This window comes from Methylobacterium sp. J-090 (genome assembly GCF_022829345.1).
Classification (GTDB): domain Bacteria; phylum Pseudomonadota; class Alphaproteobacteria; order Rhizobiales; family Beijerinckiaceae; genus Methylobacterium.
Window position 1 is genome coordinate 1 of record NZ_JAKSXV010000024.1, and the last position, 57,671, is coordinate 57,671.

Here is a 57,671-nt window from a genome sequence, read left to right on the forward strand (position 1 = left end):
TCGGATCGCGTCGTTGCACCAGGGCTCCCTCTCCTTCCAGGCAGGGCGATCGCAGAGGAACCACGACGGGCCCCCTCTCCTGTTTGGGAGAGGGTTGGGGTGAGGGTCGTGGACTCTCCGGAGAGTTCGCACACCTCACCCCGCCCTCTCCTTCCAGGAGAGGGGGCCTGTCGCGCCCGTTCGAAGCGCTTTGCTTCGCGTTCGAGCGCCGGGAAAACCTATCTGCGATCGCCCTCCCTGGAAGGAGAGGGAGCCCGCGCTGCACTTCGTCTTTCAGCGATCGACCAATTCCACGAAACTGATCAGCCAAAACTCGTATAAGAACACAGCCTCAGAACGCGCCGGCGAGGAGGCCGAGGCCGGCGGCGGCGAGGCCCGCCCCGGCGACCCGCAGGGCCGGGCGCGTCGTGCGGTGCGCGGCCACGAGCCCGAGGCCGAGGCCGGCTGCGTGCAGGAGGGCGGTGGCCGTAAGGAAGCCGAGGCCGTAGGCGAGGCCCGAGGCGGCGCCGGGCATCTCGGCGCCGTGGGCGAAGCCGTGGAACACCGCGAAGGCGCCGACGAGGCCCATGGCCCCGGCCACGGGCGGCACCGCGCCGCGCGCCAGGACGGCGCCGAGGACGACGACGGACAGGGCGATGGCGGTCTCGACGTAGGGGAGGCTCAACCCGGCGGCGCCGGCCGCACCGCCGAGCGCCATCATGCCGAGGAAGGCCGCCGGGACGAGGAGGCGCGCGCGCCCGCCGATCCGAGCCGCGATGAGCCCCACGGCCACCATGGCGAGCACGTGGTCGAGCCCGCCGAGGGGGTGGAGGAAACCCTGGGCCAAGCCCCCGGCCTCATGGCCCGGATGCGCCAGGGCGGGCGTGGCGATCACGAGTGCGAGGGGCAGGATCGCCGCGCGGGCGAGGAGCGTCGGCAGGGCAGAAGGCATCCGGATGTCCCGAGAACGGTGGCAGGCGGCAAGCAGTGTAGCAACCGCCGTGCCCCGGGGCATCCCAGAACGAGGCCATATCAAAAGCGGTCGATCGCTTCGGATCGATCGATCGCGACGACCTCCCTCTCCTGAAAGGAGAGGGGACCCGCGATTCACCGCGTCCTTCAGCGACCCGCAAACGGGTCCGAACCAATCCGGTGGAGGCGAACTCAGAAGTCCGTGGGCCGGCCGGCGGCCACGACGAGCATCTTGCCGTCGGCGAAGGTCCGTGCGCCCGCGCGACGGATATCGGCCTGGGTCACGTTGGCGACGAGGTCGTTGCGCCGGGCGATGTAGTCCATGCCCAGGCCCTCGAAGGCGATCTGGGCGAGCTGGTGGGCGATCTTCGTCGAGGTGTCGAAGCCGAGCGCGTAGGAGCCGGTGAGGTAGTCCTTCGCCTTCTGCAGTTCCTCGTCGGACGGCCCCTCGGTGATGAGCCGGCCGATCTCGTCGCCGATGACCGAGAGGGCTTCGCCGACGCGCTCGTTCTTGGTGGCGGTGTAGCCCCAGGTCATGGCGGAGGCGCGGTGGCTGACCAGCGACGTGCCCACCGAATAGGCGAGCCCGCGCTTCTCGCGCACCTCCTGGAACAGGCGCGAGGTGAAGGAGCCGCCGCCCAGGATGTGGTTCAGCACGTAGGCCGGGATGAAGTCGGGATCGCACCACGGCACGCCGCCCATGCCGAAGCGCAGGACCGATTGCGGCACGTCGATATCGACGACGTGGCGCTGGCCGAGGTTCTGCACCCGGGTCTGCGGCACGGCCGTCAGCGGGGCGGCGAGGTCGAGGCGGCCGAAGGCGCGCTCGAGGGCGTCGGCGAGGCGCGCGGCGTCGATGGCGCCGACCGCCGCGACCTTCACCGCACCCCGCCCGACGAGCTTGCGGTGCATGGCGACGAGGTCGTCGCGGGTGATGGCCGCGATGCTCTCGGCCGTGCCGGACGAGGGCCGGGCATAGGGGTGGCCGGGATAGGCCTCGACGAAGAAGCGGCGCGAGGCCATCACGCCGGGATCGTTCTGCTGGTAGCGCAGGCCGGCCAGCGTCTGAGCGCGCACCCGCTCGATGGCGTCGGGGTCGAGGCGGGGTTTGGCGAGCGCCAGCGCCAGGAGGTCGATGGCCTCGTCGGCGTGCTTGACCAGCATCTTGAGGGAGCCGCCCAGCGCATCGGCCCCGGCGTGGAACGAGAGCTCGATGGCCCGTGCCGCGAGGCGCTCCTGGAACGCGTCGGAGACGAGGTCCCCGGCGCCCTCGTCGAGGAGGCGGGCGAGCATCTGGGCGACGCCGGCCTTGCCCTCGGGGTCCTGCGCCGCGCCGCCCTCGAAGCTGAAGGCGAGGGCGATGAGGGGCACCACCTGCGATTCGACGTGCCAGGCCTCGATGCCGGCGGCGGTGGCGACGGGCACGGCCTGCGTCGGCGACTGGGCCGAGCGGGCGGCGGTGTCGACCAGTTGGGGAGCCAGGGGCATGGAAACCTCGTTGTTCTGGGCCGGGCCCGGCGCGCGCGTCGCGCCACGGCCCCGAAATCCGGGCGGAGCGCTGATCAGGCGTCGGCGTCGCGGGTCTTGGTCAGGTAGCCGGTGACGGAACGCTGCGGGACGAGGTAGCGCTCGGCCACCGCCGCGAGGCGCGCCTGGGTGACCCCCTCGATGTCGGACGGCCAGCGCCGCACTTCCTCGATGGTCTCGCCGATGGCCAGCGCCGACCCGTAGATGCGGGCGAGCGACGACTGGCTGTCCGACGAATAGACGGTCTCGGCCACGAGCCGGGTCTTGGCCCGCTCGATGGCCTCGGCGTTCAAGGCCTCGGACGGCGCGCGACGCAGGACCCGGTCGACCTCCTCCTCGAGTTTCTCCAGGCTGATCCCCTCGGCGGGGATCGCGTAGACGGAGAAGCGGGTGTCGTCGATGGCCGAGCCCATGTACCAGGCGCCGGCATTCACGGCGACGCCGAGCTCCATGACGAGCTTGCGGTAGAGGTAGGAGGTCGAGCCCCCGCCCATCACCTCGGCCAGGAGTTCGAGGGCGTGGCACTCGCCGTCCTTCGCGGTGATGCAGGACGGCGTGAGGTAGAGCCGCTGCAGGGTCGGCTGCTCGACCTTGGGGTCGGCCACCGCGAGGCGGCGCAGGGCCTTCGGCTCCGGCTCCCGGGCGCGCACCCGCACGGGCCGGGCGCCCTGGGGCGTGACGCGGCCGTAGGTGTCGTCGGCCATGCGGCGCACGTCGTCGGGGGTCACGTCGCCGGCCACCACCAGGATGGCGTTCTCGGGGGTGTAGAAGCGCTTGTAGTAGTCGAGGGCGTGGGTGCGGTTCAGGTCCTCGATCTCGTGCATCCAGCCGATGATCGGCGTGCCGTAGGGGTGATGCACGAACAGGGAGGCGGCCATGGCTTCGGAGAGCTGGGCGGAGGGGTCGGTCTCGACCCGCATGCGGCGCTCTTCGAGCACGACGTCGCGCTCGGGCGCCACCACGGCGTCGTCGAGGACGAGGCCGGTCATGCGGTCGGCCTCGAATTCCATCATGGTCTGGAGATGGTCGCGGGCCACCCGCTGGAAGTAGGCGGTGTAATCGTAGCTCGTGAACGCGTTCTCCTGGCCGCCGAGGCCCGAGACCGCCTTCGAGAAGGCGCCGACCGGGTGCCGCTCGGTGCCCTTGAACATAAGGTGCTCGAGGAAGTGGGCGATGCCGGACTGGCCCTGCGGATCGTCGGCCGAGCCGTTGCGGTACCACACCATGTGGGTGACGACGGGCGCGCGGTGATCCGGCACCACGACCACGTCGAGGCCGTTGTCGAGGGTGAAGGCACCGACATCGGGACCCCCCGCCTCGGAGCGCCCGAACGGGGCGGCCTCGGCCCGGCCCGCGCTGGCATGGCTTTGGCGAGGGCCGAGGAGCGGAACGTCCTTCCGGAACAGGTGCATCGAAGAGCTTTCCTTCAGCGTTCGGCCCGCGCGGGACCGTCCGTCTCGTTGAGCGTCGCACGGGAGTCCGGCACCCGCCGCAACGGCCGGGCCAGACGCGTGAACCGGCTGGACGCCGGCGAAGATGTCAGTTCCGGCCGCGGATATAGGCGCCCGGATCGGCCTCCTCGCGCTCGCGCGAGGGATTGTTGATGGGATCGCCGCTCGTCTTGGCGACCTTGCGGGGCGGCTTGCGGTAGCCGGTCGGCGGATCGGTCAGCACGTCGCGGTCGGGCTCCACCAGGGACGGTTCGGCCACCTCGGCGGACCGCAGGCCGAAGGGGTTCGACCAGAACGAGTTGCGGTCGGCGGTCTCGCCCTCGGGCCGGCCCGGCTCCGTGCGCACCTGCGCATCGGCGCGGCGCCCGCCCCGCATCTCGTCGATGGAGAGGGTCACGTTGTTGTCGTCCATGCGCCCCTGCGCGCCGCGCACGATGGGCTTGCGGGCCTCGACCCGCTCGCGCTCGCGCTGGGCGATCTCGGGGTCTTTCGGCCATTGCGGCGAGGCCTCCGCCTTGCGCGGCGGCGGCAGGGCCTTGCCGTCGAGCTTCGGCGGCATCACCAGGGGCGCGCGCTCGCGGTAGGTGATGGCCGGCTTCTCCGGCTCGATCAGGCCGATATTGCTCAGCGCATCGCGCATGAACACGCCCTGCTGGGCCTGCGCGCCGCCGAGGCCGGCGAGGACGCCCGCCCCTGCAAGGAGGCCCGTCACCAAGGTGCCCGTCACGGAGTAGAGGAACCCGCGCTGTCCGATCATGCCGCCCCCGATGCCTGTCCGGTCGTCGCGCCCGGTCCCGGGCGCGAATGGTCGCGTTCACGTCACGATCCTGATCCGGCTTCGAACGCCTGATCCCGGTTTCGGGCGATCGTATGGCGCCTTGGCCGCAGGGTGCCAGTGCCGGGCCGCCAACGATCCCCGATGTGGTTTACGCACCACAGGTCCCGGACACTGTCGCCGCACCTTGCAATGGCGGCGTCAGGCCTGCGGCGTGGTGGTGGTCTTGGTGGGCGCCTCGGTGGAAGCCTTGCCGCGCAGATCCGGCAGCAGGCTGTCGAGGACGAGGCCGACGACGCCCGCGACGATGGCGGCATCCGCGACGTTGAACACGTACCAGGACCAGGTGCGCCAGTGCAGGTGCACGAAATCGAACACCGCCCCGTACGCGGCCCGGTCGATGGCGTTGCCGATGGCGCCGCCGGCGACGAGGCCGAGGGAGACGGCCAGCAGCCGCGTCGGCGCGCGCCGCATCCACACCACGAGGCCGGTGGCCGCGAGCACCGAGACGGCGACGAGGATCCAGCGCCCGATCCCACCCTCCTGCTGGAACAGGCCGTAGGACACGCCGCGGTTCCACACCACGAGGAACTCGGCGAACGGCGCCACGGGCCAGGGCTGGGTCAGGACGAGGTCGGTGCCGAGATAGAGCCAGAGCTTCGAGGCCTGATCGACGACCAGGGTGGCGAGGAGGCCCATGAGGCCGAGGCGGAAGGGAGTCATCGGATCGTTCGCATGGCGCGAGGGAGGCTCGCGCGTTCCCGTCCCCCTCGCGGGGATACCGGATTCGTACATCCGCAACGCCGCCGATTTCGACAGGCGACCGCCCGCCGAAGGACCGCGTGCGTCGGCGGAGAACACGCCGGGCTCCCTCTCCTGGAAGGAGAGGGTTGGGGTGAGGTGTGGGACCTGTTCGGAGAGTTCGCACACCTCACCCTGTCCCTCTCCTTCCAGGAGAGGGGACCCATGTTTCCCGCGCGATGGAGGAAGCCCTTGGCGCGGGAGGTGGGACCGAGGGTGGCTCCGCTGGCCTTCGCAGGTCCAGGGTCGCCCAGCCACCCCCACCCTCGATCCCTCCCCGCAAGGGGTAGGGAAGAGCGCTCCCGCCCCCTCACGCGATGGCACCGTGGGCGGCGTCCCACTCGCGCAGGGCCCGGGCGTCGCGGGGGGTCACGTCGGGATAGGCTGGGTCCGCGCCGACATCGGTCGTGACCCGCCAGGACCGGGCGCATTTGCGGCCCTCCGCGAGCCCCGGGACGACGGCGACGCCGCGCACGTCGTCGAGGCGGAAGGCGTCCGCCGGCCCCTCGCCCGACGCGATGCGGATGGCGGAGGTGATGCACACCTCCGCAAAATCGATCCCGTCGAGGGCGGCGAGCAGTTCCGGGTCGGACACGAACACCGTCGGCGCCGCCTCCAGGCTCGCTCCGATGCGCTTGCCCGCCCGCTCGATCTCCAGGGCGCCGGTGACGACGCGGCGGACCTTTCGGACCTTCTGCCAGCGGGCGGCGAGCGCCGCGTCGCGCCAGGCGGACGGAGTCTCCGGCAGGGTCTGGAGATGCACCGACCCGGTCTCCGAGGGATACCGGTCGAGCCAGGCCTCCTCCGCCGTGAAGGCGAGGACGGGGCTGAGCCAGATCGTCACCCGGCGGAAGGTCTCGTCGATGACCTGCAGAGCGGCCCGGCGGGTCGGCGACGAGATCGGATCGCAGTAGAGCGCGTCTTTCCGCACGTCGAAGTAGAAGGCCGAGAGGTCGCCGGTCATGAAGCCGTTGAGGAGCGCCACGACGCGCTTCAGGTCGAAGGCCGCGTAGGCCTCGCGGATCTCGCCGTCGAGCTCCGACAGACGATGCCGGATCAGGCGCTCCAACTCGGGCAGCTCGGCGTGCGGGATCTCCGCGCCCGGCTCGAAATGCGCGAGCGAGCCGAGCATCCAGCGGAGCGAGTTGCGCAGCTTGCGGTAGGTCTCGGCGAAGGTCTTGATGATCTCCGGGCCGATGCGGAGATCGTCGGTGTAGTCGGAGGCCGCCACCCACAGGCGCAGGATGTCGGCGCCGGAATCCTTGATGATGTTCTGTGGCGCGACGACGTTGCCCTTCGACTTCGACATCTTCAGCCCCTTGGGGTCGAGGACGAAGCCGTGGGTGAGGACGATGTCGTAGGGGGCCCGCCCGCGCGTGCCGGCGGATTCCAGCAGGGACGACTGGAACCAGCCGCGATGCTGGTCGGAGCCTTCGAGATACATCACCGTGTCGGTGCCGCCGTCGCGCTTGCGCACCACGCCGGACAGGCCCGGAAACTGCTCCGGGTCGTCGAGGACGAAGGCGTGGGTCGAGCCGGAATCGAACCAGACGTCGAGGACGTCCGTCACCTTCTCGTAGTCGGCCGGATCGTGCTCGGGCTTCAAGAAGCGGGCGCCGTCCGTATCCGTGAACCAGGCATCCGCCCCTTCCGCCGCGAAAGCGTCCGCGATGCGGGCATTCACGCGCTCGTCGCGGAGAACCTCGTGAGTACCCTTCTTCACGAACACCGTGATGGGCACGCCCCAGGCGCGCTGGCGCGAAACCACCCAGTCGGGGCGGTTGCCGACCATGCCGTTGATGCGGTTTTTTCCTTGTGGCGGCACCCACTGCGTCTCTTCGATGGAGCGCAGGGCGACCTCCCGCAGGGTACGGCCATCCAGGGAGTCGACGGGCTTGTCCATCGCAATGAACCATTGCGGCGTATTGCGAAAAATCACCGGCTTCTTCGAGCGCCAGGAATGCGGATAGCTGTGCTTGAGGGTGCCGCGCGCCACCAGGGTGCCGGCCTCCGTCAACGCCGCGATGATCGCCTTGTTGGCGTCGCCCTTCTCGCCCTTGTGGTTAAGGACGCGTTTTCCCGTGAAACCGGGCGCGTCCTCCGTCAGGGCACCATCGGCATCCACGGTGTAGGGGATGCGAGTGTCGATGCCGCGGTCCGTGAGCGCGCGGCCGTTGGCCATCCAGACCTCGAAATCCTCGCGGCCATGGCCCGGCGCCGTGTGGACGAAGCCGGTGCCGGCCTCGGCGGTGACGTGGTCGCCGTCGAGGAGCGGGACGTCGAAATCGTACCCGAGCGATGCGAGCGGATGCGAACAGGCGCCGATGGCGGCGGGATCGAACCAGCTCGTGAGCCGCGTGTACCGGACCACCTTGGCGGCGGCGAAGAACCCGTCCGCGAGATCGTTGGCAAGAAGGTAGTAGGCCCCCGGCGCGGCCCAATTGCCTTCCGGCGCCTCCTCGACACGGTAGATGCCGTACTTGATCTTGCTGGAATAGGCGATTGCCCGGTTGCCTGGCAGTGTCCAGGGCGTCGTGGTCCAGATGACGATCGCCAGGCGTTCGCGCATTTCACGCGTCAGTTCGAACGTCCAGTCGATGCCGGGTTCGCTCATCAGAGCCGCGCCTGACGTGCGCTTGATTTCCTCGACGGCGCCGACCCTGTCGGCCCTGTCCTGATCGTAGGCGCCTTGCCAGCTCTTGACCGGGAACGCGACGAACACCGTGTCGCTGACGACGTCCTCGTACTCGACCTCAGCCTCGGCGAGCGCGGTCTTCTCGACCACGGACCACATCACCGGCTTCGAGCCGCGATAGAGCTGGCCGGTGGTGGCGAACGTCATCAACTCGCGGGCGATGGTGGCTTCGGCCGGGAACGTCATGGTGGCGTAGGGGTGGTCCCAGTCGCCGGTGACGCCGAGGCGCTTGAACTCGGCCCGCTGGGTGTCGAGCCACTGGCCGGCGAAGGCCCGGCATTCCTGGCGAAATTCGAGGACGGGCACGTCGTCCTTGTTGCGGCCCTTGGCGCGGTAGGCCTCCTCGATCTTCCACTCGATGGGCAGGCCGTGGCAGTCCCAGCCCGGCACGTAGTTGGCGTCGAAGCCCAGCGCCCCCTGCGCCCGGACGATGCAGTCCTTGAGGATCTTGTTGAGCGCCGTGCCGATGTGGATGTTGCCGTTGGCGTAGGGGGGGCCGTCGTGCAGCACGAACTTCGCCCGGCCGGCGGCCTTCGCCCGGATCTGTCCGTAGAGGTCGGTGGCGGCCCAGCGCTCCAGCAGCAGGGGCTCGCGCACGGGGAGGCCCGCCCGCATGGGGAAGTCCGTCTGCGGCAGGAACAGGGTCTTCGAATAGTCGCGGGCGGGGGCGCCGGCGGACTCTGTGGGATCGCTCATGGGTCTCTGTCGGTCTTGGCGCTGAAGCGGGGCGGTCCAGGGGACCGGTGGCGGAAGGGGCAATCGAGTGCCCTCCCGGCCTCCGCCGAGGCGCGCGCTGCCGCGGCCCTCAGGCGGAGGCCGGGCTCATAATTCGCGGGCGGCCGGGGAGCAGGTCCGGGCCGCGCGGATCGGCATCAGCGCACATGCGCCGGCTTCTAGCAGCGCCGGATGCGCGAGACCAGCGAGCTTTCGCGGGACCGCAGGCCGGGGACCTTTTCCAAGCTCGGCCGTTGATAACACCCGCCGCGAGGCGATCCCAACACCGGAGAGACCCGCCATGAGAAAAGCTTTGCTCGCCGCCACCCTCGTCCTGTCGGCCTTCGCCGTGTCCGGCGCTGCCGAGGCCCAGGGGCTTCCGGGCGGCATCCGCCGGGGTGCGGCCGAGGGCGACCGTGTCGCCGGTCCCGTGGGCGGCATCGTCGGCGGTGCGGTCGGCGGCGCCGTCGGCACCGTGAACGGGGCGCTCGGCATCGATCCCGGCCGGCGCGCCTACCGCACGCGGATGAAATCGCGCCGGCACCACCGCCATCACCGCTGAGGGCGCTTGCCCCGGCGGTCCTGCGCCAGGAGGTAGAGCCCCGAGCCCACGACGATGGACGCGCCGATGAGCGTCCATCGGTTCGGCACGTCGCCGAAGACGAGGTAGCCGAGGATCACCGACCACAGGAGCTGGGTGTAGATGAAGGGCGCCAGCACGTTGGCCGGGGCGCGGGCATGGGCCAGCACCAGGAGCCAGTGCCCGAGGGTGCCGAACAGGCCGACCCCGACGAGGAGCGCCCAGACGAGCCAACCCGCCGGCGCGGTCCAGATCCACGGCAGCAGGGGCGTCATCAGGGCGAGGCCGGCGAGCCCCGAATAGACCATGGTGGTGGCCGTGGAATCGAGGGCGGCGAGCTTGCGCGTGGTGAGGATGTAGAGGGCGTAGCACAGCATGTTGCCGAGGCTGAGCAGCACCGCCGGCTGCACCGGCCCGACGCCGGGCCGGACGATGACGAGGACGCCGAGAAAACCGATGCCGATGGCGACGAGCCGCCGGGGCGAGGTCCATTCCCCCAGCACCGGACCGGCGAGCAGCGCCACGGCCAGGGGCGCGGCGAACTGGATCGACAGGGTCTCGGCGAGCTGCAGGTGGCGCAGCGCCAGAAAATTCAGGGCGGTGGAGCCGAACAGCAGCAGGGAGCGCAGGATCTGCAGCCACAGGCGGTTGGTGCGCATCACCCCCGGCGAGGTCACCGGGTTGATGACGAGCGAGATCGCCACGACGCTGACGGCGTAGCGCATGAAGGTGGTGAGCAGGGGATCGACGCCGAGGCGCGCCAGGCTCTTGGCCGACGCGTCGAGGCAGGCGAAGAACGCGAGCGTCCCGCACATGAGCGCGATGCCGACGCGCCGGCGCCGGAGCGCCTCTTCCGTTTCGTCCACCGCGTGGCCCATCCCGTCCCGTCCGCGCCCTCCCCTACGCCACCCGCCGAGACGGGATAGGGGCCCACGGGCACGGCTGGCATGCCGTGCCCGGCGGGGCGATCAGGTCACGACGCTCGGCGCGTCCCGACCCGTCAGGCGGGCGATGTCCGCGATGGCGCCGGCGGCGGCGACGGTGGAGGCCAGCACCTCCGCCACGGGGCGGTCGAGGCGGCCGGAGGCGGGCTCGAAGCGCTCGACATAGACCCGCAGGGTGGCGCCCGCCGTGCCGGTGCCCGACAGGCGGTAGACCACCCGGGCATCCTCGGCGAACCCGATGCGCACGCCCTGCTGGGCGGTGACCGACCCGTCGACGGGATCGACGTAGCGGAAGTCGTCCGCCGTCGTGACGGTGAGATCGCCGAAGCGCTGCCCCGGCAGGCTGCCGAGCTTCGCGCGCAGGCTCTCCATCAGCCCCTTGGCGGCGTCCGCGTCGATCTCCTCGTAATCGTGGCGGGTGTAGTAGTCGCGCCCGAAGCGGGCCCAGTGCTCGTGGACGAGGTCGCGGGCGGGCTTGGCTGTCGCGGCGAGCACGTTGAGCCACAGGAGCACGGCCCAGAGCCCGTCCTTCTCGCGGACGTGGTTCGAGCCGGTACCGGCGCTCTCCTCGCCGCACAGGGTGATGCGGCCGGCATCCAGCAGGGTGCCGAAGAACTTCCAGCCCGTGGGCGTCTCGTAGGCGGGGATGCCCAAGGAGGCCGCGACCCGGTCCACCGCCCGGCTCGTCGGCATGGAGCGGGCGACGCCGGCGAGGCCCGCGGCGTAGCCCGGCGCCCGGTGGGCGTGGGCGGCGAGGATCGCGAGGCTGTCGCTCGGGGTCACGAACAGGCCCGGCGCCACGATCATGTTGCGGTCGCCGTCGCCGTCGGAGGCCGCGCCGAAATCGGGGGCGTCGGGGCCGAGCATGAGCTCGTAGAGGTCGTGGCAATGGACCGGGTTCGGATCGGGATGGTGGCCGCCGAAATCCGGCTTCGGCGTGCCGTTGACCACCGTGCCGGGCGCCGCGCCGAGCTCGCCCTCGAGGATGGCGTGGGCGTAGGGCCCCGTCACCGCGCTCATGGCGTCGAAGCGCATGCGGAAGCCTTGCCCGAACAGGGCCCGCACCGCGTCGAAGTCGATGAGGGTGCGCATGAGGTCGACGTAGTCGGCCACGGGATCGAGGATGGACACGCGCAGGTCGCCGATCCGGGCCTCGCCGACGGCGTCGAGGTCGAGGTCGGGCACGTCCGCGATGCGGTACGCGTCGATCGCCAGGGTCCGGGCGAAGATCGCCGCCGTGACGTCCTCCGGCGCCGGACCGCCATTGGCGGTGTTGAACTTGATGCCGAAATCGCCGTCCGGGCCGCCGGGATTGTGGCTCGCCGACAGGACGAGGCCGCCGATGGCGCCGTATTTCCGGATCACGCAGGAGGCGGCCGGCGTCGAGAGCAGGCCGCCCTGCCCAACGAGGACGCGGGCGAACCCGTTGGCCGCCGCCATCTTCAGGGCGATCTGTACCACTTCACGGTTGAAGAAGCGGCCGTCGCCGCCGATCACCAGGGTGGCGCCCGCCCGATCGGGGATGGCGTCGAAGATCGCCTGGACGAAGTTCTCGACGTAGCGCGGCTGGCGGAACACCGCGACCTTCTTGCGCAGGCCGGAGGTGCCGGGCTTCTGGTCGGGGAACGGCGTCGTCGCCACGGTGTTCGGCGTCATCGTGCTCACATCTCCGCGCCGGCCTCCGGGCCGGATCGGACAGGAGCTTAAAGCCCAACCGTTCCCGAGTTCAAAGGGCTTGTTCCCGAGTTCAAAGAGCTTGCGGCACCATCACGCAAACAGGCTTCGAGCCTGCGGCAAACAGGGGACAAGCCGATTCGGCCGGGAGCCCGGCGCGGGCCGGCGCGTTCCTCCAGCCCAGACAAGAACAACAGGGCGGACGCATCCTCGATGGCAAAGCGCAGGACCAGGACGACCCCCGCCCACCGCGATTCCGACGTCGCTCCCCTCGTGCCCACGGGCGCCCTGGCGGTGGCCCTCCTCGACCGCGAAGCCGATGCCCGCCCCCTCGTCCACATCGCCCGCGAGCGCCACCGCCTCGGGGCGCTGGCCGACATCCTGCGGGCCCTGGCGCCGGAGCGCAGCGTCGCGATCTACCCGGAATGGGACTGCCTGCCCTTCGACCGCGCCTCGCCGTCGCGGGGCACCATGGGGACCCGCACGGGCGTCCTGCGCTGGCTCACGGACGCGGCGAACCTGCCCGACATCGTGCTCACCACCGCCCCGGCCCTGATCCAGCGGGTGCCGCCGCCGGAGACCTGGGCCGACGCCCATATGGAGATCCGCGTCGGCGACCGCCTCGACCCGCAGGCGCTGACCGCGGACCTGCAGCGCCTCGGCTACATCGTCGACGACCGGGTCGACGAGCCCGGCGAGGTCGCCGTGCGCGGCCGCACCGTCGAGGTCTTTCCCGCCGCCGCCGAACGGCCGTGCCGGATCGAGCACGACGAGGCCCGCGTCACCGCGATCCGTGCCTACGATCCCGTGTCCCAGCGCTCGCTCGCCGAGGTCGACGTCCTCGTCATCGATTCCGCCACCGAGATCGTGCTGGCCCGCGACACCGACGTGACCCTGCGCCCGTTCACGGGCCAGGAGCACGACCTGCCCCGTCTCTATCGACACCTCGTGACGCCCCTCGACTACGTGCCGGGCGCCCGCCTCGTCGTCGAGGCCGGGGCCGAGGAGCGGGCCGCCGCCTTCTTCGAGCAGATCGCGGAAGGGCGCGACGGCGCCGGGCGTGCGGCCCCCCTGCCCTATGAACTCTACCTCACGCCCGAGGCCTGGACGGCCCTGCAGGGCGAGCGCCCCGTCACCACGGCCTCGGCCGCCGATGCCGACGCCGTGGCCATGCCGGCCTTCGTGCGGAAGGCCCGCCCCGGCCCGGCCTTCGCCGAAGCGTTGCGCGGGCACGTCGCGACGGGCGAGCGCGTGCTGCTCACGGGACCTTCCGAGGCCCTGCCGCGCCTCGTGCGCGCCGCCGAGAAGGCCCTCGGCCGCAAGGCGCGCACGGTGAAGGACTGGTCGGAGGTGGTGCGCGCGCCGTCCGGCGAGGTGCTTGTGCTGGCGGCCCCCATCGAGGCCGGGTTCCGGGTGCCCGATCAGGGCATCGCCGTGATCGCGGCGGCGGACCTCTTCGGCAGCAAGGCCGTGGCGGCGAGCGGCGGCCAGACGGCGATCCTGCCCATGGGCGAGGTCGACCTGCGGGTGGGCGATGTCGCCATCGACCGCGACCACGGCCTGTGCGTGTTCGAGGGCCTGGAATCCGTCGCCACGGGCGCGGGTGCGGAGGACGCCCTGCGCCTGCGCTTCGCCGGCGACGCCGTGCTGATGGTCCCCGTGAGTCAGGCCGACCGGATCTGGCGCTACGGCTCCGAGCCCGACGCCGTCACCCTCGACCGCCTCGATGGCGGTTCGTGGGGGCGCCGGCGCCTCGAGACGGAAGCCACCCTCGCCAAAGCGGCCCGGCAGATGCTGACGGACACCGAGGCGCGCCGCGCGGTCCGGTCCCCCGTCCTCGCGGCGTCGACGCGCGAGATGGAGCGCTTCGCCGCCGGCTTCGGCTTCAACCTCACCGCCGATCAGGCGAGCGCCGTGGACGGCGCCCTGGCCGACCTCGCCTCCGGCCGGCCCATGGACCGCCTCGTCTGCGGCGATGTCGGGTTCGGCAAGACCGAGGTGGCGCTCCGCGCCGTGGCGGCCGCCGTGTTCGCCGGCAAGCAGGTCGCCGTGGTGGCGCCCACCACCGTGCTGGTCCGCCAGCACGTCCAGACCTTCCAGCGCCGCTTTGCCCGCTTCGGCATCGAGGTCGCCCACCTCTCGCGCCTCGTCTCCCCGGCGGAGGCGAAGCGCGTGAAGGCGGGGCTCGCCGACGGCTCGATCCGCCTCGTCGTCGGCACGCAAGGGCTGGCCGCCAAGGGCGTGAGCTTCGCCGATCTCGGCCTCATGGTCATCGACGAGGAGCAGCGCTTCGGGGCCAAGCTGAAGCAGAGCCTACGCCGCGCCGCCGGCGACGGCCACGTGATGACGCTGACCGCGACCCCGATCCCCCGCACCCTGCAATCGGCCCTCGTCGGCCTGCAATCGCTCAGCGTCATCGCGACGCCCCCGAGCGTGCGCCAGCCGATCCGCACGGTGATCATGCCGTTCGACGACGGCGCCGTCCGGGCCGCGCTGATGCGCGAGCACCGCCGCGGCGGCCAGAGCTTCGTCGTGTGTCCGCGCGTCGAGGACATCGCCCCCATGGCGAAGCGCCTGGCCAGCCTCGTGCCCGAACTCGAAACCATGATCGCCCACGGCGACCTCAAGGCCGACGCGATGGACGACGTCATGGTGCGCTTCGCCGACGGCGAGGGCGACGTGCTGCTCGCCACCACCATAATCGAGAGCGGCCTCGACGTGCCCCGCGCCAACACCATGCTGGTGTGGGAGGCCGAACGCTTCGGTCTCGCCCAGCTTCACCAGCTGCGCGGCCGGGTCGGACGTGGCCAGCGCCGGGGCGTGACCTACCTCCTGAGCCGCCCCGAGAAGCCGCTGCCGCCGGCCACGGAGAAGCGCCTGCGCACCCTGGAGGCCCTCGACCGCCTGGGTGCCGGCTTCGCCATCTCCGCCCGCGACCTGGATCTCCGCGGGGCCGGCGACCTCGTCGGCGAGAACCAGGCCGGCCACGTCAAGCTCATCGGGCTCGGTCTCTACCAGCACCTGCTCCAGCTCGCCCTGCGGGCGGCCAAGGGCGAGTCCGCCGACGACTGGACGCCGGAGATCCGCCTCGGCCTCGCCGGGAGCGTGCCCGCCGACTACGTGCCGGAGCCCGAACTGCGCCTGAGCCTCTACACGAGGCTCCTGCGCCTGCGGTCCCTGGACGAGGTCGAAGCCCTTCGCGGCGAGGTCGAGGACCGGTTCGGCCCCCTGCCCGAGGCCGTGGCCGACCTCGTCACCCTCGCCCGCCTGCGGGTGGGCTGCTGCGCCCTGGGCATCGCGCGCCTGAGCGGCGGCCCCCAGGGTCTGGCGGCCGACCTGCACCCCGAGGCCCCCGCCCTCCTCGTGCCGGTCTCCGACGGCCTCGTGCTCAAGGACCGCCGCGTGCTCCTGCGGCGCGGCAGCGACTGCCCGGCCGAGCGCGGCCGCCTCGCCGTCGGCTTCCTCGAACACCTGAGCGAGGCCCGCCGGCGGAGCTGAGCGGAACGCCCGGCGCCGCACCCCGCCCCGCCGGGCTCTTCGCATGCCCCTGGCCCGGGGCCCAATCGCGGATGAACCACGACGGGATTCGTCTCCTTCCGGGCTACGGCATTCGCCCATCGCGCGGGCAGCACGGGTCCCCTCTCCTGGAAGGAGAGGGACAGGGTGAGGTGTGCGAACTCTCCGAACAGGTCCCACACCTCACCCCAACCCTCTCCTTCCAGGAGAGGGGGCCTGTCGTGACGGTTCGAAGCGCTTTGCTTCGCGTTTGAGCGCCGGGAAAACCCATCTGCGATCGCCCTGCCTGGAAGGAGAGGGGGCCTGTCGCGACGGTTCGAAGCGCTGTGCTTCGCTGTGCGAACACCGAGAAAACGTATCCGCGAGCACCCTGGCCCCGGGCCCGGAGTCTTCCGAATCCGAAATCTTTTGTTGCGTCCGAGGCCTTCTGTGCCCGAGCGGCCACGGTCGTCGACAGATGATCGGAATGCCCTTGCGCGGGCCCCGGACGGCGACTACCGATCGCGTAAAGCTGTTTCATTACAGTAGTTTACGATTATTCTAAACAGCGTCTCGCGCCGACCTCCGCATGCCCGTGCGAGGCCGCGGTCGCTTGCCTGCGCGATGGAGACTCCGCCATGTCCGCTTCCTCGATGGGATGCCTGCCCCCCGCCCGCCTCGCTCTGGCGGGCGTCTCCCTCCTCGTCCTCGCGGGCGCGGCTCAAGGCCAGCAGAGCGCCGTCACCCTGGAAACCCTGAGCGTCGAGGGCAGCGGAGTCGGCGCCGGCGGCGGCGGCGCGCCCGGCCGGAGCCAGCCCGAGACGGCGCGGGGACCCGTGCCCGGCTACGTCGCCAGCCGCAGCGCCACGGCGACGAAGACCGACACGCCCATCATCCGCACGCCGCAATCCATCAGCGTCGTGGGCGCCCAGCAGATCGAGGCGCAGCGCTCGCAGACGATCTCGGAGGCGGTGCGCTACACGCCGGGCATCTACGCCAATCAGTTCGGCCCCGACACGCGCCTCGACTGGTTCCTCATCCGCGGCTTCTCGGCCACGGAGACGGGCCTGTTTCGCGATGGGCTCCAGCTGTTCCAGACCTCGTTCGCGAACTACCGCATCGATCCGTTCGGCGCCGAGCGCATCGAGGTCCTGCGCGGGCCGGCCGCGACCCTGTTCGGCGGCTCGCCCGTGGGCGGCCTCGTCAACATCGTGTCGAAGCGCCCGACGACGGAGCCCCTGCACTACCTCGAACTCGGCGGCGGCTCGTTCAACCAGCGCTACGCCGCCTTCGACCTCGGCGGCCCCGCCGACAGTTCCGGCCACTGGTTCTACCGCCTGACGGGCAAGCTGCAGAACAGCGACGCCCAGGTCCGGTTCGCGCCCGAGGACCGCTACTACATCGCGCCGAGCTTCACCTATAAGCCCGATGGAGCCACCACCTTCACGGTGCTGACGAGCTTCCAGCGCGACGAGACCGGGGGCGCCGGCCAGTTCCTGCCCTATTCCGGCACCGTGCGCCCCAACGCCTCGGGCCTGCGCATCTCGCGGACCCTCAATGCCAGCGATCCGCTCGTCGACAGCTACACCCGCAACCAGGCCAATCTCGGCTACGAGTTCGAGCATCATTTCGACGACGTCTGGACGTTCCGCCAGAACTTCCGGTTCTCGTTCACGGAGGTGCGCGATTCTCGCTACGTCGGCAACGGCTACGCCAATGCCAGCGAGACCGAGCTCGCCCGCTACGGCTTCCTGACGACGCCGCGCGCCGGTCTGTTCACCGTCGACAACCAGGCGCAGGCCCGGTTCAGCGACGGATATTTCGGCCACACCGTGCTCATGGGCGTCGACTACAAGCGCTACAGCCTGTCGGACAACCAGGCGACGACCTTCCCGGTCCCGTCGCTGAACATCCTGTCGCCGCGCTACTTCCAGACCGCCGCGACCCCCCTGCCCTACCGCGTGATCAACCAGCAGCTCCAGCAAACCGGGCTTTACCTTCAAGACCAAGTCGCGCTCACCGACCGCCTGACCTTCCTCATCGGCGGCCGCCAGGACTTCGTGAGCAACGTCGTGCAGGACAAGCTGGTGCTGGCCAATTCCACGGTGCGGGACGAGACCGCCTTCACCGGCCGCCTCGGGCTCATCTACAACTTCGACAACGGCCTCGCGCCCTACGTGACCTACGGCACCTCGTTCAACCCGACGGCGGGCGTCGACGGCAACAACCGGCCGTTCAAGGCCGACAAGGGCGAGCAGATCGAGGTCGGCGCCAAGCTGCAGCCGGTCGGTTGGAACACCTTCTTCACCGTGGCGGCCTTCGACCTCGTGCGCTCGAACGTGCTGACGCCGAACCCGGCCAACGTCTTCACCAACCTGCAGATCGGCGCCGTGCGCTCGCGCGGCTTCGAGGCCTCGGCCACGGCCAACCTCGCCGAGGGACTGAACCTCGTGGCGTCCTACACGATCTATGGCCTGCGCACGATCGAGGGCACGAGCCTCGACCTCGGCCGGGTGCCGGTGGGCATCCCCGAGAACTTCGCCTCGCTCTGGGCCGACTACACGATCCCGGTCGGCGACTGGAAGGGCTTCGGCTTCGGCGGCGGGGTGAACTACGTCGGGCGCTCCTACGCCGACGTCGCCAACACCCTCACAGTGCCGGAATACGTCACCTTCGACGCGGTGGTGCATTACGAGCGCGACGGCTGGCGCGCGGCGGTCAACCTCCAGAACGCCGGCGACAAGCGCTTCGTCTCGTCGTGCTCGACCGCGACCGCCTGCTTCTACGGCACCCAGCGCCGGATCACCGCGAGCCTCGGCTACCGCTGGTGAAGCGAGCGGGGCGAGGGCTCGGGCCTTCGCTCCACGCGCCGTCGTCCGGAGACAGGGCGCCGAACGACGACAGCCGCGAAGGCGGGAGCCGGAGCCCACGATGGGACGCCGGAGCCCGCTTTCGCGGCTGTCGCATGAGCCGTTCGCGGCGTGGACCGGGCTCGCACCCGGTCTCGTTCGTCGCGAAAAGACTATTCGCAGACGCGGACGCGGCGGATGTGCTCGTCGCCGTAGGCGTCGATGTAGCCGCGGCGCTCCATGTGGCAGACCTCTTCCTCGACATAGACCGGGCGCGGCTCGCGGTAGACCGGGCGGCCGGGGTAGTAGCCGTTGTTCTGCGACGAGGCGATGGCACCCCCGATGGCGAGGCCGCCGAGGACGCCGAGGGCCGCCGCGCCGCCGGGACCGATGCCGTCGCGAGCCTGCGCCCCGGGCGTCATCGTGACGAGAAGGCTGCCGGCCATCGCCGCGCCGAGGAGGGTCCGCTTCATGACGTCGTGTCCTTTGATTCTCGAAACCGGGCTTCAGGTTCGAATCTGGGCACCGAACGGTTGATGAATGGTAAGCGGGCCCCGCCCGGCCGGGGCCGGTCCCGTGCGCCTCCGCACCCGGATCACGCCGGAGGGAGGTTCAAGCGGGCGGATAAGTGTGCTCGTCGGCGGGGAAGCGGCCGGCGCGGACCTCCTCGGCATAGGCCGCCACGGCGTCCTCGATCTGGGTGCGCAGGGATCCGAACTGCTTGACGAATTTCGGGACGCGGTCGCTGAGACCCAGCATGTCCTCGAGCACGAGGATCTGGCCGTCGCAGGCCGTGCTGGCGCCGATGCCGATGGTGGCCGCCGTGATCCCGGGCGCCGTGGCGATGGCCCGGGCCACGGGCTCGACGATGCCCTCCATGACGATGGCGAAGGCGCCGGCCTCGCTGATGGCGCGGGCGTCCGCCAGGAGACGCGCCTCGCCGTCGGCCTCGCGGCCCTGCACCTTGAAGCCCCCCATGGTGTTCACCGATTGGGGCGTCAGGCCGATATGGCCCATGACGGGCACGCCGCGCTCGACCAGGAAGGCCACGGTGTCGGCGAACTTCGCCCCGCCCTCCAGCTTGATGGCGCCCGCCCCCGTCTCCTTCAGGACGCGGGCGGCGTTGAGGAAGGCCTGCTCGCGGCTCGCCTCGTAGGAGCCGAACGGCATGTCGACCACGACGAGGGCGCGGGAGGTCCCCCGGATCACCGCCTGGGCCTGGACGATCATCATCTCCAGGGTCACCGGCAGGGTCGATTCCATGCCGTGCATCACCATGCCGAGCGAATCGCCGACGAGGATGAAATCGCAATGCGGGTCGAGGATGCCGGCCGTGTGGGCGTGGTAGGCCGTGAGCGCGATGATCTTGACGCCCGCCGCCTTGCGCTTGGCGAGATCGACGGCACGGATGCGGCGCGACTGGACAACTTGGGACATCGGACTCCACCGGGCTCGTCGCACCCGTCGGACGGGCGCGCGCGTTGGGTGGGCCTCTCATACACCCGTCCGCGGCAAAGCGCGCGTCCCTGCGCAAACAAAGCGCAGGGTCTGAAAGATGTCGTCGCTCGGAGTTACTTGTCTTGCACGGTGCCGCACCCGTTGCAGTGACGGCGATGGCGTCGCCGTCCGGCACTCTTCGGTGGGCGTTCCCTCCCTAGACTTGGGGCGCCGTGTGCGCGCCTTTCTTCCGCCACAACCCGGCCGGTGTCAACCGCGAACGCGCGCGCCGTGACATCGGGGCCGATGCGGAGGGGGACGCGCCTCAATCGAGGTCCATCGCGCGCTCGAACGCGGCGGCGCTCGATTCCTGGCCCTTCGGATCGATCACGAGGATCTCCTTGAAGCCGCGCCGCGCCAGCTCCCAGGTCTTCTCCAGGGCCTGGTCGGCGGTCCCGCACGCGAAGGTCGCGGCCCGTCCGAGGTGATCGTTCGCCTTGACCTTGTACAATCCGGTCTCCTGTCTGTCCGGGACCGGCTATACGCCAGCCGGCGGCCGCGCGCGAGCGGTCCGATCCGCGACGGGATTCCGGGTCCCTCAGCGCTGCGCCGCGCCGGAGGCTCGCCCGGCCCAGGCCGGGTCCTCCTTCACCACCGCCGTCTCGTGGCGCTCCTGCCAGCCCTCGATGCCCGTGGGGAACCAGTGCACGCCGGTGTAGCCGGCCTGGACGAGGCGCTTGCCGGCGTTCCAGCTGCCCCAGCAATCGGGATGGCAGAAGGTGACGACGGCCCGGGATTTGTCGCCCCCCGTCAGGTCCGCGACGCGTTCGAGGAACAGGGCCTCGTGCGCGGGGTCGAGGGGGGCGGCCCCGGCATTCGGCATCCAGACGGCGCCCGGCACCGTGCGGTGGGCCGGCAGCCACGGCTTGTCGGCGGCCATGCCGGCGGGGCGCCGGTCGGCCAGCGCCACGTCGATCAGCACGGGCCGGGCCTCGGCCACCACCCGGTCGAGGCCGTCGATGTCGAGGACGGTCGCGCCCGTCAGGGTCGGCGGCGTGTAGCCCTGCTGCGGGCCGGTGTGGAACCCCTCGGGCTCGGGCACGTCGACGGGCGAATCGGCCGGCGCCGCCGCCATGGTCCCGGCGGCGAGGAGGGCGGCGGCGGCGAGGCGAACGAGGGGGATCATGCCGGACCTCACCCTCAGTTGCTCGGGCTCGGCACCGGGAAGCTGTGCTCCCAGCGGCCGTTCTGGTTGTCCGAGGCCACCACCGTCACCGGGGCCTTGCCCTCGGGCAGGAAGGCGAAGTTGATCACCGGATTCGACGCGATGGAGATGTCGCCGTCGAGCGTCAGGATGTTGCGCGCGCCTTGCGAGACCACGACCTTCTGGATGTAGCGCGCCGGGGTGTAGTCCCGGGTGACCTGGTTCATCTGCATGCCGGAAAAGTTCGGATGGCGGATCATCAGGGTCGCCTCCGTGGACTTGGACCCGGGCGCGCCTTCGGAAAACTTCATCCGCATGTCGCCCATGCCCTTCATGGCCTCCTCGTCGCTCATGCCCATGGGGGCCGAGCAGCCGCCCGACGCCTTCACGAACTTCGCCGTCTCGAACAGCGCGCCGTCCTTCGTCCGCACCACGGCGTGGACGTTGGTGTAGTTGTTCACCCGGACCCGGAGCTTGATCTCGCCCGGATCGGCGGCGGGGCCGAAGGTGATGTTGGCGGCATAGGGCGACGGGTTGTCGTCGATCACCAGGGACACGCCGGCGATCCGGTCCTTCTCCGGCATGGTGAGGGTGATCGGCACCAGGGCGGCGTCCAGGGCGCGAGCCGGGGCATCGACCTGGATCAGGGTGTCGGTGGGCGTCACGGTCGTGTCGCCGAAGATCGAGGTGCGGATCTCGTTCCAGCGGGCGAGGCGCTCGGCATCGGTGTCCGAGGCGCCGGCGGCGAGAACGGGTCCGGCGAACAGGGCGGCGGCGGGCAGCGCGGCGGCGAGCGACAGGGCGAGGGCGGCGGTGAACGGCTTCATGGCGTGTCTCCTCTGTAAATCCATATGGGGCGGGATCACTCCCATTCGAGTTCCTTGAAGGCCTGGGTCACGTTGCGGCCGTTGTAGAGGTCGAACAGGGCCCACTTGCCGGCCTCGGACCGGCCGATGCTGGCGACCGCCTTCTCGATGGGCATGTCGGAGGCCAGCGCCTTGCGGGTCTCGTCGCGCAGGGTGCCGAGGTAGCGGGTGAGGTCGGCGAGGGCGGGCGCGAACGCCACCAGGGTCGGGCCGTGGCCCGGCACGGCCTTCGCCGCCCCCATGGCTTTGAGCACCTCCGCCTCCTTGAGCCAGCCGACGAGGCTGCCGTCGAGGGACGGGATGCGGGTGACGAACAGGAGGTCGGCGGGAAACAGGATTCCGGAGGCCGAATCCCGCATGGAGAGGTCGCAGTTGGTGTGCGCCGTCCCGTGGGCGTGGAAGGTCAGGCGACGTCCGCCGAGATCGACCTCCGCCCCGTCCGCGACCTCCAGGGTCGGATACACCACCCGCCCGGCCTTCTCCGCTCCGAGGATCTCGACGAGGCGCGTGCGGTAGTATTCGCCGCGGGCGTCGAGGGCCGAACGCAGGGCGTGGTGGCCGACGAACACGGGCTTGTCCGCTTCGAACGCCTCGGCCCCGAAGCAATGGTCCGGATGGACGTGGGTGAGCACCACGTGGCTGATCGGCTTGTCCGTGCGCTGCTTGATCTGCCCGCGCAGCCACTGCCCATCGGCCAGACTGCCGCCGGATTCGGTGACGAGCACCGAGCGCTCGCCGACGACGAAGCCGATATTGGCGATGGCGTCGTTGTTCTCCGGCGTCGCCTCGGCGTCGGGCCCGCGCCGGATGAAGATGCCGGGTCCGACCTCGTCCATCGCGAAGCCCTCGGCCGAGCGTCCGAGGGTCGGCAGGCAGCACAGGCACAGGCCGCCGAACAGGGACAGACCACCGAGCAGGGCCCCGCGCCGGGCCGGCCGGAGCCCCCGCCCATCGCGCCGCCAGAGGCCTTCATGGGCCACCATACCGGACGTCCTCCGCTTGTTTTCTTGCCTACCATTTAGTAGGTAGATTTCTGCCGCCGTCAACGGCACATTTTCTTGAACACGTCCCTCGGACCCGCTCCACCATGAGAGACACCCGCGCGGAACTGCTCCTGCAGGCCGAGACTCTGGTCCGGGGCCGGGGCTATTCGGGCTTCAGCTACGGCGACCTCGCCGCCCTGGTGGGCATCCGCAAGGCGAGCATCCACCACCACTTCCCGACGAAGGCCAGCCTCGCCCTGGCCCTCGTCGCCGCCTACGATGCCCGCTACGACGCGGCCCTCGACGCCATCCTGGCGCAACCGGACGCCGTGGGGCGGATCGAGGCCTACGGCCGGCTCTATCTCGGCGGCGTCGCGGACGATCTCGGCTGCCTCTGCGCGGTGCTGGCGGTGGAGCGCGACACCCTGCCCGACGCCCTGCGGACCGCCATCGTCCGGTTCTTCGACAAGCACATCGCCTGGCTCGAACGCGTGCTGGCCGACGGGCTCCGCGACGGCAGCGTGCGGGCCGACGTGGTCCCCGCCGCCTCGGCCCGGCTGGTGGTGGCGACCCTGGAAGGCGCGCTTCTCCTGGAACGCGTGCTCGCCGGCACGACGGGATTCCGGGAGACCCTCGGCGCCCTGTGCGACGCCCTGCGGCCGGCCCGTGTGGGCCGGGTGGTGAAACCCTGACGGATGGCCCCCACCCGAAGCGTTCGAGAGGGGTGGGTTTTCGTTGGTCTGCTTTCGGGGGAGGCCGAAAGTTGCCGCGCGGGAAACGTTACCGAGTTGGCGGACGTGGAGGCTGCGTACGCCCGGGACCGAGTGGGCGAAGCAGGATTGTCCTCAGGCCATCTCGCCCGGCGCCTGAACGCGCGCGCCGCCGAACACGACGGCTTGCCGCAACGGCGGTCGCGATAGGCCGTAGATCAGGCGCGGCTCCGCCGGTGCGCTGATTGCATCCAGCGCTGCGCGATGCTCCGCAGAGAGCACGACATCGAGCGCGGCGATGTTGTCGGCCACCTGTGCCGGCCGGCTCACCCCCATCAGCGTCGAGGCCACGCCCGATCGTCCGATCACCCAGGCGAGCGCGACGCGCGCCGGCGATTGCCCGATGGCCTCCGACACCCGGCGCACCTCTTCGACGATGGTCCAGTTGCGCGGCGTGAACAGGCTGTCACCGAACGGATTGGACCCGTCGAGCCGCTTGTCGTCGGCGGATCGCATCTCGCCCGACTGCGCCGCATCCTTCGGCAGGCCGCCCGCACGCGGACCCGCCGCTTCCACCGTCGCGCGGTCGTATTTACCGCTCAGCAGCCCGTAGGCGAGCGGCGACCATGGCACCACGCCCATGCCGAACTCGGCGGCGAGCGGGATGTGCTCGTCCTCCACCTCCCGGTTCACGAGCGCGTAGAAGTACTGCAGCGCGATCGGCCCCGGCAGCCCACGCATTGCGGCCAGCGTCGCGAGCTTGGCAACGTACCAGGCGGGCGTGTTCGACAGGCCCCAATAGCGAACCTTCCCGGCGCGCACGAGACCGGCCATGGTCTCCAGCAATTCCTCGGCTGGCGTGACTCCGTCCCAGACATGCACCCAGTAGAGATCGATGTAGTCGGTCTGCAGGCGGCGCAGCGAGCCTTCCAGCGCCGCGTGGACGTGTTTGGCACCGTTGCCGCCCGCGTGCGGCCCGTTGCCCATGGCGAACCCCGACTTTGTCGCGAGGACGATCCTGTCGCGCAAACCGCGCTCGCTGACAAAGCGCCCGAGCATCGCCTCGCCCTCCCCACCCGCGTACACGTCGGCCGTGTCCACGAAGTTGCCGCCCCGCTCCAGATAGGCCTCGAACACGGCACGGCTGCCGGCCTCGTCCAGGCCCCAGCGCGCTGTGCCGAAGGTCATGGTGCCGAGCGCGAGCGGACTGACCGCAAGGCCGGAGCGGCCGAGCGTGCGGTAGTGGGTGAGGTCCATTGTTGCATATCCCTGCTGATCTCACACAGGATAGCGCCGCCATTCGTGGGGGATTAGCCCATATCATCCGCAAGGGCTTATGAGCGGAATGCAGGAATGCGACGGGGCACACTCGACGATCTAGCGGCCTTCGCAATGGTGGCGCGCACCCGCAGCTTCACGCGTGCGGCGGCCGAACTCGGCTTGTCTCCGTCAGCGCTCAGCCACGCCGTGCGGGGGCTGGAGGAACGTATCGGCATCCGGCTGCTCGCGCGCACTACGCGCAGCGTCGCTCCGACGCCGGCGGGCGAGCGGCTCATGCGTTCGCTGGCCCCGGCGCTTGCGGAGGTCGAGTGCGGGCTTGCCGCGCTCGCCGACTGGCGAGGCGAGCCATCCGGGACGCTGCGGCTGACGACCTTCTCCTCGGCCGCGCGCCACGTGCTCGACCCCGTCCTGCCGCGCTTCCTGCTCGATCATCCGGCCGTCTCCATTGAGGTCGTCATCGACGATCGCCTGACCGACATCGTCGCGGATCGGTTCGATGCCGGCATCCGCTTCGGCGACACGGTGGAGCGCGATATGGTGTCCGTGCGCCTGGGGCCGGACCTGCGCACGGTGGTGATCGGCACACCCGCCTACTTCGCACGCCATCCACGGCCCGAGACGCCGGCCGACCTGGAGGCGCACAACTGCATCAACTACCGACTGGTCGGCGGCGGTGGATTGCTACCGTGGGAGTTCGCGCGCGACGGCCAGGAGGTGCGCGTTCGCGTGGGCGGCCAACTCACCGTCAACGATGCGGCCCTAGCAGGGGCAGCCGTGCGGGCCAGCGCCGGCCTCGGCTACATCCTGGAGGAGGATGCGGCAGCTGACATCGCAGCGGGCCACCTCGTGCAGGTTCTGACGGACTGGTGCACACCCTTTCCCGGTTATCACCTCTACCATCCGAGCCAGCAGGCGACCCCGGCGCTTCGTGCCCTGATCGACGCCGTGCGTTGGGTGGAGGCATGACCTGTTCAGTTCTGTCGCCGTCGAAGTTTCCGACAACCGCCTCGTAGCGGTCTCGCGACGCAGCGGTCCGACTGCTTTTCGGCAGTCGAGGGGATCGGTGGAACGACAAGTCGGATCGAAAGTGGCCTCGGCAGCGGGGTACCAAGCGTCGGATTTCCTCCACTCGCGGAGCCGCATAGCGCGCCGACAGCGCGGGTCCCAGCTCCAGGGCACGGACTTCACACGAAGGGGGTGCCACCCTCGCGCGCGCACTCACCCCTTTGCAGACGATCGCATTCACACATCTCGACGCGACGCGGCTCTCCTGCCTCCCGGGGAGGAGTTGGTGGTGGGATGGTGACCCTCGGTGTCCGCGGAGGGACCCGCCCGCGTGAGCCTGTCACCCTGCGGAGGCCGGCGGAGCCACCCCCCACCCCTGGCCCCTCCCCGCAAGGGGGAGGGGGAGGAACGCGCCAGCCAAAACCGAGCGGCCTTCCATCCCAAGGGGATGATACAATATAACACCCCGACACCCGGCCGCGTTCGCCCGGAAATTCGAAAAGAGCCGCCATGTCCGACAGCCCGACCCCCGACAGCCCGACCCCCGCCATGCAAAAAATCCCCGTGACCGTGCTCACGGGCTATCTCGGCGCCGGCAAGACCACGCTGCTCAACCGCATCCTCACGGAGAACCACGGCAAGCGCTACGCCGTGATCGTCAACGAGTTCGGCGAGATCGGCATCGACAACGACCTCGTCATCGGCGCCGACGAGGAAGTGTTCGAGATGAACAACGGCTGCGTCTGCTGCACCGTGCGCGGCGACCTCATCCGCATCATGGACGGGCTGGTGAAGCGGCGCGGCAAGTTCGATGCGATCATCGTCGAGACCACGGGGCTGGCCGACCCCGCCCCCGTGGCCCAGACCTTCTTCATCGACGAGGATGTCGGCGGGGCCGCCCGCCTCGACGCCGTGGTGACGGTGGCCGACGCCAAGTGGCTGACCGAGCGCCTCAAGGACGCGCCCGAGGCCAAGAACCAGATCGCCTTCGCGGACGTGATCCTGCTGAACAAGGCGGATCTGGTGGAGCCGGCCGACCTCGACCGCGTCGAGGGCCTGATCCGGTCGATCAACCCCTACGCCAAGGTTCACCGCACCAGCCGCTGCGACGTGCCCCTCGACCAGGTCCTCGACCGCAACGCCTTCGATCTCTCCCGCATCCTCGACATCGAGCCCGACTTCCTCGAGGAGGGCCACCATCACCACCACGACGACGAGATGCAGTCGGTCTCCGCCCGCATCGACGGCCCCGTCGACCCCGAAAAGTTCATGCCGTGGATCTCGACCCTGACCCAGGTCCAGGGTCCGGACATCCTGCGCTGCAAGGGCATCGTCGCCTTCCCGGAGGAGCCGCAGCGCTTCGTGTTCCAGGGCGTCCACCAGATCCTCGACGGCGACCTCCAGGGGCCGTGGAAAGACGGCGAGGCGCGGGTGTCGCGGGTGGTGTTCATCGGGCGCAAGCTCGACCCGGAGGCGATCCGCGCCGGCTTCCTCGACTGCGCCGCCTGAAAGCCCCGCCGGTGGCGCCCGGCCGACGGGCGTGACGGGCTGGGCACCGGCCCCGATTTGGTCACGGTGGGGCGCCACACGGGCCCTTCGAACCCGATGTCCCGCATCGGGACACGTCCGGCGACGCGCCCTCTTCGCGCCGCCTCGCCCCCGGGCGGACGCTGGCTGACCCCATCGGAGAGGTCCGAATCGATGAAGAAACGTGTTCTGGGCGCCCTCCTCGGTCTCCTGGCCTTGCCGGCGACCGTTCAGGCCGCCAGCAACACCGTCGTGGGCGTCGGCACGGGGGCGGTGGCCGGCGCCGTGGTCGGCGGTCCCATCGGGGCCGTGGTCGGCGCGGTGGTGGGCGGCGTCGTCGGCTCCAATTCCGAGCGCGCCCGCCCCCGCCGCGCCCGCCGGGCCAAGGTTTTGCGCTCACGGCGGCAGGCGGGGGTCGTCCGGGCGCGCCCCGTGACCGTGGCCGAGCGCGGCGCGGAGGCCCGCCGGCCGATCCCGGCCGCCGCGACGACGGGATCCGTGACGGCCCCGCGCCAGCCCGCCACCACGCAGCCTGCCAGCACCCGGCCAGCCACCACCCAGCCAGCCACCACGTGGCAGAATCCGCGCTGAGCCGACCGCACGGCCCCCGGGCGGGGTGCCGGACCGGGGGCGGCCCGTGCTATGGGCGGCGCCCGAAGCCAGACGGCCTCCCCCGGACCCGAGTGCGATCCCCATGCGAACCATCGTCTACGCCGACGGCGGATGCGATCCCAATCCCGGCCCCGGCGGCTGGGGGGTGGTGATCCAGGCCGAGACCGGCACCATCGAGCTCTGCGGCGGCGAGCGCTCCACCACCAACAACCGCATGGAGCTCACGGCGGCGATCAGCGCGCTGTCCCACTTCCCCGAGGGCGCCGCCATCGAGATGCGCTGCGACAGCCAGTACGTCATCAAGTCGGTGACGGAATGGATGAAGGGCTGGAAGGCCAAGGGCTGGCGCACCAGCACCGGCCCGGTCAAGAACGTCGACCTCATGCAGACCCTCGACACCCTGGCGGCCCGGCGCGACGTGCGCTGGACCTGGGTCCGCGGCCATACGGGCGAGGCCGGCAACGAACGCGCCGACCGCCTCGCCGCCCAGGGGCGCCGGGAGGCCCTGGCGGCCCCCGCCGGTTCGGCCTCCGGGACGACCGCGACCACGATCCCGGCTGTGACCTCGGCCGCGCCGATCCCGGGTTCGCCCGCCCCGGCCCGCCTCACCGGGACGGCGGCGCTGGCCGCCGCCATGGCGGCGCCCCCCCGCACCACGCCGATTCCCGTCGATCTGGCGCTCGGCCTCGACGTCGCCCGCGCCGCCAAGGCCGCCGGCCTGACGGCACCGGCCTTCGTCGAGGCGGCGATCCGCCTCGCCCTCCGCCTCGGCCCCGACGAATTCCTTCGCGCCCGCGAGGCGGCCGAAGGCACGGCCGCCAAAAGCACCAAGACCCCGTGACCGGGCCGGCGCTGCCGGCGGCGTTCTTCGCCCGGCCGGCGGCCCTGGTCGCCCGAGAGCTCGTCGGCTGCACCCTGCTGGTCGACGGGGTCGGCGGTCCCATCGTCGAGACCGAGGCCTACGATCCGACGGACCCGGCCTCGCACACCTTCAACGGGCCGACCCGGCGCAACGCCAGCATGTTCGGCCCGGCCGGCCACGCCTACGTCTATCGCTCCTACGGCCTGCACTGGTGCCTCAACCTCGTCTGCGAGCCGGGCAGCGCCGTGCTCCTGCGCGCCCTCGAGCCGCGTCACGCGCCGGCCCTGATGGCGGCGCGGCGCGGCCTCGACGATCCGTTCCGTCTCTGCGCCGGACCGGGCCGCCTGTGCCAGGCGCTGGCCGTGACGGACGCGCAGGACGGCGTTCCGCTGGACCGTGCGCCGTTCCGTCTGACCTCCGGCGCGCCGGACGGCGCCGTCGTCGCCGACCGCCGCATCGGCCTCACCCGCGGGGTCGAGACGCCGTGGCGCTTCCTCGTCGCGGGCTCGCGCTACGTCAGCCGGCCGGTCCGGCGCCCGCCCCGGCGGTTGGACTGACACCGCGGCCCCACCGTCACGCGGGGGCATACCGCGGCCGATTGAAACCGGTCCCCGACCCTGCGCATCATTCACCGCACCCGGCCAGGATCGGCCCGGTTCATCGCAGCCTCACGAACGACCGCCTGTCATGCGGACGTGCGAGGGTGGTTTGGCGCGCGAAAGGATCGAGGATCATGGGCAGCGAAGCAGCAACGGCCCTGGCCAGTGCCCAGGCGCGTTCGATCCGCGACGACCTCCTGACGGCGGCGGCCGCCATCGTGGATCGGCGCGACGGGCCGGGGGGCTTCGTGCGCGACCTGTTCGGGCGCGCCTCGCCGGAGGATCTCGCGCCCTACACACCGGAGGCCGTGGCCGACCTGGCGCTGGCCGCCCGCCAGCACCTGGCCACGCCGCGCAGGCCCGGCGCCCCGTCGGACCTGCGCCTGTCCGATCTGACCGTGGACCGCGACGGCCGGCCACGCGAACTCACCGTCATCGAGGTCGTCAACGACAACCGGCCGTTCCTCCTCGATTCGACGCTCGCCGAACTGACCGAGCAGGGGCTGACCCCGCACCTCGTCGCCCATCCGATCCTCGGCGTGGAGCGCGACGCGGACGGCGCCCTCGTGCGGGTGGTCGGCGAGACCACGGCGGACGCCCACGCCGCCTTCACGCGCGAGAGCTTCATCCATCTCCACCTCGACCGGCTCGATGCCGGCGAAGCCCGCGACCGCCTCGAAGCCGGCCTCGCGGCGGTGTTCCGCGATGTGGCCCGCGCCACCGACGACCACGACGCCATGGCCGAGCGCCTCGCCGCCCTGGCGCGGGACTACGCGACGGGACCGACATCCCTGCCCGAGGCCGAGGTGCGGGAAGCCCACGCCTTCCTCGAATGGCTGCGCGACGGTCATTTCACCCTGCTGGGACTCCGCGAATACGACCTCACCGGCGGAAGCCATGCGGTGGTGCCCGAGGCCAGCCTCGGGGTCCTGCGCGATCCCGCCGTGGAGGTCCTGCGGCGCGGAAGGACCCTCGCCGACGACACGCCCGAGATCCGTGCCTTCCTCGAAGAACCCCAGGCGCTCCTCGTCACCAAGGCGAGCGTGAAGTCGCGGGTCCACCGGGCGGCGCATCTCGACTATGTCGCGGTCAAGCTGTTTTCCGGGGACGGGTCGCTCTCGGGCGAGGTCCGCCTCGTCGGCCTGTTCACGGCCGCGGCCTACACGGCGCTGGCGCGCGAGGTCCCCTACCTTCGGGAGAAGGTCGCCGCTATCGTCGCCCGGGCCGGCCTCGATCCGACGAGCCATGCCGGGCGCAGCCTCCTCAACGTGCTGGAGACCTATCCCCGCGACGAGCTGTTCCAGATCGCCGTCGATCGGCTCTACCGCTTCACCCTCGCCATCGGCAGCCTCGCCGAGGGGCCGCGCATCCGCGTCCTGTCCCGGCCCGACCGCTTCGGCCGCTTCGTTTCGCTCCTCGTCTACGTGCCGAAGGACCGCTACGATTCGCAGGTCCGCCTCCGCATCGGCGCCCACCTCGCCAAGGAATACGGCGGCCGGCTCTCGGCAGCCTATCCGGACTTCCCCGAAGGCCCGCTGGCCCGCACCCACTACATCATCGGCCTGCCCGAGGACGGGGCCGCCGAGCGCGACCCCGCCGCCCTGGAGGCGGGCATCGGCGCCCTGGTGCGGACCTGGAGCGACGACCTGCGCCTTGCGCTCGCGGAGGCGATGCCCGGCCGGCAGGCACGGGCGCTCGCCGCCCGCTACACCGACGCGTTCTCGGCCGCGTATCGCGAAAACTTCGCGCCCGCCGTCGCCATCGCCGATATCGCCATCCTGGATGGCTTGAGCGAAACGCGCCCGCGCGCCGTGGATATCGGCCGGCGCGACACCGACCCCGCCCATCAGATCCGCCTCAAGGTGTTTTCGCGCGCCGCCGCCATCCCGCTGTCCGACCGGGTGCCCGTCCTGGAGAACCTCGGTTTCCGGGTGATCAACGAGCGGACCTACCGCGTCCGCACGGGCGACGGGCCGGACGCCGCGCAGGTCTGGCTTCACGACATGCTCCTGGAGCGCGCCACCGGAGCCGCCATCGACCGGGACCGGCTCGAAGCCCCCCTGGAAGCCGCGCTCCTCACCATCGCGGCCGGCGACGCGGAATCCGACGGCTACAACCGCCTCGTGCTGGAGGCCGACCTCGGCTGGCGCGATGTCGCCCTGCTGCGCGGCCTCGGACGCTACCTGCGACAGCTTCGGGTGCGCTACGGGCAGGACTACCTCGCCGCCACCCTCAGCCAACATCCCGCCATCGCCCGCCGGATCGTGGCCCTGTTTTATGCCCGCTTCGACCCGGCGGAACAGGACCACGCGGCCCGCGAAGCCGCCATCCGCGCCGAGATCGAGACGGCCCTGTCCGACGTCACCAGCCTCGACGAGGACCGCATCCTGCGCCGCTTCGTCAATCTCGTCGAAGCCGCCGTGCGAACCAACTTCTTCCAACGCCGGGATGATGGCGGGCTGCGCGAGACCATCGCCTTCAAGTTCGCCTGCGCCAAGGTGAACGGCATGCCCCTGCCGCGCCCGTTCTTCGAGATCTTCGTCTACGCGCCACGCCTGGAGGGCGTGCACCTGCGCTACGGCTACGTGGCGCGCGGCGGCCTGCGCTGGTCCGACCGGCCGGAGGATTTTCGCACCGAGATCCTGGGTCTGGTCAAGGCCCAGCAAGTCAAGAACGCCGTCATCGTGCCGGTCGGCGCCAAGGGCGGCTTCTTCCCCAAGCGCCTGCCGCCTGCCTCCGACCGCGAGGCTTGGCTGGCGGAAGGGACCGAGAGCTACCGCGTCTTCATCCGCACCCTGCTGGAACTCACCGACAACATCGTCGACGACGCGATCCGGCCGCCCGCCGACACGGTGCGCCACGACACCGACGACGCCTACCTCGTGGTGGCGGCCGACAAGGGCACCGCCACCTTCTCGGACATCGCCAACGCCCTCTCCCTGGAGCGCGGCCACTGGCTCGGCGACGCCTTCGCCTCGGGCGGCAGCCAGGGCTACGACCACAAGCGCATGGGCATCACCGCGCGCGGCGCCTGGGAGGCGGTCAAGCGCCATTTTCGCGAGATGGATGTCGACGTCCAGGCCGATCCGGTCACCGTCGCGGGCGTCGGCGACATGTCGGGCGACGTGTTCGGCAACGGCATGCTGCTGTCGCGGAGCCTCAGGCTCGTCGCGGCCTTCGACCACCGCGACATCTTCCTCGACCCCGCGCCCGATCCGGCCACGAGCTTCGCCGAGCGCCAGCGCCTGTTCGACCTCGGACGCTCGAGCTGGCGCGACTACGACACCGGGCTGATCTCAACCGGCGGCGGCGTGTTTTCCCGCAGCCTGAAGACGATTCCCCTCTCGCCCGAGATCCAGGCCGTGCTCGGTTTCGAGCGCGCCGAGGCGACGCCGGCCGAGGTGATGCAGGCGATCCTGAAGGCCCCCGTCGACCTCCTTTGGTTCGGCGGCATCGGCACCTATGTCCGGGCCGGGTCCGAGACCGACGAGGAGGCCGGCGACCGGGCCAACGACGCCGTGCGCATCACCGGCTCGATCCTGCGCGCCAAGGTGGTGGGCGAGGGCGCCAATCTCGGCCTGACCCAGCGCGGGCGCATCGAGGCGGCGCGCGCCGGGGTTCGCCTCAACACCGACGCCATCGACAATTCTGCCGGGGTGAACACCTCCGACGTCGAGGTGAACATCAAGATCGCCCTGATGACGCCCGAGCGCGACGGACGCCTCGACGCGACCGCCCGCAACGCCCTGCTGGCGGCCATGACCGACGAGGTCGCTGCCCTGGTCCTGCGCAACAACGAACTGCAGACCCTGGCCCTGTCCCTGGCCCTGCGCCGGGGGGTGGGCGAGACCGGCTTCGCGGTCCGCACCCTCCAGGCCCTCGAAGCCGAGGGGCGCCTCGACCGGGCCGTGGAGTTCCTGCCCGACGATGCGGCCATCGCCGAGCGCATGCGCCGGGGCGAAGGACTGACCCGGCCGGAATACGCCGTGGTGCTGGCCTACGCCAAGCTCTCGCTCTACGACGCGATCCTGGCGAGCCCCGTGCCGAACGACCCGTATTTCGACCGCGAATTGCAGCGCTACTTTCCGCAAGCCCTGCGCAATCAGTTCCCCGACGCGGTGAAGGGCCACCGCCTGCGCCGCGAGATCATCGCCACGGCGCTCTCCAACATCATCGTCAACCGGGGTGGCCCCTCCCTCGTCACCCGACTCATCGACGAGACCGGGGCGGATGCGGCGACCATCGCCAAGGCCTACGCGGTGACCCGCGACGCCTTCGGCCTGATGGAACTGAATCTCGCCATCGACCGCCTCGCCGGCGCCGTGGGGGGACAAGCCCAGCTCGACCTCTACGCCGACGTGCAGGACCTGCTCACCGGCCGTATCGTGTGGTTCATCCGCAACCTCGACCTCTCCGGCAGCGTCGCCCCCCTGGTGGCGCGGTATCGCGAGGGCATCGCCGCCGTGATGACCGCACTCCCCGACATCCTGAGCCCGGAGGCGATGGAGGCGCTCGACGCCCGACAGGCGGAGCTCACCGGACACGGCCTGCCCCCCGACGCCGCCCGGCGCCTCGCCTCCCTGGCGGCGCTGGCCGCCGGCCCGGACATCGTCCGGGTGGCCGAGGATGGCGGGCAGCCGGTGGCCGGTATCGCGGCGACGCACTTCGCCATCGCCCGTCACTTCGGCCTCGACGATCTCGTCACCGCCGCGCGAAAGGTCCCGGTGGACGATACCTTCGACCGCGTCGCCCTGGAACGTGCGGTCTCGGGCATCTCCACCGCCCACCGCCGGCTCACGGCGGAGGTGGTGGCCGATGTCGGCGCGGGACCGGACGCCGTCGAGGCCTGGATCGCCGCGCGGGGTCCGGCCCTTGCCCGCATCCGGAAGGCCGTCGATGCCATCGCGGCCTCGGGCCTGACCGTATCCAAGGCAACCGTGGCGGCGAGCCTGCTGGCCGATCTCGCCCGGCCCTGACCGGGCGGTTGGTGCGGCCGCTCGTTTCTCGTATCCAACGCCCTCGCGCAGGATAAGGAGCGGCGTTGGAACAGGCCCTGTTGAGATGGATCGGCGACGTACTGTCGATCCGGTCCGAAGTGTTCACCGCCCTGGGGCTCGCCCTCTCCTTCGTCGTGACCGTGCACGTGCTCCTGCGCAAGCGCGAGGTCGGGGGCGCCATCGGCTGGATCGGCCTCGCCTGGCTCTCTCCGGTGTTCGGGGCCGGGCTCTACGCCCTGTTCGGAGTCAACCGGGTGACGCGCCGGGCGCACAAGCTGCGTATCCGGCCGACGCAACAGGCCGGCTCCGCCGTCTCGCCCGACGACGTCCTCACGCCCCCGCCCCTGCCCGAGGCCTTCCGGCCCCTCGACCACGCCGTGCGGCAGATCACGCGGCTGCCCCTGCGGCCGAGCAACGCCGTCACCCTGTTTCGCAACGGCGACGCCGCCTATCCGGTGATGCTGGCCGCCATCGCGGCGGCGCGGACCTCCGTGGCGCTCTCGAGCTATATCTTCCGCGACGACGCGACGGGCCGCGCCTTCTGCGACGCCCTGGCGGCGGCGAAGGCGCGCGGGGTCTCCGTCCGGGTGATCATCGACGGTATCGGCGGCGGCTATTTCCTGCCCGGAATCACCCGGCGCCTGCACCGGGCGGGCGTGCCCGTGGGCCGGTTCATGCACTCGGCCCTGCCCTGGCGCATGCCGTTCCTCAACATGCGCTCCCACAAGAAGCTTCTCATCGTCGATGGCCGGACCGCCTTCACGGGCGGCCTCAACATCGCCGACGGGAACCGGGTGGCCGAGGCGCCGCCGCATCCCATCCGCGACACGCATTTCCGGCTCGATGGGCCGGTGGTGGATCAACTGACGGCGGCGTTCGCCAGCGACTGGATCTTCGTCATGGGCGAGGACCTCGCCGGCGAGGACTGGTTCCCGAGCCTCACGCCGGCCGGCTCCATCCCGGCGCGGGTCGTGACCTCGGGGCCGGACGCGGACTTGCGCAAGATCGAGCTCGTCATCCTCCAGGCCGTGGCCTGCGCCACGCACAGCATCCGCCTCTCGACGCCCTACTTCCTGCCCAACGAAGTCCTCACCAGCGCCCTGTGCCTCGCCGCCAATCGCGGTATCCGCGTCGACGTCATCATTCCGAAAGTCAGCGACCATCGCTTCGTGGATTGGGCGACGCGGGCGCACGTGGAGCCGCTCCTGCGCAACGGCGTCCGGATCTGGCTCGACGCGCCGCCCTTCGACCATTCGAAACTCCTCGTCGTCGACGAGACGTGGTGCTTCATCGGGTCCGCCAACTGGGACATGCGCAGCTTTCGCCTCAACTTCGAGGTCAACGTCGAGCTCTACGATCCGCGCCTCGCCGCGGAGCTCGACGCCGTCATGCGCGCGAAGATGGAGGTTCGCCTGACACGCGAGCATCTGGCGGCCCGCGCCTTGCCCGTCCGGCTGCGCGACGCAGGCGTCCGACTAGCGCTGCCATACCTGTGAGGTTGGCCGCCGGGCCGCGCGCCGGCACGGGGCTCGGCGCGAGATGGACGATGATGGGGCGGTGATCCGAGGGGCCGCGCGGCAGCACGGTGCAGGCGTGGCAGGTGAGCCCCCGCACGAGGCAGCGGTCGAGGCGCAAGGGGACGAGCCGCGCCATGGCATGGGTCGGCAGGCGCGGGCCGACATCGCGGAACCCGGCGAGCAGGGGCGGACCGACGAGGTTGTAATCGCCGATCACCGCCGCGCAGTCCGGCAGGCTCTCGGCGATCCGGCGCAGCTGGCGCCGATTGAGCACCTGTCCGTGGGAGAGGTGGACGTTGGCGACCCCGAACCCGCCGAGATCGAGAATCTGGCAGACGCGGTCGAACATGGCACCGGATGGCAGTTCGATGACCACCGGAGGGGCGATGAACGGTGTCGGGCTCCACAGGGCCGGCCCGTGGATGCGGCCCGGCAGGGGCGCCCAGGCGTAATCTCCGCCGAGCCTGTCCTTCAGCCCGGCGATCTCCTTCGTCGCCTCCTGCATCAGCACGAGGTCGGGCTTCTCGCGCTCGATCAAGGTGGCCAGCGCCGCGACGTTGGCGCCCGTGCGCCGCAGGAGGTTCCAGCTGAGGATCTTTCGCAGGCCTGGCCGATCGACCACCGGGTTCGGATGGTCGGGGCGGCGCAGGGCGCGCTGCGCGAGGCGGCGATCGTTGAGCATGGCGCCTTAACTGGACCGGACGATGGATTTGGAAAGGCCGCCGCCCGGGCGCCCGAGGGTTCAGCGTGCCTTGAGCACCGCCCGGCACGCCGCCGGCAGGGCCGCCATGGTCATCGGCGGCCGGGGCTTGCCGGGCTTCGTCGATTTCGGCGGATTTAGAACCGCGTCGCTGAACCAGTAGGCGAGTTCCTCGCCGCAGCCGTCACCGCCGGGCGGCGGAGCCTGATCGCCGCACTGGTCCTGCCCCGCCGGGCACGCGAGGCGGATATGGTAATGGTAGTTGTGCCCGTACATGGGCCGCACCTTCGAGAGCCAGGCGCGGTCGCCCCCGGCTTCCCGGCACAGGGCCTTCTTGATCGCCGGGTTGACGAACAGGCGCGCCACCTCGGGCTGCTGCGCCGTGAGGCGGATGAGCTTCAGGTGCTCGGGCGCCCACACCGCGGGGTCGATGTCGAGGCGGTCGGCCCGCACCACGTTGGTGGCCGAGGTCTCCTCGCGCTCGCGCCGGCTCATGCGGTGGTCCGGCATTGGGGTCAGCCAGATATCGGCGTCGAGGCCGAGCTGGTGCGAGGCGTGCCCCGTGAGCATCGGGCCGCCGCGCGGCTGCGACATGTCGCCGACGAGGAGGCCGGGCCAGCCGACGCGCGGCGCCTTGGCGGCCAGCCGCTCGAGGAAGTCCACCAAGGGCGGGGTGCCCCACATGCGGTTGCGCGACAGGCGCATCACCTGCCAGGTCGGCCCGTCGACGGCGAGCGCCTCGCCGCCGGAGAAGCAGCCCTTGGCGTAGGAGCCGTAGGCGTGGGCCGGCCCCGGCGCCGGCGACGTCGCCCGGCCGAACAAAGCCTTGGCGGGGGTGCCGGGCGCATCCGGGTCGGCCAGCGGCGGCAGGGGTTTCGGGTCGAGACTGCCCCGATCCTGGGCCTGCGCGGCCGTGCCGAGGGCGAGGACCGCGAGGGTGGCGAAGCGGATCGGGCGGAGGGACCGGCGAAGGGACAGGGGCTTACGCTCCGGGCGCGGGGAGGAAGGAGGGGCTGATGAGGCTAGCCCATCGGCGACCGCCGCGCGACCTACTCGGCGGGGGCGACGGCGATACGGATTGTATCGGCCTTGGCCCCGCTCACCACGATGGTGATGGGGACGGCTCCGAGCTGGAAGCGCACGCTCTTGGCGACGACCCGGCACCCCGGCCGCATGGTGTGGGCCACGGGCGAACGCGTGGTCTTGCCGTCCTGGCTGACGTCGATCCAGGCGCCGTCGGACAGGGTGACCTGATACAGGCCCGGCGTGACCGGGGCCGGAACGGTCAGGACGCCGCCATAGGTGCCGGGCTTCGCCTCGCGCGAGGGCGGGAAGGGTGGCGCGACCTCCGCCTGCGGCTTCAGACCGAGAAGAGCGCCGGGCATCCCCACGGGCAAGGCGCCGCCGCTCGCCACCTGCGGCAGGCCGGGCGCCGCGAACCAGGCCTGCTCGCGCAGGAGCGACCAGTCGAAGCCGGTGCAGGCGGCCGGATCGGCCGGAACTCCTGGAGCAGCTTCGGCTGAACGGGCCGGCTCCTGCGCCTCGGCATCGGCCGCGAGGAGAAGGGCCGCGACGGCGGCGAGGATACGCATCCGCTTCAAGGCACGGCGACCAGGATGTCGAAAGCCGCGAGCACCGCGTGGACTTCGCCCCCGATGGCGAACGTGCGGACGCTGCGCGCGCTGAGTGTCATGGAATTCCGGTCCCTTGCGTGTTGCCCGCTTCCGCCCTTGCGCGCCGAGAGTGCCGCGAGGACCGGCACCGCACAAGCCCGTGACCACCCTCAGTCCTCGTCGCCGGTCTCCCGTTCGGTCTCTTGCTCGACCTCCTCCCCGGAGATCCGCCGGCGCACGCCCCAGGCGCCGAGCGCCGCATTGAGATCGTCGAGGACGAAGTGCCGGGCGCTGTCGCGGTCGTAGCCGTCGTCGAGGAGGGCATCGTACTCCGTGAAGGCGTGGCGGGCATAGGCCACGAGACAGAGCCAGGCGGCCGTCTCGGGTGCGGCGCCCCGCAGGCCGGAACTCGCGAGCGCCCGGTCGAGGACCGCGCCGGCCTCGAAGTCGGGCAGGCGCGGAGCGAGCCGGAGCAGGGCGGCCGCCACCGCGTCGCGCCGGTTCATGGGGTTTGCCCCCAAGCTCACCGCTCGTGATGCCCGGCGATGACTCGGTCGGTGAGCGCCATCAGTAGGCCCGAGACCACGAAGACCATGTGGATGCCGACGAGCCAATACAGATCGCGGTCGCTCATCGCCTTCAGGTCCATGAACGCCTTCAGCAGCGAGATCGCCGAGATGGCGACGATGGAGGAGACGAGCTTCAGCTTGAGTCCGGTGAAGTCGATGGTCCCCATCCAGGCGGGCCAGTCCTTGTGGTCCGCGTGGTCGATCTTGGAGACGAAGTTCTCGTAGCCGGAGAACATCACGATGATGAGCAGCGAGGCCGTGAGCGAGAGATCGACCATGGTCAGGACGCCCAGCACCACCTGGGATTCGGTGGCATCCCACATGTGCAGGACGAAATGGGCGAGTTCCTGCAGGAGCTTGACCAGCAGGACCACGATGCCGATGCCGAGCGCCGCGTAGAACGGGGCGAGGAGCCACCGGCTCGCGAACAGCACCCGCTCGAAGACCCGTTCCATCATCCGCGCTCATCCCCGCCACGCTTCAGCCGGGCATGTGGCGTGGGGACCCGAACCGGACAAGGACCGGGCAAGGATCTGCAGCAGCGGCCGGCCGAACACGGGACAACCGCGCCTCCGCCTTGGCCCGGCCTTCGCTTGATCCGCGGCGGGCCCCTGGCCGTGTGAAACATTTTGTAGTGAAGTGTTCGATAATGATACCCGTAAAGGTGACAGTTCGCCCATTTCGGGACTGGAACGTGCGCCATTGCGAGCGGACGCACGCGTGACTCAGGAATCCTCCGTTCTCGTCATCTCGGACCGCCCGGACCAGGCCAGCCTGCTCGTGCAGGCGATCGACACCGTCGTCACCTGTCGGCAGATCACGGCCGAAGCGGGAATGCCGGCGCAGCGCCCGATCCTGGCCGTGGTCGACATCGGCCGGGACGAGACCCTGGCCAGCACCTGGGTCGCGCGCCTGCACGGCCTGCGCATCCCGAGCCTCCAGCTCGCCCTCCGACCGGTCACGTCACGTCCGGCGCCGACCCGGTTCCTGCCCGCAGACACACCCCGCAAGACCGTCCTGGCGGCGGTGTTCGGCCTCATGGACGCCGTCGAGGCCACGCGACAGGCCGCCCTGGCGCGCGCTTCCGGTCGCACGGCGCGTTTCACCGCCCAGGCCGACACGGCCAATCGCACCGTGGCCGAGGCCTTCGACGCGGCCCGTAGCGGCGAGCCGCTCTCCATCGCCGCCGTCGATGCCGGCACCGAGGTGATTCTCGAGGCCGTCTCCCAATGCGGTATCCGGACCTGGCTCGAGATCATCGGCCGCTACGACCACCAGCTCTACCAGCATTCCTTGAGCGTGGCCGGCTATGCCGCCGCCTTCGGCGGCGGTCTGAAGCTCTCCCAGGCCGACCAGATGCGCCTGGCACGCGCCGCCCTGCTTCACGATGTGGGCAAGTCGCGCATTCCCCTGGCGATCCTGAACAAGCCCGGCCGGCTGACCGCCGACGAGATGGCGGTGATGCGGACCCATCCCGCCGTCGGCGCCAACCTCCTGGAAGTGCAAGGCGGGTTCGACGGACAGATGCTCGCCGTGGTGCGCCACCACCACGAGATGCTCGACGGCAGCGGCTACCCCGACGGCCTGTCGGCCCACGAGATCCCGGACCTCGTGCGCCTCGTCACCATCTGCGATATCCACTCCGCCCTGACGGAGCGGCGGGCCTATCGCGATCCGCTGCCCCACGAGGAGGCGCACGAGATCATGCGGGAGATGGACCGAAAGCTCGACGGCGATCTCCTGCGCGCCTTCCACGATGCCGTCATCGTTCCCCTGGCCAGGGTCTCGGTGTCGTGAGGCGGCGCGGCCCTGGGTCGGGTTGACCGATCCGACCGCGAACGCGTACGGAACACCCTGCCGGGGGAGGATCTCAGTAAGCCATGAGGCAAAAAGCGTATTCTTTTTTCTCGATACGCTCACGCCGTGTCCAAAAACTCTTCGACGCCAGATATTATACTGCCCAGTATCCCGACGTGAGTGATTACGGCGGCGGCCCCCTGGATCATTATCTCCGACACGGATTTCGCGAAGGTCGCGACCCGTCGCCGAATTTCTCGACCCTGTATTACAAGGACCGGTATCTCAAGACCGCCGGCATGGGGCGGAGCCCCCTCGAAGCCCATGCCGAGGCGGGGGCCGCGGCCCGGGCCGGCCGCCCGACACAGCCGGTGACGCCCGAAGCCTACCACGCCGTGCAGGCCGACGTGGTCCGTCCGTACTTCGATGCGCGGCACTACGGATCGCTCACGGACATCGTCGATCCCGAGACGGCGCTCCTCGATTACCTTTCCGCTGGCTGGCGACGGGGTCTCGACCCGCGCCCGGACTTCGACGGCACCGCCTATCTCCATGCGCACCCACATGTCCGCCTGCTCGGCGTCAGCCCGTTCTATCACTACATCTCCACGAATCCGGCACCCACCTTCGAGCGGGCCCATGGCGACCGCACGCCGCTGTCCGAGATCATTGCGGCCATCCGCCCGGACTTCGACGCCGCGCATTACCGTGCCTGCTACGCCGACGTGGCGGCCTCGGGGATGGACCCCGTCAGCCATTATGCCAGCCACGGCTGGAAGGAGGGCCGCGACCCGACGGAACTGTTCTGGACCGCCTACTACGTCCGGACGAATCCGGATTTGGCGCTGAGCGGCACCAACCCGTTCTTCCACTACCTGCGCTTCGGCCGGGCGGAGGGGCGAAAACCCAACCCTCTCGGCAACCTCAAGTGGTCACCGACCCGGGCCCCCGACGCGGCCGAGTGGGACGCTGTTTCGGCGGCCGTCCCCCTCGACGCCGCCCAAGTCGTGGTGGTGGTGCCCGTCTACAAGGGCTACGACGAGACCCTGCGCGCCCTCCACGCCGTGCTGGCCGAGGCGCAATCGACGCCCTTCGCCCTCCTCGTCCTCAACGATTGCAGCCCCGACGCGGGCCTGACGGAGGAACTGCGGGCGCTCGCCGGGCGGGGCCTGTTCACCTACCACGAGAACGCGACCAACCTCGGCTTCGTCGGGACCATCAACCGCGCCCTGGCGATGACGGGTGCGCGGGACGTGATCCTGCTCAACAGCGACACCATCGTGTTCGGCGACTGGATCGACCGCCTGCTGGCGCATGCGGCGCGCGATCCGCGGATCGGCACGATCACGCCGTTCTCCAACAACGCCACCATCTGCAGCTACCCGGATTCCGACCGCAACAACACCGTCGCCCTCGAATGCTCGCCCCGTGCCCTCGATGCCGCGGCGGCGGCGGCCAATCCCGGCCGCTGGGTCGAGGTGCCGACGGGGGTCGGCTTCTGCTTCTATATGCGCGGATCGCTTCTCGCACGGCTCGGCCCCCTCGACGCGGACGCCTTCGGCAAGGGCTACGGCGAGGAGAACGACTATTGCATGCGCGTCCTGAAGGCGGGCGGGCGCAACATCCTCGCGGCCGACGTGTTCGTCTATCACTCCGGCAAGATCTCGTTCTCGGAGGTCTACGATTCCGAGTACTCGCAGGGCCAGGCCGCACTGCTCGCCAAGCACCCCGACTACCCTTTGCGCATCGAGCGCTTCGTCGCCGCCGATCCGGCCGCCGACGTGCGGCTCGGCCTCGACCTCTACCGCCTCGCGCGGGCCGCCGGGCCGCGTGCGGCCGTCTTCGTGGTCCACGCCAAGGGCGGCGGTGCCTCGGTCCATGCCGATCACCTCGCCGGGCGTCTCGCCGACGAGGGGGTGTGCGTCGTCGCCCTCACGGTGACGGGCGAGGCGGGAATCGAGATCGGCCTTTACGGGCAGGAAGGCCCCTACACCCCGTCCCTGCGTATCCTGTCGGTGATCGACGATTACCGCATCATCGCGCGGTTCCTGGCCTGGCTCGATCCGCTCTTCGTCCACGTCCACTCGTTCTACGGCCTCGACGGAACGGCGGCCCCGGCCCTGATGGACCTGATCGAGGCCGCCCCCGGCCAGACCGTCGTCACCCTGCACGACTATTCGAGCGTCTGCCTGCGCAACCACCTCGTGACCCGCGAGGGCCTCTATTGCGGCCTGCCGGGCGGGCGCCCCTGCGCCGATTGCGACTGTGCCGAAGCCCGGCCGGGGCAGGATCGAACCGCGCGCTACGGCGCGTTCTACCGGGCCGCAGACCGCCTCCTCGCGCCATCGCAGGATGTCGCGAGCCGCATCGACGCGATCTTCGGCCCCCTGACCATCACCGTCGCCCCGCACGAGGAAGATCTGCCCGTCCCCGCCCCGCGCCGAACACCGCGCAATGGCGCCACGCGCCGGATCGGCGTCCTCGGCGCCATCGGTCCTCACAAGGGATCGAGCGTCGTCCAGGCCCTGGCCCGCGACGCCCGGCGACGCGACCTCGCCATCGCCTACACCGTCATCGGGTTCTCGGACATCCCCGAGAAGATGGAGGCCGCCGGCGTCACGGAAACCGGACGCTACGCCGGCAGCGACGAGGCCCTCGCTCTGCTGGCCGAGCACGACATCGACCTGATCCTGATCCCGTCGATCTGGCCGGAGACCTACTGCTACACCCTGTCCATCGCCCTGGTCTCGGGGTTGCCGGTGGCGGTGTTCGATCTCGGGGCGCCTGCCGACCGCCTGCGCGCCGCCGGCACGGGCTTTCGCATCGATCCCGGTCTCGCCAACGAGGCCGGTCGTCTCAACGACCTTCTGCTGGCCCTCGACCTCGCCGATCCTTTGCCGAATGAAGAACCTTCCGCAATTAATTTCGCCAGCTATCCATCCCTGTTGCGCGACTATTATTTCGTGGCCATCGACGATAAGGCTCCCCCACCGCCGAATGCAGCGGCCTAAGGAGCGCACCGCATGAAGATCGCCATGATCGGCGCCGGATATGTCGGGCTCGTTTCCGGGGCGTGCTTCGCCGATTTCGGCCATACCGTGTGCTGCGTCGATACCGATCCGGCCAAGATCACCGCCCTGGATGCCGGACGCATTCCGATCTTCGAGCCCGGCCTCGACGCCCTCGTGGCCGACAACGTCCGCCACCACCGGCTGACCTTCTCGACGCAGGTGGCGCAGGCCGTGGCCCAGGCCGACGTGGTGTTCATCGCCGTCGGGACGCCGTCGCGGCGCGGCGACGGTTTTGCCGACCTCTCCTACGTCTACGCCGCCGCCCGCGACATCGCCGCCTCCCTCACCGGCTACACCGTGGTGGTGACGAAATCGACGGTGCCGGTGGGCACCGGCGACGAGGTCGAGCGCATCATCCGCGAAGCCCGGCCCGAGGCCACGTTCGCCGTCGTGTCAAACCCAGAATTCCTGCGCGAAGGTGCTGCGATCTCGGACTTCAAGCGGCCCGACCGCATCGTCATCGGCGCTGAGGACGACCGTGCGGCCTCCGTGATGCGCGAGGTCTACCGGCCGCTCTATCTCAATCAAGCGCCGATTCTGGTCACCGGCCGGCGCACGGCCGAGCTGACGAAGTACGCCGCCAACGCGTTTCTGGCCACCAAGATCACCTTCATCAACGAGATCGCCGACCTGTGCGAGCAGGTCGGCGCCAACGTGCAGGAGGTCGCCCGCGGCATCGGCCTCGACAACCGCATCGGGGCTAAGTTCCTGCATGCCGGGCCGGGCTATGGCGGCTCCTGCTTCCCGAAGGACACCCTGGCGCTCGTGAAGACCGCGCAGGATTCCGGCACGCCGCTGCGCCTCGTCGAGGCGGTGGTGGCCGTCAACGACCAGCGCAAGCGTGCCATGGCCCGCAAGATCGCGGCCGCCTGCGGCGGGTCGGTGCGTGGCAAGACCATCGCCATCCTGGGCCTCACCTTCAAGCCGAACACCGACGACATGCGCGACGCGCCCTCGCTCGCCATCGTCGCCGGCCTGCAGGACGGGGGCGCCACGGTGCGGGCCTACGATCCGGAGGGCATGGCGGGGGCCCGCGTCCTGATGCCCGACATCGCCTACGCGGACGATCCCTACGCCTGCGCGGACGGGGCCGACGCCCTCGTCATCGTCACTGAGTGGAACGCCTTCCGGGCCCTCGACTGGGCGGTCCTCGCCGAGCGCATGCCCGGCCGCACGGTGGTCGACCTGCGCAACGTCTACCGGCCGGACGATGTCACCCGCCACGGCTTTCGCTATATCGGAATCGGCGTACCGAGCGCCTGACGCCCCTCCCGAGCGGCAAAAACCCATGTGCGGCATTGCCGGGATCGCCGATCCACGCCTCTCGCCCGATCGCCTCGCGACGGAAGCGGGCCGCATGGCCGACGCGCTCGCCCATCGCGGACCGGACGGACGCGGCGTGTGGGGCACGGACGGCGTCGCCCTCGGCCACCGCCGCCTTGCCATCCGCGATCTCAGCCCGGCCGGAGCCCAGCCCATGGCCGCGCGCGATGGGCGCTGGGTGCTGACCTACAACGGCGAACTCTATGGAACGCACGACGCGCGAGCCGCGCTGATGGCGGACGGTCATGCCTTCGCCGGACAATCCGACACCGAGATCCTCGTCGAACTCATCGCCCGGCACGGGGTCGCCGGCGCCCTCTCCGAGATCGAGGGTATCTTCGCCTTCGCGGCCTACGACCGCTTCGAGCGCCGGCTCTGGCTCGCCCGCGACCGGATGGGCGTGAAGCCGCTGTTCTACGCGGCATCCCCCGAACGCCTGCTGTTCGGCTCGACCCTGTCGGCCCTGACGGCCTGCGGCGCGGCGGCGTTCGCCATCGATCCCTCCGCCGTCGCGAGCCTGCTGCGCCATGGCTACGTCCCGGCGCCGGGATCGATCTACGCCGGAGTGAACAAGCTGGAGCCCGGGCATCTGCTCGCGTGGCGCCCCGGCGAGGCGCCGGCCATCGCGCCCTACTGGAGCCTCGACGCGGTCATCGAGGCCGGCCGGGCCGATCCGTTCGCGGGCTCCGACGCGCAGGCCATCGACGCCCTGGAAGCCCTGCTCACCGGGGCCGTGCGCCGGCAGATGGCGAGCGACGTGCCGCTCGGCGCCTTCCTGTCAGGCGGCATCGACTCCTCCCTCGTCGCCGCCCTCATGGTCGGGGCGGGCGGCACGCCCAGAACCTTCGCGGCGGGCTTCACCGACGATCCGCGCTTCGACGAGAGCGGTCATGCGGCGGCGGTCGCCCGGCATCTCGGCACGGACCACACCACCATCCCGGTGCGCGAAGCCGAGGCCCTCGCCCTCGTCGCCCATCTGCCCGAGATCTACGACGAGCCCCTGGCCGACCCCTCGGGCCTGCCCACCGCCCTCCTGTGCGCCGCGACCCGGCGGGCGGGCCTCACTGTCGCCCTGTCGGGCGATGGCGGCGACGAGCTGTTCGCCGGCTACGACCGCTACGCCCTGGCGACCCGCTTCGCCGACCGGATCGAGCCGATTCCGCGCGGCCTGCGCCGGGCGGCGGCGGGGGTCGCCGGGCGGATGCCGCAGGCCGCCCTGGCCCTCGCCGCCCGCGCCCTGCCGAACCCGTGGGGCGGCCCGGACGCGCCCGACCGCCTGCGCAAGGCCGCGGCGCAACTGCCCGGCGACGGCCTCGGTCTCTACGCCCGGCTGCTGACCCTCAACCCCGACGCCCGCGCCCTGGCCAACGGGGTCCCGGGCCTGCCGAGCCCCATGGACCGGCCCGGGGACGGCCCCCTCCTCGACCGGATGCGCCGCCTCGACACCCTCGCCTACCTGCCCGACGACGTGCTCGCCAAGGTTGACCGCGCCAGCATGGCGGCGGGGCTGGAAGCACGGGTGCCGCTCCTGGACCGGTCGGTGGTGGCGTTCGCCTGGCGCCTGCCGCCCCACCTCCTCGTGCGCGGCGGCGAGCGCAAATGGCTCCTGCGCGCAGTGCTCGCCCGGCACGTGCCCCGCGCCCTGTTCGAGCGGCCCAAGCAGGGCTTCGCCCCACCGCTCGCCGCCTGGCTGCGGGGGCCCCTGCGCGATTATGCCGGCGACCTCCTCCTCGGCCCCGACCTCGGCGGCGGGCTCCTCGATCGGGCGCGGGTGCGGACAATGGTGGAAGAGCACAGTTCCGGCGCCCGCAACCACGCCGTGGGCCTCTGGCCGATCCTCGCCTTCGAGGCCTGGCGGCTGGCATCGGGGGCGCGGGCGGGCCACAAGGGCGGTTGACGGGGCAAACGGGGGTCGCCATGGGCGAACGGATCACCATTACGGCCGGGGACGGCACCGCAGCCGTCATCGCGACGGACGGCGCCGAGCCGGTCTCCTGGCGCGTCGGCGGCGAGGAATACCTCTGGAGCGGCAACCCGGCGCACTGGAACCGCCACGCGCCCTGGCTCTTCCCCGTGGTCGGCGCCTCCGTGAACGGGGCCGTCACGGTCGGGGGCCAAGCCTACCCCATGGCCCAGCACGGCTTTGCCCGCGACCTGCCCTTCACGGTCCTGGAACGCGCGGAGGACAGCGTGACCCTGCGCCTGGAGGAGAGCCGCGCGACGCTGCCGCACTACCCCTTCCCGTTCCGCCTCGACATCACCGCCCGGGTCGGCCCCGGCATTCTCGATTTCGAGATCTGGATCGAGAACACCGGCCCGACGCCCCTGCCCTACGCGCTGGGCTTCCACCCCGCGTTTCCGTGGCCCTTCGCCGGGGGAGAGCGGTCGGCGGACGGTGGCTACCGGGTCGACTTCCAGAATCCCGAGCGCCCCCTGGTGCCGGAGGTCGGCGAGGGCGGCCTGCTGCTTCGGACCGAGCGGGCGATTCCCCTGGAGGGGGCGACCCTGGCCCTCGACCCGGCACTGTTCATCGAGGCCCTGGTCTTGCGCGATGCCGCCAGCGAATGGATGCGTTTTTCCGCGCCCGACGGCAGCGCCATCCGCATGGAAGTCTCGGACTTTCCGCATCTCGCGGTCTGGACCAAGCCGACGGCGCCCTTCCTCTCCCTCGAATGCTGGACCGGCCACGCCGACTGGGCCGGCTACACGGGCGAACTCGCCCGGCGTGATTCCCAGCGCCTCCTGGCGCCGAGGGGCCGTGCCCGCCACGGCGTCACCCTGTCCCGCGAGGCCGCCGCCCCATGAGCACCTTTTCCGCCCAGGCCTGGGCCGCCAACACGGCGGCCTACGAGGCGATCCGCACCATGCCGTTCAACGCCGAGCTGGCCGCCGGCACGCTGAGCCGCGCGCGGTTCACCCACTACATCGTCCAGGACGCGCACTACCTCATCGGCTTCGGCCGCGCCCTGGCGCTCGCCGCCGCTAAGGCGCCGCATCCCGACCGCATCGTCCAGTTCGCCCGTGCCGCCGAGACCGCCATCGTGGTCGAGCGCGCCCTGCATGGCGGGTTCTTTCGCGATTACGGCATCGGGCCGGAGACCTTCGCGGCGACGCCCCTGTCGCCGCCCTGCGATCACTACGTTTCCTACCTTCTCGCCACGGCCTATGCCGAACCCTACGAGGTCGTGCTCGGTGCCCTGCTGCCGTGCTTCTGGATCTACGCCGAAGTCGGCCGGGACATCTTCTCCCGGGCCGGGGCCGACAATCCGTACCGCGCCTGGATCGATACCTATGCGGGCGAGGAATTCGGTGAGGCGGTGGCCGCGATGATCGCCGCCACCGACGAGGCGGCGGGCGACGCGTCTCCCAGGATCATCGCTCGCATGAAGCACGCCTACGCCCAGGCGACCCGCCTCGAATGGCTGTTCTGGGACGGGGCGTATCGCGAAGCGGTCTGGCCGGTCTGAGCAAGGTCGTCACGCGATGGTGCGCAGCACGCCACCGTCGACCCTCAGGGCGGCACCGCTCGTGGCGCTCGCGGCCGGGCTACAGACGTAGGCCACCATATTGGCGACCTCGTCCACCGTGGCGAGGCGGCCGATGAGCGAGGTCGGGCGGTGTTCCTTGATGAAGGCGCGACCCAGGGCGTCGAGATCGGCCTCGCCCGAAGCCGGCGCCATCGCTTTCATGAAATCCGCCACGCCCTCCGACAGGGTCGGGCCGGGCAGGACGCTGTTCACGGTGACGCCGGTGCCGGACACCGTCTCGGCGAGACCCCGCGAGACCGCGAGCTGCGCCGTCTTCGTCATCCCGTAATGGACCATCTCCACGGGGATGTTCAGGGCGGATTCGGAGGCGATGAACACCACCCGGCCCCAGCCGCGCGTGACCATGGCGGGCGTGTAGGCCCGCGACAGGCGAACCCCGCTCATCACGTTGGTCTCGAAGAAGCGCTGCCAATCCTCGTCCGGAATGTCGAAGAAGGGTTTCGGCTCGAAGATGCCGGTGTTGTTGACGAGGATGTCCACGTCCGGCAGCCCGGCGACGAGGCGGGCGGCTCCATCCACGGTTGCGACATCACCCGGAGCGGCGATGAAGGCGTGGGCTCCCGTCTCGGCCTTGAGGCGCACGATGGCATCGCCGACGCGGTCCTGTGCCCGTCCGTTGATCGCCACGGTGGCACCGAGTTCGGCCAGAGCCTTGGCGATGGCGTAGCCGATGCCGCCGGTGGAGCCGGTGACGAGGGCGCGTTTTCCAGTGAGATCCATATTCATGAGCGATGTCCTCGATCGGGAAGGTGACGGGTCAACGCACGGAACGGGCGCTGTGTGCAGCTTTCTCCGTCGGCGCGTGGCGGTCATGCGGAGATCGAGGCCGCGCGGTGTTTCACATGAAACACTTTTTTCACCATGCCGCCTCACCCGCCGGGCTGTCGCCGCAGGACGCTGGCGAGGGAACCGAGGGCGGCGAGTCCGGCCGCGCACCACAGGGCCGTGGTGACGGCGCCGGACGCCCCGCCGTGAAAGACACTGAAGACCACTGCGACGCCCGCCGCGCCAAGGGATTGGCCTGTGAGGCGGGCCGTCGATTGCATGCCGCTGGCGCCACCGCTACGTCCGCGCGGGGCGCTGGTAATGATGATGCGGTTGTTGGGGGACTGGAACAGGCCGAAGCCGAGGCCGCACAGGGTGAGGCGCCAGCCGATGTCGAGGGCGCTCGGGCTCGCCGGCAGCAGGGCGACGGCGACGAGCCCCGTGGACAGGATCGCCAGACCGAGGCCGCCGAGCAGGCCGGGAGCGTAGCGATCGGACAGGCGCCCCGAGAGCGGGGCCATGATCGCAACGGCGATGGGCCACGGCGTCATCAGGAAGCCCGTCGTGGTCTCGGAGAGACGCATGACGTCCTGAAAATAGAACGGCAGGGCGACGTAGGCCATCATCTGCGCCCCGAAGGCGCTGATCGAGGTCGCCATCGACAGGGCGAAGGCGGGAATGCGCAGGAGGTCGACGGGCAGGAGCGGCGTCGGCAAGCGCAACTGATGACGGACGAACACGATTCCGATCACCAGGGCAGCGCCGATCTCGGCAAGGGCGATCCAGCGGCCGGCGGCATCGCCGAGGCCATCGACGCCGATGATGAGGAGCCCGAAGGTCAGCGCATTGAGGACTGCGCTGCGGGAATCGAAGCGCGCTCCGCTGCGCGGCGTTACCGGCAGGGTGCGGGCGCCCACCGCCAAGGCGACGAGTCCCACCGGCACGTTGACGAGGAACAGCCAGGGCCAGCTCGCCACGGACAGGATCGCGGCGCCCACCGTCGGCCCGGCGGCCGAGGCCATCGCCACCACGAGGGCGACGTTGCCGACACCGCGCCCGATGAGCTTGTGCGGATAGATGAAGCGAACGAGCGCGATATTGACGCTCATGATCCCGGCCGCGCCGAGCCCCTGCGCGATCCGTGCCGCCACCAGCAGCGGGAGCGAGGGAGCAAAGGCGCATGCCGCGGACGCGAGGGTGAACAGCACCAGCCCCGACAGGTAGACCCGGCGGTAGCCGAGGATGTCGCCGAGCGCCGCGAGCGGGAGGAGCGCGGCCGTCACCGCGATCTGGAAGGCATTGACCACGAAGATCGCCGCCGACGGATCGACGTGGAGATCCCGGGCCATGACCGGCAGGGCGACGTTGACGATGGCGCCGTCGAGCACCGCCATGGTCATGGCGAGGCCGATGGCGAGGAGCGCCAGCATGCGCTCGCGCACGGGCAGGCCATCCTGTGTCGAATCCGGGGGAAGCGCCCCGGGGACGGGATTCGAGGCCGGGTCGGTCATGCGCGCACCCGTGACGGTTCCCCAGGCGGTGACAAGTGCCCTATGTCACGTCGCATCGATCCCGTGACGGATGACATCCGTACCGGTCTCATCAAAGGTCAGCCGAATGCGTGCGTCCCCCTTCCTCGTCGCCTGCGCTTTAAACGGCCTGGCCATCGGCTTGGGGGGTATGTCTCCGCCGGCGCGAGCCGCCGACGAGCCCTCGGCCAATGAGCCCCTGGGGATCGCCCTTGAAGGCTTCGCCTATCCCTACCCGGTCTTCTACCTTCCCCTCATCCGCGACGGCGAGGCGCAGCGCCTCGCCTTCATGGACGTGCCGGCGACCGGTACACCCAACGGCCGCACGGCCCTGCTGCTGCACGGGCGCAACTTCCCGTCGAGCTACTGGCAGGGCGTGATCGCGGCGCTGACGGGGGCGGGCTACCGCGTGGTGGCGCCGGACCAGCTCGGGTTCGGCAAGTCGTCGAAGCCCGTCGGCCCGTTCAGCTTCGACACCTTGGCGACCGACACGACGGCGCTCCTCGATTCCCTCGGTCTGCCCCGGGTCGATGTGGTGGCCCATTCCATGGGCGGGATGCTCGCCGTGCGTCTCGCCCGCAACGTGCCCGGGCGCGTCAACAGCCTCGTGCTGGAAGCGCCCATCGGCCTGGAGGATTACCGCTTCGCCGTGCCGCCGGTGTCGACCGAACGCCTTCTGCGCATCGAGGGCGACGTCACGGCGGACGTGTATCGCCGGCAGCTGATGACGAGCTACAGCCTGTCCCTGCCGGAATCGGCCATCGAACCGTTCGTGTCCCTGCGCGAGCGGGTGAAGGGCTCGGGCGAGTACCCGCGCTGGCTTCGGTCGTTCGTAAATTCCTACCAGATGATCTGGGGCCAGCCCGTGGTCCACGAGATCCCCCTGGTGCGGGCGCCGACCCTGTTCGTGATGGGGGAGCGGGACCGCAACGCGCCGGGCCGCGCCTTCGCGCCGGAGGCCCTGCGCGCCGGCATGGGCGACAATGCCGCTCACGCTCAGGCACTCGCGGCGCGGATGCCCGACGGCCGCGCCGACGTTTTCCCCGGGGTCGGGCACCTCGTCCACATGGAAGCACCGTCACGGTTCAACGCGACGGTGCTGGACTTTCTCAACGCGCACTGAGCCCGCCGGAGCGGCCCCTCAGGTCAACACCACCACACGGCTGCCGATCTCGACGCGGCCGTAGAGGTCGATCACATCCTGGTTGATCATGCGGATGCAGCCCGACGACACGCTGCGGCCGATGGAATCGGGCTCGAGGGTACCGTGGATGCGGTAGAGCGTGTCCTTGTTGTCCTGCCACAGGTAGTGCGCCCGGGCACCGAGGGGATTGCGCGAGCCGCCGGGGACGCCGAGCCCGCTCTGAAGCTGGCTCACCTGCCGGGCGAGCTTGGGAGTGCGGGCGATCATTTCCTTCGGGGGATACCAGTCCGGCCACATCTGCTTCGAATTCACCGTCGAGACGCCCGCCCAGGAGAAGCCCTGCTTGCCGACGCCGACTCCGTAGCGCCGCGCGCGGCCGTTGGCCTGGACCAGGGTGAGGTGATGGGCGCGCGGATCGACCACGATGGTGCCGGCGGGCTCCCGGCCCGTATAGGCGATGTCCTGACGCAGGAAGACCGGGTTGGCTTTCCGCCAGTTGAAGGCGTTGACCGGGAACGGCTCGTCGGTGATCGCCGCATAGGCGCGGGCATAGTCGATGGGCCCGTTATCCACCGGGCGGGCGGCCTGGGTCGGCTGCGCCGGCTGGCCCGGAGCCGGGCGGCGGCCCAGGTCGGACTCCTCGTAGGAGGGATCGACGGCCTCGCGGCGCGGCGCGCGCGGATCGGCCGCACGCTCAGAATAGGGCTCGTAGCGCCCGCCCCGGCGGCGATAGAGACGACCCTCCTCGTCGCGGTAGAGGCGCTCGTCGTCGAAGGGGATGTCCCCGTCGATGCCATCGTCGAGGAACCGCCCGCGCCCCTGCGCGAGGGCGCCGGCCGGGGCCGACAGGAGGAGGCTCGTCGCGGCGCCCGCGAGGAGGATGCGGCGGGTCGGGGGGCGTGTGCGGGACATCGGATCGCTCGGGCCGTCTTGGAAACTTGGGGGATGCGGAGTTGAGGCTTGCGCGATGGCAAGGCTTGAGCGTGGGCCTAGCAAGACCTGCGGCCCACGTCACGCCGCGCCGATGACTTATCAGCCCCGCGTTGTCCGCTCGGTCAGTGCCCATCCCACACATGATTACCGATCGGGTGGCGATTTTCACCATATCCCTGCAAATCACCCCGGTGGGTGATTGCCAGAACCTTGGCCGTTGCGACATAGACCGGGCAAGGCCGACACAACTTCGCGATGCTCCCTCCGGACCGTCGCGCAGCGCGGCCTCCTCCCACGATGGATCGCGTCCCGTGCCGGCCTTTGCGCGTCTCCTGCTCCCCACTCTCGTCTTCGCCCTCGGTGCGTTTCCGGGCGCTGGGGCGGCGGGGTCGCTTCGGCGCGATCCACCCGCGGCCCCCGCCCGCCCGGACGGGCCGAGCACGGCCTGGACTTCGGCCGAGCCGGAGCCCCTCGCCTGTGCGCAGGTCCGGCGCAAGCTGTGGCGGCCGGGCGAGGGCTGGACGGTGAAAACCGTCACCACGTGTCGGTAAGCTCTCCGTAGGCCTTGCGTGAACCGGCGGTGAGGTGGGGACGGTCCCCGCGCCGCCCCTCGAATCCGTGCGCACGCGGCGCTACAAGGCTCCCTTCGACCACACGGGCGGAAGCCCGCTCCCTCGAGCGTGCGGGCCCGACCCGCCTCGGAGTTCGTGCGTGATCCGCGTCCTGCATACGGGCGACTGGCATATCGGGCAGACCCTGCGCGGCTATGGCCGCGGGCGCGAGCATGCTCGCGCCTTCGCCCATCTCGAACGGATCGTCGTCGAGCGCGAGGTCGATGCCCTGGTGGTGGCCGGCGACGTGTTCGACAGCCAGAACCCTTCGGGCGAATCCCAGCGTCTGTTCTACGAGGTGCTGATGCGCCTGAACCGGGCGCGTCCGGACATGACCATCGTCATCACGGCGGGCAACCACGACGCCGCCGGACGCCTGGAAGCACCGCGCGCGCTCCTGGAAGCGATCGGCGTCCACGTGGTCGGCAACGTGCGCCGCCGCGACGGCGTCGTCGATCTCGGCCATCACCTCGTGCCCCTGCGGCGCGGCGGCGAGATCGCCGCGCAGGTGCTCGCGGTGTCCTATCCCACGGCGGCCTGCCTGCCTCCGCTCCAGCGGATGACGGAGGGCGGCGGCTCGCCCATCGTCGGCGCCGTGCGGACCCTCTACGAGCACCTGTTCGCGGCGGCCCGACCCCATCTCTCCGGCCTGCCCCTCGTGATCACCGGCCACCTGCATGTCGCTGGCGGCCTCGAATCGGAAGGGGCCGAGCGGCGCATCCTCGTCGGCGGGGAGCACGCCGTGCCGGCCGACGTGTTTCCGGAGGAAGCGCACTACGTCGCCCTCGGGCACCTGCACAAGGCGCAGCGCATCGGGCGCGAGAGCGTACGCTATTCCGGCTCGTTGATTCCCCTCTCGGCCGCCGAGCAGCCCTATGCCCACGCCGTCACGCTCGTGACCCTCGACGGTGGGCCGGCGCGGATCGAACTCATCCCGATTCCCCGCCCCCTGCCCTTCCTGCGCCTGCCGGCCTCCGGGGACATGAAGCTCGGCGAGCTCGGCGACCACCTGACCGCCCTCGTGCGCGACCTCGGCCTCTGCGCCACCCAGGCGCAGGACGAACGGCCCTTCGTGCAGGTGCGTCTCGCCCGCGAGGGACTCGGTCCCGGCTACCGCGCCGAGATCGACCGGATCGCCGACGGCTTCCCCGTCCGGGTGGTCGATGTGCGGGTGGCCCCCCTGCCGGAGGGGTCGAACACCCAGGCCACAGCGGGTCCGAACCTCGTGCGCTTGGCCGAGCGCGATCCGGAGGACCTGTTCCGCCTCGCCTTCGCCCGCGTCCGCGGTGAAGCGCCCGGCCCTGGACATCTCGCGGTGTTCCATCGCGCTCGGGCCGAGGCGGAGGGCATGGCGCCCCCGGGCTGAGACACGAGTCCGCCGGATTGTATCGAGGGCCGTCCCCCGTATGGTAGCGCCCGCACCGCGTTCCCGCGTAAGAACGGGTGTCAGGAAGCCGCCATCGACAGGCGGCGAGGGGTGACCGATGCAAGCTTGTTCGCGCGCGCCGAGCGTCCCGCGCGGGACCGGTCCGTGGGCCATGCCCCCGACGGGGTCGGCCCACAGCCCGCGAACGAGGACGCGATGAGTTCGTCCGACGACGCGGTCTCGCACGAGGCCCAAACCCGTCGCAACGCCCTCGCCCACTACGACATCCTCGACACCCCCCAGGAAGCCGCCTTCGACAACCTCGTCAAGGTGGCCTCCCTGGCCCTCGGCATGCCGGTCTCCCTCATCGTCCTCCTGGAGGCCGACCGGCAATGGTTCAAGGCCGCCATCGGCTTCGACGGGCCCGAGCCACCGCTGGCCGCGTCCATCTGTGCCCATACGGTGCGCCAACGCGACCTTTTCGTGGTTCCCGACACCACCCGCGACCCGCGCACGGCGGAGAACCCCCTCGTCACCGGCGCCCCCTTCGTACGGTTCTACGCGGGCATGCCCCTCGTCACCGCCGAGGGCGTCGCCATCGGCAGCCTGTGCGTCCTCGATACGCAGCCGCGCACCCTCAACGCGGAACAGGCCTTCGTCCTGACCACCCTGGCCCGCCAGGTCATGACCCAGCTCGAGCTGCGCCGCGCCCTCAAGGAGCGGCGCGCGCGGGAGCGGCGCAACGCGGCCATTCTCGAGAGCGCCGTGGATTACGGCATCCTCGCCACGGGCCTCGATGGGCGTGTCACGAGCTGGAACGTCGGGGCGGCGCGCATCCTCGGCTGGAGCGAGGCCGAGATGCTGGGCGAGCCCGCCGACTGCATCTTCGTGCCCGAGGACCGGGCCAGCGACACGCCGGCCCGCGAGATGCGCACGGCTCGCGAGATGGGTCGGGCCAACGACGAGCGCTGGCACCTGCGCAGGGACGGCTCGCGCTTCTGGGCCATGGGCGAGATGATGCCGCTCAAGGGCGAGGACGGCACCCACGAGGGCTACGTCAAGATCCTGCGCGACCGCACCGCCCAGCGCCGGGCCGACGAGGCTCTGCGCCAGCAGACGGCCCTGCTCCAGACCGTCACCGACCACCTCAGCGAGGCGGTGTTCCGGCTCTCGGCCGACGACACCATCACCTTCGCCAACCCCGCCGCCGCAGCGATGCTCGGCTGGCCGGAGGGCAGCCTGATCGGGCGCAACCTGCACGAGACCGCCCACCACCACCACGCCGACGGCCGCCCGTTCCCCCGCGAGGATTGCGCGGTGGTGCGGGCCCTGGAGGCGGGCGTGGCCCTGCGCCACCGCGAGACGGTGTTCTTCCGCCGGGACGGCACGCCCATCGACGTGGTCACCTCCAACGCCCCCATCATCGAGGACGGGGCGGTCGGCGGTGCCGTCCTCACCGTCATCGACATCACCGAGCGCAAGGCCGATGGCGCGCGCCTGCGCCGGAGCGAGGAGCGTCTGGCATCGGCCCTCAACGCCGCCGGCATGATCGGCACCTGGGACTGGGATCTCGGCACCGACACGGTCTACGCCGACGCCAATTTCGCCCGCATCTACGCCGTGGATCCGGAGCGGGCCGCCCGGGGTGCCCCCCTTGAGGATTACGTCCGCAACTTCCATCCCGACGACCTGCCGGTGTTCCGGGCGGAACTGGACCGGATGCTCGCGGGCGCGGAGGCGGACAGAGAGGGTGCGAACGGCGACGACTTCGCGTGCGAGTACCGCATCCTCCAGGCCGATGGTTCGCACCGTTGGCTTCTGGCGCGCGGGCGCCTCGTGCGCCACGAGGACGGCTCCCCGCTGCGGCTCCCCGGCGCCTCCATCGACATCACCGAGCGCAAGCGCGCCGAGGAGCGCCAATCCGCCCTCGTCGAACTCGGCGACCGCCTGCGCGACCTTCAGGATCCCATCGCCATCGCGTTCACGGCGGCCGAGATCGCCGGGCGGACCCTCGGCCTCGCCCGGGCCGCCTACGGGGCCATCGATTCGTCCCAGGAATACCTCGATATCGGCCGCGACTGGAGCCGGCCGGGTGTCGCCGGGCGGGAGGGACGGTATCGCTTTGCCGATTACGGCACCTATCTGCCCGACCTGCAGGTCGGCCGGGACGTCGTCATCACCGATGTGACGACGGACCCGCGTACGGCGGGTCACACGGACGTGTTCATCGATCTCGGCGTCCGCAGCATGATCAACATCCCGCTGATGGAGCGCGGGCGCATGGTCGCGGTGTTCTGCCTGCAGGACGACCGTGTGCGCGCCTGGAGCCCGGACCTGGTCGACTTCGCCCGCAACGTCGTCGACCGGACCCGCGTCGCCCTGGCGCGCCTGCGCGCGGAAGAGGAGCAGGAGCTCCTCAATCGCGAACTCAGCCACCGGATGAAGAACCTGCTCGCGATGGTGCAATCCATCGCGACCCAGACCATGCGTTCGGCCGCCGACGTGGACACCGCCAAGGAGGTCCTGGCCGGACGCCTCATCGCCCTCGGACAGGCCCACGACCTCCTCATGGGCGGGGCCTTGGGTTCGACCCTCATCGGTCCCGTGGTCCGCGGCGCCCTGAAGCTGCACGAGGATCGCCCTGGA

The 57,671-nt window shown here is 70.8% G+C and carries 43 protein-coding genes (1 of these 43 running past the window's edge); 20 read left to right on the top strand and 23 right to left on the bottom strand.

Annotated features, from left to right (window positions below; translation table 11 throughout):
- Window positions 1–331 precede the first annotated feature (331 nt).
- From MKK49_RS02765 to ileS, 6 genes are all read right to left on the bottom strand, one after another.
- A complete protein-coding gene (locus tag MKK49_RS02765) occupies window positions 332–931 on the bottom strand; it encodes a HupE/UreJ family protein (RefSeq protein ID WP_244026535.1) in 600 nt (199 codons plus the stop codon).
- Between the two features lie 212 nt (window positions 932–1,143).
- Window positions 1,144–2,439 (bottom strand): M16 family metallopeptidase, encoded by a 1,296-nt coding sequence (locus MKK49_RS02770; RefSeq protein ID WP_244026536.1) that lies wholly within the window; start codon window positions 2,437–2,439, stop codon window positions 1,144–1,146.
- Between the two features lie 74 nt (window positions 2,440–2,513).
- Entirely contained in the window at window positions 2,514–3,890 is a 1,377-nt protein-coding gene (locus MKK49_RS02775; protein ID WP_244026537.1) for a M16 family metallopeptidase, read from the bottom strand.
- A gap of 127 nt (window positions 3,891–4,017) precedes the next feature.
- Window positions 4,018–4,686, bottom strand: a complete 669-nt coding sequence (locus MKK49_RS02780; RefSeq protein WP_244026538.1) for a hypothetical protein — start codon at window positions 4,684–4,686, stop codon at window positions 4,018–4,020.
- A gap of 219 nt (window positions 4,687–4,905) precedes the next feature.
- A complete protein-coding gene (lspA, locus tag MKK49_RS02785; RefSeq protein ID WP_244026539.1) occupies window positions 4,906–5,427 on the bottom strand; it encodes a signal peptidase II in 522 nt (173 codons plus the stop codon).
- Window positions 5,428–5,815: 388 nt separating this feature from the next.
- Window positions 5,816–8,896: an isoleucine--tRNA ligase gene (gene ileS / locus MKK49_RS02790; protein ID WP_244026540.1), complete on the bottom strand. Its 3,081-nt coding sequence runs from the start codon at window positions 8,894–8,896 to the stop codon at window positions 5,816–5,818.
- A gap of 319 nt (window positions 8,897–9,215) precedes the next feature.
- Here ileS and MKK49_RS02795 point away from each other — a divergent pair, with 319 nt between their 5' ends.
- Entirely contained in the window at window positions 9,216–9,476 is a 261-nt protein-coding gene (locus MKK49_RS02795) for a hypothetical protein (RefSeq protein ID WP_244026541.1), read from the top strand.
- On the opposite strand, the gene MKK49_RS02800 is transcribed toward MKK49_RS02795, so the two are convergent.
- Window positions 9,467–10,372: a DMT family transporter gene (locus tag MKK49_RS02800; RefSeq protein WP_244026542.1), complete on the bottom strand. Its 906-nt coding sequence runs from the start codon at window positions 10,370–10,372 to the stop codon at window positions 9,467–9,469. The two genes, MKK49_RS02795 and MKK49_RS02800, sit on opposite strands and share 10 nt — an antisense overlap.
- Before the next feature lie 90 nt (window positions 10,373–10,462).
- Window positions 10,463–12,094: an alpha-D-glucose phosphate-specific phosphoglucomutase gene (locus MKK49_RS02805; RefSeq protein ID WP_244026543.1), complete on the bottom strand. Its 1,632-nt coding sequence runs from the start codon at window positions 12,092–12,094 to the stop codon at window positions 10,463–10,465.
- Between the two features lie 231 nt (window positions 12,095–12,325).
- Here MKK49_RS02805 and MKK49_RS02810 point away from each other — a divergent pair, with 231 nt between their 5' ends.
- Both MKK49_RS02810 and MKK49_RS02815 read left to right on the top strand, forming a co-directional pair.
- Window positions 12,326–15,610, top strand: a complete 3,285-nt coding sequence (locus MKK49_RS02810) for a DEAD/DEAH box helicase (protein ID WP_244026544.1) — start codon at window positions 12,326–12,328, stop codon at window positions 15,608–15,610.
- Window positions 15,611–16,245: 635 nt separating this feature from the next.
- Window positions 16,246–18,438 carry a TonB-dependent siderophore receptor gene (locus MKK49_RS02815; RefSeq protein WP_244026545.1) on the top strand — a complete coding sequence of 731 codons (2,193 nt, stop codon included), beginning with the start codon at window positions 16,246–16,248 and terminating at the stop codon, window positions 18,436–18,438.
- Between the two features lie 191 nt (window positions 18,439–18,629).
- Here MKK49_RS02815 and MKK49_RS02820 read toward each other — a convergent pair whose 3' ends face one another.
- From MKK49_RS02820 to MKK49_RS02845, 6 genes are all read right to left on the bottom strand, one after another.
- The gene (locus tag MKK49_RS02820) at window positions 18,630–18,929 is read right to left on the bottom strand and encodes a hypothetical protein (protein ID WP_244026546.1); all 300 of its coding nucleotides are present in this window, start codon (window positions 18,927–18,929) and stop codon (window positions 18,630–18,632) included.
- Window positions 18,930–19,068: 139 nt separating this feature from the next.
- Complete coding sequence (panB, locus tag MKK49_RS02825) at window positions 19,069–19,893, bottom strand: 3-methyl-2-oxobutanoate hydroxymethyltransferase (protein WP_244026547.1); 825 nt, start codon at window positions 19,891–19,893, stop codon at window positions 19,069–19,071.
- A gap of 325 nt (window positions 19,894–20,218) precedes the next feature.
- A complete protein-coding gene (locus MKK49_RS02830; RefSeq protein ID WP_056090721.1) occupies window positions 20,219–20,404 on the bottom strand; it encodes a hypothetical protein in 186 nt (61 codons plus the stop codon).
- 87 nt (window positions 20,405–20,491) lie between these two features.
- The gene (locus MKK49_RS02835) at window positions 20,492–21,079 is read right to left on the bottom strand and encodes a rhodanese-like domain-containing protein (RefSeq protein WP_244026548.1); all 588 of its coding nucleotides are present in this window, start codon (window positions 21,077–21,079) and stop codon (window positions 20,492–20,494) included.
- A gap of 14 nt (window positions 21,080–21,093) precedes the next feature.
- The gene (locus MKK49_RS02840; protein ID WP_244026549.1) at window positions 21,094–21,924 is read right to left on the bottom strand and encodes a quinoprotein dehydrogenase-associated SoxYZ-like carrier; all 831 of its coding nucleotides are present in this window, start codon (window positions 21,922–21,924) and stop codon (window positions 21,094–21,096) included.
- A 35-nt stretch (window positions 21,925–21,959) separates the two neighbouring features.
- Window positions 21,960–22,946: a quinoprotein relay system zinc metallohydrolase 2 gene (locus tag MKK49_RS02845; RefSeq protein WP_244026550.1), complete on the bottom strand. Its 987-nt coding sequence runs from the start codon at window positions 22,944–22,946 to the stop codon at window positions 21,960–21,962.
- A gap of 104 nt (window positions 22,947–23,050) precedes the next feature.
- Between MKK49_RS02845 and MKK49_RS02850 the strand changes: the two genes are divergently transcribed.
- Window positions 23,051–23,638 carry a TetR/AcrR family transcriptional regulator gene (locus tag MKK49_RS02850; protein ID WP_244026551.1) on the top strand — a complete coding sequence of 196 codons (588 nt, stop codon included), beginning with the start codon at window positions 23,051–23,053 and terminating at the stop codon, window positions 23,636–23,638.
- A gap of 153 nt (window positions 23,639–23,791) precedes the next feature.
- On the opposite strand, the gene MKK49_RS02855 is transcribed toward MKK49_RS02850, so the two are convergent.
- On the bottom strand, window positions 23,792–24,913 hold the full coding sequence (locus tag MKK49_RS02855; RefSeq protein WP_244026552.1) for an aldo/keto reductase: 1,122 nt from the start codon (window positions 24,911–24,913) through the stop codon (window positions 23,792–23,794).
- A gap of 96 nt (window positions 24,914–25,009) precedes the next feature.
- Between MKK49_RS02855 and MKK49_RS02860 the strand changes: the two genes are divergently transcribed.
- From MKK49_RS02860 to MKK49_RS02890, 7 genes are all read left to right on the top strand, one after another.
- Complete coding sequence (locus MKK49_RS02860) at window positions 25,010–25,903, top strand: LysR family transcriptional regulator (RefSeq protein ID WP_244026553.1); 894 nt, start codon at window positions 25,010–25,012, stop codon at window positions 25,901–25,903.
- A 549-nt stretch (window positions 25,904–26,452) separates the two neighbouring features.
- Window positions 26,453–27,451 carry a CobW family GTP-binding protein gene (locus MKK49_RS02865; protein ID WP_244026554.1) on the top strand — a complete coding sequence of 333 codons (999 nt, stop codon included), beginning with the start codon at window positions 26,453–26,455 and terminating at the stop codon, window positions 27,449–27,451.
- A gap of 192 nt (window positions 27,452–27,643) precedes the next feature.
- The gene (locus tag MKK49_RS02870) at window positions 27,644–28,060 is read left to right on the top strand and encodes a hypothetical protein (protein WP_244026555.1); all 417 of its coding nucleotides are present in this window, start codon (window positions 27,644–27,646) and stop codon (window positions 28,058–28,060) included.
- Window positions 28,061–28,163: 103 nt separating this feature from the next.
- Window positions 28,164–28,922 carry a ribonuclease HI gene (gene rnhA, locus MKK49_RS02875; protein ID WP_244026556.1) on the top strand — a complete coding sequence of 253 codons (759 nt, stop codon included), beginning with the start codon at window positions 28,164–28,166 and terminating at the stop codon, window positions 28,920–28,922.
- Window positions 28,919–29,500, top strand: a complete 582-nt coding sequence (locus tag MKK49_RS02880; protein WP_409565009.1) for a DNA-3-methyladenine glycosylase — start codon at window positions 28,919–28,921, stop codon at window positions 29,498–29,500. The genes rnhA and MKK49_RS02880 overlap by 4 nt, the downstream gene beginning before the upstream one ends.
- A gap of 176 nt (window positions 29,501–29,676) precedes the next feature.
- Window positions 29,677–34,518 (top strand): NAD-glutamate dehydrogenase, encoded by a 4,842-nt coding sequence (locus MKK49_RS02885; RefSeq protein ID WP_244026557.1) that lies wholly within the window; start codon window positions 29,677–29,679, stop codon window positions 34,516–34,518.
- Window positions 34,519–34,583: 65 nt separating this feature from the next.
- Window positions 34,584–36,035, top strand: a complete 1,452-nt coding sequence (locus tag MKK49_RS02890) for a phospholipase D-like domain-containing protein (protein WP_244026558.1) — start codon at window positions 34,584–34,586, stop codon at window positions 36,033–36,035.
- Here the strand turns inward: MKK49_RS02890 and MKK49_RS02895 are convergent.
- The 5 genes from MKK49_RS02895 to MKK49_RS02915 form a co-directional block, all read right to left on the bottom strand.
- The gene (locus MKK49_RS02895) at window positions 35,926–36,738 is read right to left on the bottom strand and encodes an endonuclease/exonuclease/phosphatase family protein (RefSeq protein WP_244026559.1); all 813 of its coding nucleotides are present in this window, start codon (window positions 36,736–36,738) and stop codon (window positions 35,926–35,928) included. The genes MKK49_RS02890 and MKK49_RS02895 overlap by 110 nt on opposite strands.
- A gap of 60 nt (window positions 36,739–36,798) precedes the next feature.
- Window positions 36,799–37,707, bottom strand: a complete 909-nt coding sequence (gene mepA, locus MKK49_RS02900; RefSeq protein WP_244026596.1) for a penicillin-insensitive murein endopeptidase — start codon at window positions 37,705–37,707, stop codon at window positions 36,799–36,801.
- A 98-nt stretch (window positions 37,708–37,805) separates the two neighbouring features.
- Complete coding sequence (locus MKK49_RS02905; RefSeq protein ID WP_244026560.1) at window positions 37,806–38,348, bottom strand: hypothetical protein; 543 nt, start codon at window positions 38,346–38,348, stop codon at window positions 37,806–37,808.
- A gap of 191 nt (window positions 38,349–38,539) precedes the next feature.
- Window positions 38,540–38,875, bottom strand: a complete 336-nt coding sequence (locus tag MKK49_RS02910) for a DUF2293 domain-containing protein (RefSeq protein WP_244026561.1) — start codon at window positions 38,873–38,875, stop codon at window positions 38,540–38,542.
- A gap of 17 nt (window positions 38,876–38,892) precedes the next feature.
- Window positions 38,893–39,396, bottom strand: a complete 504-nt coding sequence (locus tag MKK49_RS02915) for a TIGR00645 family protein (protein ID WP_244026562.1) — start codon at window positions 39,394–39,396, stop codon at window positions 38,893–38,895.
- A 262-nt stretch (window positions 39,397–39,658) separates the two neighbouring features.
- Between MKK49_RS02915 and MKK49_RS02920 the strand changes: the two genes are divergently transcribed.
- The 6 genes from MKK49_RS02920 (at window position 39,659) to MKK49_RS02945 (ending at window position 48,596) form a co-directional block, all read left to right on the top strand.
- On the top strand, window positions 39,659–40,735 hold the full coding sequence (locus tag MKK49_RS02920; RefSeq protein ID WP_244026563.1) for an HD-GYP domain-containing protein: 1,077 nt from the start codon (window positions 39,659–39,661) through the stop codon (window positions 40,733–40,735).
- A 176-nt stretch (window positions 40,736–40,911) separates the two neighbouring features.
- Window positions 40,912–43,746, top strand: coding sequence for a glycosyltransferase (locus MKK49_RS02925; RefSeq protein WP_244026564.1), 2,835 nt, complete (start codon window positions 40,912–40,914; stop codon window positions 43,744–43,746).
- A 12-nt stretch (window positions 43,747–43,758) separates the two neighbouring features.
- Entirely contained in the window at window positions 43,759–45,069 is a 1,311-nt protein-coding gene (locus MKK49_RS02930) for a UDP-glucose dehydrogenase family protein (protein ID WP_244026565.1), read from the top strand.
- 25 nt (window positions 45,070–45,094) lie between these two features.
- Window positions 45,095–47,026 carry an asparagine synthase (glutamine-hydrolyzing) gene (gene asnB / locus MKK49_RS02935; RefSeq protein ID WP_244026566.1) on the top strand — a complete coding sequence of 644 codons (1,932 nt, stop codon included), beginning with the start codon at window positions 45,095–45,097 and terminating at the stop codon, window positions 47,024–47,026.
- A 20-nt stretch (window positions 47,027–47,046) separates the two neighbouring features.
- Window positions 47,047–47,934 carry an aldose 1-epimerase family protein gene (locus tag MKK49_RS02940; RefSeq protein WP_244026567.1) on the top strand — a complete coding sequence of 296 codons (888 nt, stop codon included), beginning with the start codon at window positions 47,047–47,049 and terminating at the stop codon, window positions 47,932–47,934.
- Complete coding sequence (locus tag MKK49_RS02945; protein ID WP_244026568.1) at window positions 47,931–48,596, top strand: TenA family protein; 666 nt, start codon at window positions 47,931–47,933, stop codon at window positions 48,594–48,596. Before MKK49_RS02940 ends, MKK49_RS02945 begins: the two co-directional genes overlap by 4 nt.
- 9 nt (window positions 48,597–48,605) lie before the next feature.
- On the opposite strand, the gene MKK49_RS02950 is transcribed toward MKK49_RS02945, so the two are convergent.
- Window positions 48,606–49,403 carry an SDR family NAD(P)-dependent oxidoreductase gene (locus MKK49_RS02950; RefSeq protein ID WP_244026569.1) on the bottom strand — a complete coding sequence of 266 codons (798 nt, stop codon included), beginning with the start codon at window positions 49,401–49,403 and terminating at the stop codon, window positions 48,606–48,608.
- Between the two features lie 143 nt (window positions 49,404–49,546).
- Window positions 49,547–50,953 (bottom strand): MFS transporter, encoded by a 1,407-nt coding sequence (locus tag MKK49_RS02955; RefSeq protein WP_244026570.1) that lies wholly within the window; start codon window positions 50,951–50,953, stop codon window positions 49,547–49,549.
- Window positions 50,954–51,059: 106 nt separating this feature from the next.
- On the opposite strand from MKK49_RS02955, the gene MKK49_RS02960 reads away from it, so the two are divergent.
- Window positions 51,060–52,094: an alpha/beta fold hydrolase gene (locus MKK49_RS02960; protein ID WP_409565010.1), complete on the top strand. Its 1,035-nt coding sequence runs from the start codon at window positions 51,060–51,062 to the stop codon at window positions 52,092–52,094.
- 18 nt (window positions 52,095–52,112) lie between these two features.
- On the opposite strand, the gene MKK49_RS02965 is transcribed toward MKK49_RS02960, so the two are convergent.
- Window positions 52,113–53,027: a L,D-transpeptidase gene (locus MKK49_RS02965; protein WP_244026571.1), complete on the bottom strand. Its 915-nt coding sequence runs from the start codon at window positions 53,025–53,027 to the stop codon at window positions 52,113–52,115.
- 732 nt (window positions 53,028–53,759) lie between these two features.
- On the opposite strand from MKK49_RS02965, the gene MKK49_RS02970 reads away from it, so the two are divergent.
- Together MKK49_RS02970 and MKK49_RS02975 are read left to right on the top strand one after the other, a co-directional pair.
- A complete protein-coding gene (locus tag MKK49_RS02970; protein ID WP_244026572.1) occupies window positions 53,760–55,025 on the top strand; it encodes an exonuclease SbcCD subunit D in 1,266 nt (421 codons plus the stop codon).
- Window positions 55,026–55,241: 216 nt separating this feature from the next.
- Window positions 55,242–57,671, top strand: the 5' portion of a protein-coding gene (locus MKK49_RS02975; protein ID WP_244026573.1) for a PAS domain S-box protein. Its footprint extends 360 nt past the window's final position; the window shows 2,430 of its 2,790 coding nt (coding positions 1–2,430); it begins with the start codon at window positions 55,242–55,244; its stop codon lies off the right edge, out of view.

Bases quoted from the DNA above. Each gene is read 5' to 3' on its own strand.
- MKK49_RS02765 (WP_244026535.1), bottom strand. From the start codon at position 931: ATGCCTTCTGCCCTGCCGACGCTCCTCGCCCGCGCGGCGATCCTGCCC.
- MKK49_RS02770 (WP_244026536.1), bottom strand. From the start codon at position 2,439: ATGCCCCTGGCTCCCCAACTGGTCGACACCGCCGCCCGCTCGGCCCAG.
- MKK49_RS02775 (WP_244026537.1), bottom strand. From the start codon at position 3,890: ATGCACCTGTTCCGGAAGGACGTTCCGCTCCTCGGCCCTCGCCAAAGC.
- MKK49_RS02780 (WP_244026538.1), bottom strand. From the start codon at position 4,686: ATGATCGGACAGCGCGGGTTCCTCTACTCCGTGACGGGCACCTTGGTG.
- lspA (WP_244026539.1), bottom strand. From the start codon at position 5,427: ATGACTCCCTTCCGCCTCGGCCTCATGGGCCTCCTCGCCACCCTGGTC.
- ileS (WP_244026540.1), bottom strand. From the start codon at position 8,896: ATGAGCGATCCCACAGAGTCCGCCGGCGCCCCCGCCCGCGACTATTCG.
- MKK49_RS02795 (WP_244026541.1), top strand. From the start codon at position 9,216: ATGAGAAAAGCTTTGCTCGCCGCCACCCTCGTCCTGTCGGCCTTCGCC.
- MKK49_RS02800 (WP_244026542.1), bottom strand. From the start codon at position 10,372: ATGGGCCACGCGGTGGACGAAACGGAAGAGGCGCTCCGGCGCCGGCGC.
- MKK49_RS02805 (WP_244026543.1), bottom strand. From the start codon at position 12,094: ATGACGCCGAACACCGTGGCGACGACGCCGTTCCCCGACCAGAAGCCC.
- MKK49_RS02810 (WP_244026544.1), top strand. From the start codon at position 12,326: ATGGCAAAGCGCAGGACCAGGACGACCCCCGCCCACCGCGATTCCGAC.
- MKK49_RS02815 (WP_244026545.1), top strand. From the start codon at position 16,246: ATGTCCGCTTCCTCGATGGGATGCCTGCCCCCCGCCCGCCTCGCTCTG.
- MKK49_RS02820 (WP_244026546.1), bottom strand. From the start codon at position 18,929: ATGAAGCGGACCCTCCTCGGCGCGGCGATGGCCGGCAGCCTTCTCGTC.
- panB (WP_244026547.1), bottom strand. From the start codon at position 19,893: ATGTCCCAAGTTGTCCAGTCGCGCCGCATCCGTGCCGTCGATCTCGCC.
- MKK49_RS02835 (WP_244026548.1), bottom strand. From the start codon at position 21,079: ATGATCCCCCTCGTTCGCCTCGCCGCCGCCGCCCTCCTCGCCGCCGGG.
- MKK49_RS02840 (WP_244026549.1), bottom strand. From the start codon at position 21,924: ATGAAGCCGTTCACCGCCGCCCTCGCCCTGTCGCTCGCCGCCGCGCTG.
- MKK49_RS02845 (WP_244026550.1), bottom strand. From the start codon at position 22,946: ATGGTGGCCCATGAAGGCCTCTGGCGGCGCGATGGGCGGGGGCTCCGG.
- MKK49_RS02850 (WP_244026551.1), top strand. From the start codon at position 23,051: ATGAGAGACACCCGCGCGGAACTGCTCCTGCAGGCCGAGACTCTGGTC.
- MKK49_RS02855 (WP_244026552.1), bottom strand. From the start codon at position 24,913: ATGGACCTCACCCACTACCGCACGCTCGGCCGCTCCGGCCTTGCGGTC.
- MKK49_RS02860 (WP_244026553.1), top strand. From the start codon at position 25,010: ATGCGACGGGGCACACTCGACGATCTAGCGGCCTTCGCAATGGTGGCG.
- MKK49_RS02865 (WP_244026554.1), top strand. From the start codon at position 26,453: ATGTCCGACAGCCCGACCCCCGACAGCCCGACCCCCGCCATGCAAAAA.
- MKK49_RS02870 (WP_244026555.1), top strand. From the start codon at position 27,644: ATGAAGAAACGTGTTCTGGGCGCCCTCCTCGGTCTCCTGGCCTTGCCG.
- rnhA (WP_244026556.1), top strand. From the start codon at position 28,164: ATGCGAACCATCGTCTACGCCGACGGCGGATGCGATCCCAATCCCGGC.
- MKK49_RS02885 (WP_244026557.1), top strand. From the start codon at position 29,677: ATGGGCAGCGAAGCAGCAACGGCCCTGGCCAGTGCCCAGGCGCGTTCG.
- MKK49_RS02895 (WP_244026559.1), bottom strand. From the start codon at position 36,738: ATGCTCAACGATCGCCGCCTCGCGCAGCGCGCCCTGCGCCGCCCCGAC.
- MKK49_RS02905 (WP_244026560.1), bottom strand. From the start codon at position 38,348: ATGCGTATCCTCGCCGCCGTCGCGGCCCTTCTCCTCGCGGCCGATGCC.
- MKK49_RS02910 (WP_244026561.1), bottom strand. From the start codon at position 38,875: ATGAACCGGCGCGACGCGGTGGCGGCCGCCCTGCTCCGGCTCGCTCCG.
- MKK49_RS02915 (WP_244026562.1), bottom strand. From the start codon at position 39,396: ATGATGGAACGGGTCTTCGAGCGGGTGCTGTTCGCGAGCCGGTGGCTC.
- MKK49_RS02930 (WP_244026565.1), top strand. From the start codon at position 43,759: ATGAAGATCGCCATGATCGGCGCCGGATATGTCGGGCTCGTTTCCGGG.
- asnB (WP_244026566.1), top strand. From the start codon at position 45,095: ATGTGCGGCATTGCCGGGATCGCCGATCCACGCCTCTCGCCCGATCGC.
- MKK49_RS02940 (WP_244026567.1), top strand. From the start codon at position 47,047: ATGGGCGAACGGATCACCATTACGGCCGGGGACGGCACCGCAGCCGTC.
- MKK49_RS02945 (WP_244026568.1), top strand. From the start codon at position 47,931: ATGAGCACCTTTTCCGCCCAGGCCTGGGCCGCCAACACGGCGGCCTAC.
- MKK49_RS02950 (WP_244026569.1), bottom strand. From the start codon at position 49,403: ATGAATATGGATCTCACTGGAAAACGCGCCCTCGTCACCGGCTCCACC.
- MKK49_RS02955 (WP_244026570.1), bottom strand. From the start codon at position 50,953: ATGACCGACCCGGCCTCGAATCCCGTCCCCGGGGCGCTTCCCCCGGAT.
- MKK49_RS02960 (WP_409565010.1), top strand. From the start codon at position 51,060: ATGCGTGCGTCCCCCTTCCTCGTCGCCTGCGCTTTAAACGGCCTGGCC.
- MKK49_RS02965 (WP_244026571.1), bottom strand. From the start codon at position 53,027: ATGTCCCGCACACGCCCCCCGACCCGCCGCATCCTCCTCGCGGGCGCC.